Source organism: Oryzibacillus soli, from assembly GCF_051594765.1.
In the GTDB taxonomy this organism is placed as follows: domain Bacteria; phylum Bacillota; class Bacilli; order Paenibacillales; family NBRC-103111; genus Paenibacillus_AR.
In genome coordinates this window covers 57672-113535 of the sequence record NZ_JBPPGJ010000019.1, presented here as the reverse complement: position 1 = coordinate 113535, position 55864 = coordinate 57672, and the positions used below count along the sequence as shown (strand labels likewise).

The window sequence follows — 55864 nt, the reverse complement described above, 5'->3', positions numbered from 1 at the left end:
AAGGGATTCCTGAACGAAATCGTCTTAAGGTCTTGACCCATCAAGAATTTCAATACTTATCTAAGGGCAATAAAGGGATTCATCCGATAAAGACATTGGAAAGGCGAGAAGGACTGGAAAGCCGATTGGTGGAAGAGACCTTCCCTTGATCCCATCGGCTAACCCCCAGCCATCCCGCCTCCCTGGTGAACCCCTTCGAGGAAATCGGATGAACCCTTAAAGCCCTTATAAAAGAAGTATTGAAAACCTTGAAGGATGGGTAAAGACATGGAAAGACGATTTCTTGGGCCGATTCGAAGAAGTGGACAACTACAGATAACACCGTATTCCCGCGTCGGGGGACAAGCCCCCTCGGTCGCCAAGAGGCATTTCGAGGAAGTGGATTCAGGCGACACACCCGCACCACCTAACCGCGTCGCGGCCAGTCGGGAGCCGGCTTCGCTATTGGCTTCATGCTACCTTTAAGGTGGTGGGGCGTCGGGAATACAACAACGTTATATGAAACTGCTGAAGTACAGCAATTAAACCCAATTATCTTTAAGGATGAGTACAATGCATAAAGAAGTTAAACTAATAATTGATCAATGGGATCCATTCAATCTATATCCAAAAAACAGTTATGGAATTGAATCATTAGAATTAATAAAACATGTCAGATTCTCGAATAAACCAATTTCTATAGAATTGATAAACCACTATTTAATATACATATTCAAAGAGATGTATGACCTAGAAAATAGATTTAATAAAACCGAAGAAGACTCTTTAGAAATCTCTAAAAAGCTTATTGAAATCTTGAATCGAGATTAATAAAGCAAAGAAATGTTCAGGTATTTCAAGAAGTCAGCAGCTTCATATAACACCGTATTCACACGGCGGGCCTAAAGGCCCTTGGTCTGCAGAGGCATTTCGAGGAAGCGGAATCGGCAGACAACCCTGCGAAGCTAAGTGGCGGAGCCACCCGGCGCTGGTGCGCCTTAAGCCTCTCGGGTTCGTGAATACAACAACGTTATATGCAATGGATGAATTTCAAGTATATAAGAGGAGAAAACAATAATGGATCTTAATAAGTTCTTAGAAGAACATTTTCAAAATTTAACTTTAAGTCCCCCTCTTTTTTATGGTTGGAATATTTCAATAAGATTTGAACTCGGCGATCCCCCGATTTTTAGAATAGATAAAGAACATTACATGGAACGAGTCTATAACCGATCACTTGAATTGTTTAGGGCCCTTCATGATAAAGAAGATGAAGTTTTACTAATTACGAATGCATATTATGCAGATAAACCAAAAAACAAAGTTAAGAAGTTAAATCTATATAAAAAATATATTAAGAAGAAAGAGTCTATTAGAACCCTAAGACTTGAAATACTTACAGATACTGATTGTGATCCAGACGAGACACCATATCCTAGGAATAACATGTATAGGTACTGGACTCAATGTAGGATTCGGGACTTAAATTACATTCAATTAATCAAAGCTATATGTAACCATGATGTTGGAATTAAACCAATGATCTACCATAGGGTGTATTTTATCAATATAACCAAGAAAACAATATTTCATATTTATGATGATAGAGGTTGTGATGTCATCGCATCATCTAGAGAAGAATTAATGAGTATTTATGAAGGATTTAATGATTGGATTTTAGATTATGATCGAGAAAGAATTAACAGAGTATTCTTTTCTTGGGATAGCTCGGAGAAGTCAGCCACAGCATATAGTGAGAGTTCGTGAATACAACAAAGTTATGTGGAACCGGTGCAAAACTTTTTTTTCAAGGAGGATGATTCATGGAAGAATATAAACTAGTTGAACCTTCATGTGATTATCAAGACGAATATATAAACATGATCAATGAGTGGAAGCTAACTGGAGAGAGAATGATTCCATTTATTTTGAGATATGATTGTAGCAACTTTGAGTCATTTTTAGATGAAATGTTGAAATTAAAAACCAGTACAAGCCTTAAGGAAGGTATAGTTAACAGTACGTCATTTTGGTTAATAAATAGTCAAGGAAGAGTGTTAGGCGCAACTAATATAAGACATGAATTAAACCGGAATTTACTTAATATTGGTGGACATATTGGATATGGTATAAGACCGAGTGAGAGGTTGAAGGGAAATGCTACTCGGTTATTGGCCATGGCCTTAGATAAAGCAAAATTATTAGGAATCAAAAAAGTACTAGTAACATGTGACAAAGATAATATTGGTTCAGCAAAGACTATTATTAATAATAATGGAATGCTAGATTCCGAAGATGTTGTGAATGGAACAGAAATACAAAGGTATTGGATTAAAAACGAATAAGAGATTTTTGAGGTATACCATGGAGGGACCGGCATCAGATAACACCGTTTTCACGCGGCGGGCCTGACGGCCCTTGGTCTGCAGAGGCATTTCGAGGAAGTGGAATCAGCAGACAACCCTGCACTGGCTAAGTCCGTCGGACCCGGGGCTGGCGCCCCTTAGGCCAGTGAGGGTTCGTGAATACCAGAACGTTATCTGCAATTCCTCGAAAGACTAAAAAAGAAAGAAGAGAGATAAATGACTACATACTATTTAGTTCGTCATGGAGAACCAGCATGGGGGATTAATGAAATTTACAAGCTTAGGGGGCATGGTAGAGATTTAGTACCATGACTTAAGAGAATGGCAGCCTGATCTAACATTTCAATATGATTCATTAGAACAGCTTAGGGAATTAGGTTCGGACTATGATCGACATAATGGAATTTATCCTACAGGTGAGACAAGAAGATGGGAATCAAAACAATTGGTGAAAGAACGAATAGACAAAGTAATTAATAAATATTTGTATTATAAAGATGTAATTATAGTTGGACATGGAATGGCATTTCGGACGCAGTATGATATAGAAGAGATTCCACATGCATCCATAATTGAATTTAAAAAGGATTAACTTTAGGTAGTTCATGGAAACCGAGGAAAATACCATAAAATACTAAAAGGGGTAATTTATGAAAAAGTCACTTTTGTTGCTTGTCATCGGCCTAACCTTTGGTGCAGCTTCATACGCAGGTGCTAGTTCATATTTCCAAGCTGAATTACCTACCTTTGATATCAAATTGAACGGTAATTTGATAAACAATAATGACACTGAATATCCTGTGCTCATGTATAATGATATTGCATATTTTCCTATGACATATGAATATACCCATTCTCTTGGGATTGAGAGCTCATTCTCAGAAGGGTTGTTATCGTTAACAAACAATTCAACAGACATAATTACGAAAAAACTCTACGATGCTAATATAGTTACAAGAGGTGAAAAACGCTACTTTTCCTACAGCGAACCTTACCTTGTATTTGAAAGTAAAATTGACTTTTTAACAGGTAATAACACCAAAGCTATTGATACTCTTATTAGAGTTGCAAGTAAGACGGATGCTTCAGTCATAAAGGTTTCGTTTAGGAATAATCCACGTAATGCCCCCGCAGAAATACTGTTTGATACAACCGATGCAAGAGATTACGCTGAAGATAAAATAACATTAGCTGAAATGATTGATAAAATAAACGTTAACGTGAATTATTTTCCTGTTAAAAACATAAAAGTATCGATTGATTCGAATCGTTAGTAGTTCAGCTAACGGGAAACTTTACTTCAATGGGATCTTCAGCTGCCATGCAGTTAAGGATCCCATTCTTTCGTTGAAGTAATGGGCAGTTCCAATATGTGATAAAATGAGTGGGACTAAAAATTAAAGTTGAAGTAATGACTATTAGCAAAAAAGGTCAAGAAAGATTATTGTCGGGCAAGAGCCATTCAGATGGGTAATTACTCCGTCAGCAAGAGGAGTTCAGCATGATGAAGTGAAAGGACAATTGCTCCGAGTTGATATAGAGTCAGACATCAACGAATTCTGGGTGGAGTCTCCGAATGTTGAATCACTCAATAATAAAATCGTGATACCCGCTGAAATAGCTTTAATTATTTCGCAGGCAATCATACAAGGTTGGAAACCTAGGGGGAAAGGTGTGTTATTAAGTTTCAAACATTCAGGAATCAACTGTTATCGTTGAAATAATGAGAGAGGATAGTTCCAAAATGAGATAATTGCAAACGGCCAATCAGCTTAGTCCAACTGAAATGGATATAACTATTAATGTGGAGAATTAATACTATTGAAGCTTATTACAAAGGAATTCAAGAAAATTGTAGTCGACAATTATCCATTTCTTTGTGTAATCGACCAAAGATCTGAAAACGAGCACATTAGTTTTAAGATTTATCCGTCCAATACGAAAACATCATATTTCTTGATATTCTTCTCTTGGAAGATCAATTGGGCAACGAATCTTTGCCAACCAATGGTTTGTGCTAAGTTAATTCATTACGCCATTAGCAGAGGTTGGGACTATAAATCTAAACATGCTGTGCTCGAACTCCAAGATGGAGACATTCTGGTAGGTCGACTCGGTTTGGATGAAATAATTCGGTAACGGTACGCGTTTTGGCTATCGGCTAAACCCTAACGGGAGGATAGTACCAATATGTGGTACTATTGCTTATGAGGTGATTATCTATGAATTGGTTACAAGGAGGCCCTTTATTAGAGCTTAGCTTTATAATTAAAGAACCAATCCAGATAGAAAGAGTCGTCTCTAGGTTGGAGAACGCTGACGTTAAAATAGAGGTTCACAACTCTCTGGAATACCTCCGACAATACTACGAGGGCTATCTTTATGATGTAGACGATCCTCATAGTGTAATGATCCATCAAATAACACTCAACTTAACTGTACATACAACCCGGCTAAGAAGAGCTTTACTATTTGTTGAAAAAATAAGTTCAAATCTAGTGTCATTTTCGATTTGTTTTTACGGAGATGTAGACGATGCCCCAGAGTGGAATCAGCCCGGTGTAAGAGATGATGAGTTAGATGAGTTCATACGCCTTCTGATCTCACTCTATAGGGAATTAGAGTATAGTGTGGGCAGTTTAGCAATAGAAGAAGATATCAAGGGTCTTTTTGACGTTAATGAAGGATGGCCAAATGAAAAATATCAACTAGTAAATCTTAATTTCAAAGATAATCTACAAAAGTTTCAGGCCCTATTAATGGACCAGTCATTAAAGGACAACTTACTTGACGAACAGTACACACTAATAGATAACTCGTATTTACTTTACCGAAACGCGTTACGTTAACGAAGAACGTTAGTTAGATTACCAGAACTAACGGCAACTGGATGAGCTGCCGTTATCATTTTACCCGGTAATTTCGTATGTCCGGAGCTTCATGATATTTGAGCCTTGCTCTTCGTGAAGGCCGCCCGTAGATGTTAATAAGTGAATGCTCCCATTCTCGTCTATAAACGAGTCTGACAGATAACCCTTCACACGATGGCGGGATATGAGGGTAAAATCCACATCATATAACTCCAAGACGGAATCGTGTCTTAAGACAAGAATCCTGTTTGATGGGGCGAAGTGGAGAATTGTGGCGTCGCCCCCTTCCAGTTTCCTGCGGCAGGTAACGTCCCCCCGTTCCCAATCCAGCAGGAGCATCTCATGATCTCCGACGATTAGGGCGTGCAGATTTCCGTCGGGGGACAGAGCCCCCGGGCTTATGGATTTCGGGAGTAATGTACCAATAGTAATTTCGCCTGCCGGCGCTAATGTTTCCGTGAGGCGAAAAATCGTAAATCCAAGAGGGCCTTGTGCTTCCAAATAGCATCCTATGTAGATCATGCCATTGGGGTCTTGGAACATCCATGTACCCGAATCCCACTTCAACCTCGGGAGATGGTAGCAGGCCACGCTCTCTCCCTTTTCGTTCAACCGGTAAACCCGGTTAACCCCCATTTCGGCATGATAGTCATGAACATAACGGAAATGTCCATAAAGGGTTGGAATGTGAAACCTTCCGATGAAACTTATTCTCCATCGCTCCTCTCCGTCGGGTCCGAATTCGTACAAGTCTTCGCCTCTTCGGGACTTGGAGTATTCGGAAGCAAGGAAACCGCCGTCCGGAAGAAGAAGGATCGGTTGTGCGCCCAACGGATACGGGTAGCTGGTGAGGGGAGTGCCCTGATCACTAAATAGATAACAGCGGTCGGAGAAGAAAGCGAACCGGCCATGGCCAAAGAGCAGGTGGTGACCGGAGTAAATATCATATTGCAACGGCTTTGCATCCCACAAGGGGATAAGCTTTCCATCGTTCGAATGCCTGAAGATGTACTCCGTCTCGTATTGCTTCTCATACCGGTTGAACGGAGGGATTCCCATTAAGTGCTTAGCCCTTACTGCGCCTTCCATCTCGGTGATTAGCTTAAGACGGGTCTGGTTACGGACCCGGTTGGCCTGTTTCTGGTTGAGCCGATACGCCTCAATGGCCGGTAGGTTCCGAGTACGGCGGAAGGCCGGTGGGCCCTCTTCTTTCAGTATGCGTTCATCTATCCACAAGGCTAACCCGAGGAAATCCTGAAGAAGCCCGAGCAGCAGTTCCGTTTCGCCGCACCGGAAAACCTCTTTTAAGAGTGGCGCTTCTTCTATGCTGTATCCCAAGTGTTCCAGAAATTTGACTGGATTCCCTTTATGCTGAAGACCGTAGCCGTTATCCGTTTGATGGAGGGCAACCCTCTTCCCGCCTTGGAAGAGAGCAACTCGCAGCATATCATCATCGAAGTATTCTACGGACAAGACAACGGAGGTGATCTTTTTCGAGAGGCGCTGCCCATGTTTAGCGGCTGTCCCAACCTCCAAGGCATCTCCTAAAAATGTAGTCCACCCCTCCGATAGATGATAGACATGGAGGTCGTTAACCAAACCGTCCGCTTCTGACGCAGATAGACCCCGTACGTGCAAATGTGCAAAAGTAGTGCCCATCTTAACCTCCAAATTTAACTTGTAGTCCAGTGTTCGAAACACCGGTTTCGAATGGATATTTCGACAAAACAATCATATTTCCTCTATATAACAACAGGTTCGCAGTATGGAAGTTAGCTCGCGGCAGATTAGCTCGTGAATCTGATGTCATCGTATATTCCAATAGTTAAGGACGAGTATGATTCCGAAAGAGCTGATAGACCTAACGCAAAACTATAGCTTAATAAAGAATGACTGCCGCGGATTGGAAGTCATTCTTGTTAGGTAACATTATAACGAACACCATTAATAAACTTTATTTTCCCGCACCACAGTCGGCCTAATCCATATGAAAATCCAGAAAAAAGGAGCAGCGAGGATTAACCCTCCTGCTCTCTTTGTGCTTCGAATCTTCGGTGTTTCCTGACTCCTTCATTTATGAATGCAGTTGTATTTCTTGTAGATGTTCTACCCACTGTCTAATTTGTTCCGCGGTAAGCTCAACATGTGAATATGAGGTGTCAATAATCGGAGTCCCTGTATGTTGAGCATAGCGTAAGAGCTCATTAGCAAGGATATTGGTATGATAGATCCCTTCAGGCGTCCAGCGGCCTCTTTCTAATAACCGGTTCGTTCTTTCTTCATCGTTACAGTGGAGGAGCAAATAGTGAATGGGTGAAAACAAACGCTCCATATCCGTCAGGTAAACATTGTAAGGATAAGGAACACTGCCAAACAAAATGGTCTGATAGCCTTTTTGTGCATTCTCGTAGGCGATTTGGACCCAACGAAAGCAGGCCGTCATAAAATCCTGCCCCTGAACTAAAGGATCCATGTCATAGACCATAAAGTCTCTTCCTATCTTTCGCGACAAGATATTCGCTATTGTCGTTTTTCCAGCCCCGCTTATTCCTGCAACGATATACAAAGGGAATCCCACCGGATCACACCCCAGTCTAGATATATAAGCAGTATATGTACCCACTTATACGACGCAAGGGCTTTTATATAAATGGGCAATTGGCCGATGATGGTTCCGATTGTTGGGATGATGTTAGTTTTGCCTGTCTGGAGACGTTTTTAATACCATCCAGCGAGCGGTGCATGCAGAGATAACAAAGAAAGCAAAGGAGATACTTAACGTCCAGGGTTCAGACTTATAAAATCCTATCCAAATAAACAGCGGCTGACCAATAAAGGCCATTATGCCGGCGGTGATTAGTATCGCAGTGAGAAATCGACGGAAGGTTGTGTTATAGAACTGATAAATGGTCATCATGACGAAGGGGACAAGCACGTAATCATGAGGAAAGAGAGGAGGTACAAGCCCCAATAGTTTGTCCGGATATGACCATATCAAGAACCGGTCCGCGCCTATATGATTGGCAATTACCCCCATGAGTGCGATCAGACAACCGAACAGAAGAATTTGATGAAGGCGACGTTTATCGGCGTATCGCCATCATATAAAGTAAGGGATCACTGTAAGTGCTAATAGCAACCACCAATTCCAACTCCACAATTCATCATTTACCCAGTGTTCGTTCTGAACATTTCTTAGTGCAATTTTTGCTTTCTCTACGTCTTCAAAAGTGGGGGATGACAATTCCTTCTGCTCCTTTCAATGTCGAGTCATACTTCTTATCATCCCTCCTAAGGACCATCCATATACAAGAACACCACAATATGGTTGTGTATGACCGATTTTTACACATGGCAATTATTCGTAATAAATCGCACGGAAGGGGAATTCCAACGTCTTCAACCGATATTCTTTCGGGGTCATGGACATATACTCTCGGAATATTTTGCCGAAGTAGCTTGGGCTATCGAAGCCGCATCGCTGCCCGATCTCATGAATAGGCAGATCCGTGGTACGGAGTAAGGTAATGGCAGCCTCCACCCGCCGGTCTCTCAGAACATTCAGGGGCGAGGTTTGCTCGGACCGTTGGAACAGCCTGCACAAGTGATGCTTGTTGACCCCGCAGTGTTCCGATAGGATGGCTAGAGTGACTTCCGATGCGTAATGCTCCCGCATGTATTTCTTGGCTTTCTGAATGATGGAGCTGGAGGTGGCACTGATCTCATGGCCCTTTTCCCTGCTCGTGCGGACCAGTGTCAGCATCCATTCATAAACCAGGGAGGACAAGGCATACTTATCGGTCACTTTCTCCTCGACAACGGTATGAAGGAGCTTCCAAAAGCCTTGGATCAAGGGGGAGTCGGAGTCTCTCTCGATAACCGGTCCCTCCTGCTCCATGACCAGGTCCCAGATGCGGTTGGCCTCATCCCCGCGCAAATTAATCCAGATGAATTCCCACGGGTCCTTATCTTCAAGGTAATAATACCGATGCTGACTGGGGACCTTCACCAGAAACCCGAAGCCCTTCGGTAACGGAAGGGTTCGATGCCCATAGTCGATATAGCCTTGTCCGCTCAGCGTATATTGAAAAATCACATGACCGCAATCCGGCCGTTCATCACCGGAGAAGCTGTATTCCGTGCTGTTAATCTTCGACCAGCCGATGGAATCCAGGGTCAATATCGAATTATCTTCATTGCGGAATGCATATGAAGCAGGCTCAAGCATAATGTGTTCCTCCTGCATATATAGGTCAATTTTATTATATTGTATATCAATACATTAAGATTGTCTTCGCACGGCGGGAGCAGTAAGATCGGGGTATACCCAAAGGAGGGATTGGATGACAACCCAGAATCTTATGCTGGAACTGCTCCCGGGCGAATGCTGGTGGGGAGGACGAGCAGCCGACGGACGTCAGATGCCCTACGGCGCAGCAACCATAACCCGCGTAGACTTGGCCTCCAGCCATAATGGAAACCAAGCCTGCCCGCTCTTAATCTCCAACAAGGGCCGATACGTTTGGAGCGATGAACCGTTTGTTTTTGAATTTGCAGATGGGCATCTGAAGGTGACAGAGGGGAAGGGGAAGCTGCTCGCAGGTGAAGGGTACGATAGCTTGCGTGGGGTATATCAGTATGTCTCCCGCACCTTCTTCCCGCCAGAGCCTCGGCTTCCCGAAGAATTGTTGTTCACCGCCCCCCAATATAACCTGTGGATCGAGCTGCTCTATGAACCGACGCAAGAGAAGGTATTGGAATACGCGAAGCAGGTGTTGGCCCACGGCATGCCTCCGGGTGTGATTATGATCGACGACAACTGGCATGAGCCCTATGGAAACTGGGTGTTCCATTCGGGACGCTTTCCTCAACCGAAGCGCATGATCCAGGAGCTTCACGAGCTGGGTTTTAAGGTCATGCTGTGGGTGTGCCCGTTCGTCAGTCCGGATTCCCGCGCCTTCCGGCAGCTCGAGCCGTCAGGCTTCCTCTTGAAAGATCGCAACGGGAAGACGGCGCTTCGAAAATGGTGGAACGGCTACAGTGCCGTCCTGGACTGTACGAACCCGGAAGCGGTCCGTTGGATTCATAAGGAGCTAGATCTGCTGCAAACCGAGTATGGGGTGGATGGCTTCAAGCTGGATGCCGGTGACGCGGAGTTCTATGAACCGGACGATCAGACTTACGTGGCGGGGACATCCCCCAGCGGTCAGAGTGAGGCTTGGGCACGGGTTGGACTCCGGTATAGACTGAATGAATACCGGGCCTGCTGGAAGCTGGCCGGACAGCCATTGGTCCAGAGACTGAAGGATAAGCGCCATGTATGGGAGGGGAACGGGTTGGAAGCCTTGATCCCGGATGGTCTGGCGCAAGGCTTGCTGGGCTATGCCTTCACCTGTCCCGATATGATTGGCGGAGGGGAGTTCATGAGCTTCACTTCGGCCAATGTGGACCAGGAGTTGTTCGTCCGTTCGGCCCAATGCTCCGCCCTGTTCCCCATGATGCAGTTCTCGGCGGCGCCGTGGCGGGTGTTAGATGCCGAGCATCTGCAGTACTGCGTGGAGGCGGCGCGGCTTCACGTGAAGCTCGGCGAGGAAATTCTGGAGCTGGCGAAGCAATCCGCCCATACCGGAGAGCCCATTCTGAGGCACATGGCCTATGATTTCCCGGATGAAGGGATGGAAGCCATTCAGGATCAATTTATGCTGGGCAGATCTCTATTGGTAGCACCTGCCGTAGTGAAGGGGATGAGATCCCGAACGGTGGTCTTGCCTGCCGGGACATGGCTCGGTGATGACGGAAGCCTTGTTGAAGGTCCTGTGACGCTGGAGATTGAAGTTCCGCTTAACAGACTGCCGTGGTACAGAAGACATGAATCCTACCGCGAATAACAGCAGCAGCAGCTCGTAGATGAGCTGCTGCTGTTCTTGTCATGCTATAAGGTCTTCATTTCATAGATTTTTTGGAGAGTACGGACATGCTTCCTCTTCTCGTCTTCAGACTCCGTGTGGAGATATCCCTCCACAAGCCTGTATCCGAATAAGAGCAGGATGATCTCATACATACAAGGATCGGCGATTCGGGACACATCCGCATATTCCGAAAAGCCTTTGTAATACAAGGGGATGCATCGCTGGTAATGCTCGACCATACAATCGATATCCGGTTCATCCGCGATCAGGCTTGCGAGATCCTCGCCCAGGTAGCCCCATCCGCTGGTATCCCAATCGATGAGCGCGAAATTCCCGTTCGCATAGATAAGGTTGTTGACCCAGAAGTCCCGGTGACACAGCACGAGGGGCAATTGATCAATACGGGCGAATATCTCCTCTGCTTGCTCATCGATGTCTATGAGCATGTGCCGTACGTTAGGTGGCAATTCGCAGTCTCCCGATCGAATATAATCGTAGACGACCGGCCAAGAACGGTAATGCAAATACGTATTCTTCATGAGCCCCGCATGGCTCAGGTTGGTCAGGCTCTGCAGCACGGCGGGTTGCTCCGCATACAGCCTGCCTTGAAAGCGACCTAACTTCAATGCGGCCTTGTCATACATGTCGCCGGTCAAGTCCAATCCGGTTACACCATCGATATATTCCAGCCACAAATGGTATTCATCCTCGGTATGGAACTCGGCATGATAACATGTCGGCCAGCGGAGAGCTTCCGAGAAGGTCGCTCCCAAGTCAGATGAATATAGATCATATTCCCGACGCCATGAACCCGGATCGCCGTAACGCTCCCATTTCTTCTGGATCTTCAGTACGATACGGTACGACAATCGTTCCCCTTCTGCGGTTTCGGCAGTCCCTGATAGGAGCTGCACTTCTCCCACGGTTCCGCCCTTTAACGGAATAGCCTGGTAGTCGGCCGTGATGATTTCCTTCTTGAACTGTTGGCTTAAGGCATAGATTAGCGTATCGAGTTTAATGTTCATTCCCCCATTTTCTGCTTGTATCAGCTGTTTACATGATTATATCAAATGCAATCCCTTATTTTGGGAAGAGTTTCATTATAACGGTTCTGTCCGTTAACGGGTTTGGTTGGTCATAATGGTTACGAGACAAGGACTTAAGTATGGGGTTGTAATCGCTGCCGCCCGGCTGTAAGATAGGGATAGCAGTATTTGTTACCGGTAACAAAAAAGATGACCGACTACAGCCGGCAGTCGCTGCGCCGATTCCAAGTGGGAATAGAAGGAGAGATGGGAATGAAGCTGATCTATCATAAACCGGCCAAACAATGGACGGAAGCTTTGCCAATAGGAAATGGCCGGCTCGGTGCCATGATATTCGGCGGGATTGAAAAAGAAATCATTCAATTGAACGAAGACACGCTTTGGTCGGGAGGTCCGAAGAACTGGAATAACCCCCGTGCCCAAGATGTACTCTCCACCGTGCGCCGGCTCGTGGCGGAAGGTCAATACACGGAAGCCGACCGGATGTGCAGGGAGATGCAGGGCCCCTACACCCAGTCGTATCTGCCCTTCGGGGATCTCTCGATTGTCTTCGGACATGGAGATCTTGCGCACTCCTATCGCAGGGAGCTGATCCTGCAGGAAGGGGTATCCCGCGTCGAGTATAGGGTGGGAGACGTTCAGTATACCAGGGAGCTGTTCGCATCCTATCCTGGCCAAATGATTGCCATACGGATCCAATCCAGCCACGTAGGAATGGTGGATTTCACCGCAAGGTTGGACAGCAAGCTGCGGGCCCGGACGTTCCCGAATGACGGCCAGTGGATGATTCAAGGCAAGGCGCCGGTGCATGTGGCGCCCAGTTATTACCGTGTCGATCAGCCGATTGTGTATGAGGAAGAGGGGGGCAGCGAAGGGATGGCCTTTGAAGGCCGGCTCTCGGTTGTATCCGATGACGGCAGCGTCTGGGTCGACCATGATGGGATTCATGTCCGCAAGGCGACGGGAGTGACATTGTACTTTAGTGCCGCTACGAGCTTCAATGGGTTTGACCGTTCACCCGGCAAGGAGGGGAAGGACCCGGGGGAGATGGCGTCCTCGTATTTGACCAGGGCATTGGAGCAATCCTACCAGGCCCATCGGGAAGAGCATGTCCGGGACTATCGGAATTTGTTCGACCGTGTGGACATCCGATTGGGAGAAACGGTCAGTCCGGCTGATCTGCCGACGGACAAGAGAATACCCCAATATGGAGCCTCGGACCCGGGGCTGGTCGAGCTGTTGTTTCAATACGGCCGGTACCTGATGATCGCCAGCTCCCGCCCCGGAACCCATCCTGCCAATCTCCAGGGCATCTGGAACAAAGAGACACGGCCCCCGTGGAGCAGCAATTATACCTTGAACATCAATACCGAAATGAACTATTGGCCTGCAGAAACCTGTAATTTGCCGGAGTGTCACCAGCCGCTGCTGGAATATATCGGCCGTCTATCGGTTACCGGAAGGGAAACCGCACGAATCAATTACGGCGCTCGTGGATGGACTGCCCATCATAACTCGGATATTTGGGCTCAAAGCGCACCTGCAGGCGACTATGGTCATGGTGACCCGGTCTGGGCGAACTGGCCCATGGCGGGTGCCTGGCTGTCCCAGCATCTGTGGGAGCATTACGCTTTCGGCAGAGATGAACATTTTCTTCGCAGCAAGGCCTATCCGATTATGAGAGAAGCGGCGTTGTTCTGCTTGGATTGGCTGATCCCGGATCAGGACGGGTATCTGATGACGGTGCCCTCCACGTCGCCGGAGCACAAGTTCCGAACGGAGGGGGGCTCCTTGGCGGCTGTAAGCGCGGCATCGACCATGGATTTGTCACTCATCTGGGACTTGTTTACAAACTGCCTTGAAGCAGCGGAGGTACTTGGGACAGACGAGGCTTTCCGGGGAAAGTTAGAGGAGGCCAGAAGCAGGCTGTTCCCGCTGCAGGTCGGACGGTATGGTCAACTGCAGGAGTGGTACAAGGACTTCGAGGATCAGGATATCCATCACCGTCATGTTTCCCACTTGTTCGGCGTATATCCGGGACGGCAATGGAATGAAGAGACAGCACCCGTATGGTTCAACGCGGCTCGTAAGTCGCTGGAATGTCGTGGCGATGGAGGAACCGGCTGGAGCCTCGGTTGGAAGATCAATCTATGGGCCCGTTTCCAGGAAGGGGACCGGGCGCTGCAGCTGGTCTCCAACCTACTGCAGCTTGTAGAAACCGAGGATATGGGGGAAGGGGGAGGCGTGTATGCCAATCTATTCGATGCGCACCCGCCATTCCAGATCGACGGCAACTTCGCAGCCACGGCCGGGGTTGCCGAGCTGCTGCTTCAATCGCATCGGGGATTTCTCCATTTGCTGCCGGCACTTCCGGCTGCATGGTCTTCCGGCTGCATAAGTGGGTTAAGGGCGCGCGGGGGCTTTGAAGTCCGAATGCAATGGGATCATGGCAAGCTAGGCGAAGCGCAGATCCTATCCTTGAACGGCGAACCTTGTACCATCTATTCGGAGACGCCGCTCCAGGTTGCAGATGACAGCGGAAATCCCGTTGCGATGTCCAACTCGGCTCATCCCGGCTGCCACATGTTCCCGACGAAAGCAGGAGCGCGATATACGCTCAAACAAGTTCTTTAACACGATGATCCTTGTACCCCAAGCCCTTTGCCTGAACCAGGTGAAGGGCTTGAGGTGTTTGCAGCCTTATGAACCGGGCTTGGCCGTAGATTGGCGGATGATGAGCTCGGCAGGAAGCACGATTCTGCGGGATGATGGGGGAGCGGTTCCTTGGATTCGCTCGATCAAGAGCTGCGTACCCAAGTATCCCATGTCATACGCGGGCTGCTTGGCGATGGTCAAGAAGGGATTATAATCGGGGATGATGTCAGGATCGTCGAAGCAAGTCAAGGATATCTCTTCCGGCACTCGAATCTGGAGCGTGCGCAACGCACGAAGCGTATTCACCCCGATAAAGTTGTTGGCCGCCAGGATGGCTGTGGGGCGTTCACCTTGTTGGAGCGAGACAAGCTTCCGGATGATCTCGTCGAAGTTGTCTTGCTTCAGCTGGGTTTCGATTAAATAAGCCGGGTTGGGTTCGATCCCGGATAGCTGTAAGGTCTCCAGGAATGCTTGAGCCCGCTCTCGGGTATTGGACATAGCGACCGGGCCATTCATAAGGGCGATCTTCTTATGGCCTAACTTGATCAGATGCCGGACTAACTGGCGGGTGGTCTGAAGGTTGTCTCCGGCCACCGAATCTGCAGGAACGGCTTCGACCGTGCGGTCCACATAAACGAAGGGAATTCTGCGTTTCACCAGCTTCTTCACATTCGCGGCGGAACCATCCCCGGCGGGGACGATCAGGGCGCCGTCCACACCGGAGGACATCAGCGTATTGATATATAGGGCTTCTTTCTCCATGTTCTCATCTGTATTGCCTAGAATGAGCTGATAGCCGAGTTGATGGGCTTTATCCTCCGCACCTCTTGCAATATTGGTGAAGAAAGGGTTGGAGATGTCCGGGATAACCAATGCCACAGACCGGGTTTCCTTCGAGGTCAGGCTTCGCGCTTGTTTGTTGGGGACATAGTCCAGCTCCTGGATGACTTGCTCCACCTTCAGCCGAGTGGATTCCTTGATCGATGGGGATTTGTTGATGACACGGGATACGGTCATTGGGGAAACATTCGCTCGTTTCGCTACATCGTATATGGTGACCATGGCTTGCTCCCTCTCGTACGTTCTATTTCCCATGATGGAGCATCTTCCTCTTTTTTTCAAGTTGGGCTGATTGACGGCCTATACCCCTCGTGCTATTATTTTGGTATCGGTAACAAAGTAATAACAATGAAGGAGGTTAAATCGATGCCCATTACCCGCATGATCGATTTGTCCCAGGACATCTACCATAATTGTCCCGTGCTGCCTGAGTTCGCACCACCCAAGTTCGATTACTTGCTCATCGGACCGAGAGACGGCTGGAACCTGGAACAGGTTACCATGAATCTCCATACGGCAACCCATATGGATGCTCCGGCTCATATGGCGGATTTTCGACAGACCCTGGATGCCATCCCCGTAACGGCCTTTCAAGGGCGATTGGTATTGGCGGCGCTGACGGACAAAAAGCCAGGGGAACCCGTGACGGTGTCGGATCTCAAGGTTTATGAACATTTGCTGTCTCCGAATTCCATTTTGTTCCTGAACACTGGATGGGGAGCAAAGCGGTCCTGGACCAGGGAATTCATCTATGAATCCCCCTATCTGTCCAACGAAGCGGCACAATATCTGGTCGAGCATCGGATACGCGGAATCGGAATCGACCACTTCAGCATTGGCGGAACCGGACCGGCGAACGAGGAGACACACCGAATTTTGCTTCGATCGGGCATGTGGATTGCGGAGGGCTTGCACTTGGAGGACCCGGAGCTGGCCCGCGGGGAGTGGCAGGTTATGGCGCTGCCGATCAAAGTAAGGGATAGCAGCGGCGCGCCGGCCCGTATCGTAGCGTTTCAGTGGGAGCAGGAAGGAGCATGAACGATGAAATACCGCAAATTGGGGAATACCGGATTGGATGTGTCCATCCTTAGTTTCGGCGCATCCTCCTTAGGCTCGGTCTTCCATCCCACCGATGACAAGGAAAGCATCCGGACGGTTCACACGGCACTGGATCTCGGAATCAACTACATCGATGTATCGCCCTATTACGGCCTGCTGAAGGCGGAGCAAGTGCTAGGGCAAGCGCTGAAGGAAACCGCGCGGGACCGATATCTTCTCAGCACCAAGGCCGGCCGGTACGGAGCTCAAGAGTTCGATTTCTCGTATGACCGCATCATTCGAAGTGCGGAGGAGAGCATGCGGCGTCTCCATACGGATTATCTGGATATTCTATACCTCCATGACATTGAATTCGTAGAGTTGAACCAGATTGTGGAGGAAGCACTCCCTGCATTGGATGCGCTGAAGAAGCAGGGCAAAATTCGGTTCACCGGCATTTCCGGGCTTCCTCTATCGATCTTCCACAGCATATTGGCCAGCCATTCCGTGGATGTCATCTTATCTTACTGCCATTATTCCTTGAACGATGATTCCTTATTGGAGCTCCTGCCTGAGCTCAAACAAGCGGGCACCGGCTTGGTTAATGCTTCTCCGCTCTCCATGGGGCTCTTATCCGGCAACGTGCTGCCGGACTGGCATCCCGCAACACCGTTGATCCGGTCGACCTGCAAGGAGGCACTCGAATACTGTACCTCCCGAGGGTGGTCTCTGCCCAAGCTTGCCATTCAGTACGCAGTGGGGCATGAAGACATTCCAACGACCTTGGTCAGTACAGCGAGTTCGGATAAGATCCGGTCGAATATCGAGTGTGCACTCGAGCCCATGGATCAGGAGAAGATTCAAGCGGTAAGAAATGTGCTTAAGCCTGTGCAGCGTCTATCCTGGCTGAGCGGCAAGCCGGAGAATAACGAAGGGGTGCTTGTGGAATGAAGTGTATCGTGTGCGAGGAACCGAACCGGTTCGAGATGAAGGAGGTCCCTGTCCCAACACCCGGGCCGGGGGAAGCCCTGATCCGCATCCGCCGGATCGGCATCTGTGGTACGGATCTTCATGCTTATCGAGGAAATCAGCCCTATTTCGTCTATCCTCGGGTACTTGGACATGAGCTCGCGGCAGAGATCACGCAGATTGACGATAATGAATACGGTCTTACAGCAGGGGATCCGGTCTGCGTCATTCCTTATGTCCATTGCGGAACCTGCATCGCCTGCCGCAATGGGAAAACAAACTGCTGCACCAAGATGAGTGTGATCGGCGTTCACCAGGATGGCGGCATGCGCGAATATATGACCGTTCCGGTCCGCCACCTCGTGAAGACGGAAGGGTTAACCCCCGAGCAAGCCGCCATTGTCGAATGTTATAGCATCGGTGCCCATTCCGTTAGGGTAGCGGGAATCCGTCCGGGCGACTGGGTTATGGTCATCGGTGCCGGCCCCATCGGTCTGGGGACCATGAAGTTTGCTAAGTTGGCCGGCGCTCGTGTGATTGCTATGGATATGAATGAAAGCCGCCTTCAGTTTTGCAAAGCATGGGCGCAGGCGGATTACACCGTGAACGTGACCAACAATCCCTTGAATGAAGTGGCGGATATTACGGGCGGAGATTATCCTACCGTGGTTCTCGACGCGACAGGCAATACCAAGTCCATGGAGCAGGCCTTGCACTACGTGGCTCATGGCGGCAAGCTCGTCTTCGTAGGACTCGTGAAGTCGGATATCACCTTTCATGATCCGGATTTCCATAAGCGTGAGATGGCTATTATGGGGAGCCGCAATGCCATGCGGGAGGATTTCCTCGAAGTGATCGACCAGATCCGTAAGGGCTCCATCGATACAGGGAGCTTCATTACGCACCGGGCGGCATTCTCCGAGATGATCGGGCAATATGAATCGTGGCTCCGCCCCGAGACAGGCGTGATCAAAGCCGTGGTGGAGCTGTAAGGCCGGCAATTTCGGCAGGGTCTCCCACCCGTCAGGAGGCTTACCAATAGGAGTGGAAATCGCCCCCCAGTCTGTTCACATTTGCGCATCAGCGCAGATGCTTGAACATGCTGGGGGTTATTTCTTTATTGGCGTTATATATATGTATTTTTTCTGGTTTATATAATTGTAGGGGGAAAGAAACCGGTACCCCTGGTTGTTTACTCTTATAGGGAGGCTGATATCGTATGACCAAACGCGGAGTGGGGGCTGTATTTTGTGTCGCATCTATAGCGCTTTATGTCTTACCAAGTGTGATTGCAGCCATCGCTGCAAGTGGAGGGCCATTTGAAAATTATACGTTGATAAAAAATATGATTTCCTTCAACAAGGCAGTCTATTTATCCCTATTTGCTGGTGTGGGTTATTTGGCTTGGGCTGAATTCGATCATCATAAGAAATCCGATGGTTAGCGGAAATGCATCTTCTTATGTACAATAAAGGGAGGCAAGTCAACATGGGAAGGAAGCCACTAACAGGATAGGAGTACGCGAGATGTATCTAACCTTGGAAGCCTGTGTCGCCGATCTTGAACGGCATGGTCATCTGGTGAGGGTAACGGAAGAAGTCGACCCGGAGCTGGAGATGGCCGCGATTCATCTGAGAGTGTTCCAAGCGGGAGGGCCCGCCTTGTTGTTCGAGAAGGTGAAGGGCTCCCGCTACCGTGCCGTTTCGAATCTGTTCGGAACATTGGAACGGAGCAAGTTTATGTTTCGGCAGACGTGGGAATTGACCCGGAACGTCATTGATCTGCGCAATGATCCGGTCAAGGCGATTAAGCATCCCTTCCGCAATGCCAGTGCGGCGGTCGCGGCGCTCCATGCCCTGCCGCTGCGGCAGCGCGGCGGGGCTTCGGGATTCGAGGAGATCGCGATCACCGATCTTCCGTTGATTAAGCATTGGCCGATGGACGGCGGGGCCTTCGTCACGCTGCCGCAGGTCTATACCGAAGACCCGGACAAGCCGGGGTTGATGAACGCGAACTTGGGGATGTACCGGGTCCAGTTGACGGGGAATCAATATGAGGTCAACCGGGAGATCGGCTTGCATTATCAGATTCATCGGGGCATCGGCATACACCACCACCAAGCGAAGCGCAAAGGCGAACCGCTGAAAGTGAGCATTTTCCTGGGGGGGCCGCCCGCGCATACCATGTCGGCCGTCATGCCGCTGCCCGAAGGGTTAAGCGAGCTGACCTTTGCCGGCCTGCTGGCCGGACGCCGCTTCCGGTACGGGTACGAGAACGGGTTCTGCATCAGTCAGGATGCGGATTTCGTGATTACCGGCGAAATTCATCCGGATGAGACGAAGCCGGAAGGGCCGTTCGGGGATCATCTGGGCTACTACAGCCTGACGCATCCTTTTCCCATGATGAGGGTCCATAAGGTGTATGCCAAGCGCAACGGGATCTGGCCGTTTACGGTCGTCGGCCGTCCGCCGCAGGAGGACACAGCCTTCGGAGCATTGATCCATGAATTAACCGGAGATGCGATCAAGCAGGAGGTGCCGGGGGTGAAGGAGGTTCATGCGGTCGATGCCGCGGGCGTCCATCCGCTGCTGTTCGCCATCGGATCGGAACGCTACACGCCCTATACCAAGGTGAAGCAGCCTGCCGAGCTGCTTACGATCGCCAACCGGATCCTGGGCACAGGCCAGCTGAGTCTGGCGAAGTATCTGTTCATTACGGCGGAGGAGGGGCGGCCGCTCAGCACGCATAAGGAAGCGGACTTTCTCACCTATATTCTGGAGCGGATGGATCTCAGGCGAGATCTTCATTTCCAGACCAACACGACTATCGACACGCTGGATTATTCGGGAACCGGTCTGAACCAGGGAAGCAAAGCCATCTTCGCCGCTTGCGGCGACAAGCTGCGGGAGCTCTGCATCCAGGTGCCGGAGCAGCTTCAGGGGCTGCGGGACTACGATAAGGCCCGCATCGTGCTTCCGGGTGTCGTCGCGCTGGAGGGCCCGGCCTTCACCGGCTATGCCGAGGCGGAGCGCCAGCTGGGCGAACTGACGGATGCCCTCGCGGCCCGTGGGGCGATGAACGATTGTCCGCTCATCGTGCTATGCGACAGCAGTTCGTTCGTTGCGGAATCGCTGGATAACTTCTTATGGACAACCTTTACCCGGAGCAATCCGTCTCATGACATCTACGGTGTGAACGGCAGATTCGAGTTCAAGCACTGGGGCTGCGACAACGTCGTGATCGACGCTCGGACGAAGCCGCATCACGCCCCGCCTCTGATCCCCGACCCGGCCGTTGAGAAGCGGATCGACCGGCTATTTGCCGGCGGCGGGAGCTTGAGCGGAGTGTTGTAAGGGGCTGAAGGACTTTGCACCGTTGAGATAGCATGCAGGAACAGATGATCCGATAGAAAAACGCCGGTCCATACCTGGTAACTCCAGGTGCAGACCGGCGTTTCTTATGATTACAGCTGTACCGGCAGCATGAGCCCGTCTTCTCCGAATGTGAGCGGGTCGATGCAGACTTCGCGGTGAAAGCCCTTGCCCTCCGTAAAGCGTGTCAGCGGGGTGACAAACCGGTGATAAGCGATCCAGTATTGATCGCTGCCGGGCTCCCGGAGAATCGAATGGTGGGCTGTGCCGAGCATGTCCTTGTCCTTATTCTTGGCCAGCACCGGATAACGGTAGGTGACCGGTCCATAGAGAGATTCCGACGTGCCGTAATTCACGTGGTAATCTTCGCTGCCGGTGTCATCGCAGGACCAGGTGAAATGATACAGTCCTCCGCGCTTAAGCACCGTGACGGCTTCCCGGAAATCATGAAGGCCCGCAATATTGCGCATCGTTTCCTCTGCTACGCTGACCATGTCATCTCCGAGGCGCACGACGGTGGGATTCCCGTTGCCGAACAACAGGTAATGGGTCCCGTCCTCCTCGACATAGATGGACGGATCAATGGTCAGGACCATGGGAACTCCCAGGCGCTGCATCTGTTCCATTGAGATCAGCGGCTCCGGCTGTGCGCGGAACGGTCCGACCGGGGTCTCGGCCACCGCAACGCCGATCGAGTGGCTTCCGGCTTCGGTCTTGCCGCAGAAGTAATAGTAATACTTGCCGTTTCTGCAGGCAATGGCAGGCGCCCAGGCACATCCGACGGCCCAGGGGACATCCTCCGTCGCCAGATCCAAGATCATGCCTTCATCCCGCCAAATCTTCAGGTCCGCCGAAGAGAAGACGCGGAGCTGCGTGCCCGACCAGCGGTCGAAGCCGTCAGTGGTCGGGTACAGATAATACCGGTCGCCGAACTTGGCCAGGTCCGGGTCGGCGAATTGCCCGGGCAATACCTGGTGGCCGTCACCGTATGCCGCCAGAAGCCGGCTGCACTCATCAAAGGTGATGGGCAGGACGCCGCCGTGGCGTTTCTTGGATTTCCCCAGGTCGTAGGCTCCTTCCGGCAGAACCTGGAATTCCCCGCTGGCAAGATCGGAGGTCAAGAGGGGAAGATAGCCCTTTCCTTCCGCGAAGCGGTCTACAATCAGGCACCACTCCTCGCGGTCGTTCAGCTTGAAGATCTGCGGACCTTCCACGCCGTTCAGTGCCTCCAGAGCCGGAGCGCTTAAACTTGTGAAGGAGTCCTTGTCCAGCGAAGTGCCTTGTTCGACTCGGATGTTCTTAGTCGTTTCGTCCTTGGAATAGCGGTAATAGGTGCCGTTGTGGGCGATGATCGTCGTATCGATGATATGGTTATCCCGTTCGATATACTTCTCCGATTCCGTAAAGCTGCGGAAATCCTTGGTGCGGGCGCAGTAAATCTTGTGCTTGCGCGCCTGCTCGTACGGCTCCTGTGTAGCGGAAGCCCAGAATACCAGGAAGTCGTCTTGGGCTTCGTCATAAACCGCCTCCGGTGCCCAGACGCAGCCGGCGCCGGGTATTCCAACCGTAACAGCCCATGGCGAGGACCAATGGACCAGATCAGCGGACTCCCAGACGATGATATCCCGGCTGCCGGCATTGACGGCGGCGTCCCATCCCTTGCCGCTGGCAATCCGGAGATCCGTAGCAATCAGAAAAAATTTGCCTTCCTTGGGAGACCGCACGAGAAACGGATCCCGTGCCCCCTGTTCCCCCAGCTCGGAACGAAGCACAGGCTGACCCGCATTCAGATCCTTCCAATGCCGGCCGTTCTCGCTGTAGGAGAAATAGACCTGTTCGCCGTCGGGGCGTTCACCGATAAAATGCGCCAATAGATATCCATAATAGCGATCCTGAAGCAGGGACATGTTCAAGCACTCCTTGTTTAGCGTTATGCCGCCGATGAATAGAGAAATTATAGGCGTCTTTGTCCACTGGAGCAATAGATTATCGTGATGAATAACTGATTTATTGTCCTAATGCCGACACGCGGATCTACCATTTGACTCTATGCGATACCCCGTATATTCTCTACGTTAAGGAGAACGTACACATCGTCCGATGCATGAAAGGGGGGATCGAGATGCCAATCGGCGTCCAGACAGGCACGTTCGGCTTCCGGTTCAAGGCTCCGGCGCACTTGTCCATGTGCGAGTTGTTTGCCGTCGGACGGGAGGAAGTCCGGGACACGTCCTATCGGTGGGACGGACTGGAGCGGAGTGACGGTCCGCTGCTGCTTTTTCAATATACGCTGGAGGGTGGGGGCGTTTACGAGTCGGAAGCGGCTTCCTATCGGCTTGAAGCGGGGCAGGCTTTCCTGACGGAGATACCCGGCAATCACCGCTACTATTTTCCCGAAGGAGGAACAGCATGGTCCTTTCTATTCGTCCTGCTCCGACCGTCGCTGATTCTGGCGAACTGGGAGGAAGTGAAGCGCAGGCTGGGGGAAGCTCCGTACCTGCCCAAGTCAAGCAGACCCATTCGCGTTCTGGAGCATATCTGGGAGGAAGCGAATGCGGGACGAATAGCGGAACCGTACACCGCCTCCTCGCTCCTCTTTCATTTTGTATCCGAGCTGTGCCGGTTCGCGATCGTACCGGAAGGAGACCGGCAGGCTTGGCCGGTAAAGGTCAGAGAGGCTGCGGAGTTCATAGAATCCCACTTCGACCGGATGATCAGCCTCGACCAATTGTCCGAGCGGCTGGAGGTTTCGAAGTACCACTTGCTGCGGACCTTCACCATGGCGGTCGGCATGTCGCCGAACGATTACTTGAATCGCGTTCGAATCGAGCAGGCCATCAGCCTGCTCCGCCAGACGGACTGGAGCGTCGAGCAAATTGCGGAACGGGTAGGATATTCCAGCGGAAGCTACTTCATCAAGGTCTTCCGGAAAGGGACGGGGCGGACACCGGGCAGCTTCCGGTCCGGCGAGGGACAATTGACGTTCAGCCGCATGTTCTTCGATTGAGTGGAATCCATCGCTCGCGATTGGATTCGCAATATTTTGCTACCCATCGGGCAAGTTTACTATAGAAATAGGAGATATTCAGACGTATCATGAATGCATGAACGCAATTTACTTCTATTCGGGAACAGGGGGCTCTTCATGCGTCATCATACGTTTGCACCTACGCCGCCGTTGGGGTGGAACAGCTGGGATTGTTACGGCGCCGCAGTAACGGAAGCCGAGATTCGCGGGAACGCGGCCTATATGGCTGAGCACTTGAAGGAATATGGCTGGGAGTATGTGGTGGTGGACATCCAGTGGTATGAGGCTGGGGCGAAGTCCTCGCAATACCGTCCCTTCGTTCGTCTGGAAACCGATGACTGCTCCCGTCTCATGCCGGCGGTGAACCGTTTTCCCTCCGCAGCCGGCGGTGTCGGGTTTAAGCCTCTGGCCGACTATGTGCACGGACTCGGTTTGAAGTTCGGCATCCATATCATGCGCGGTATCCCCCGCCAGGCCGTTCACGACAATACGCCGATCAAGGGCACGGCCGTTACGGCCCGCGAGATTGCCCATCCGAATTCGATCTGTCCCTGGAACACGGATATGTACGGCGTGGACGCCTCGAAGGACGGGGCGCAGGCTTACTATGATTCGCTCTTCGAGCTGTATGCCGAATGGGGAGTCGACTACATCAAGGTGGACGACATCGCCGCTTCCCGGCTGTACGGCACGCATATGGCGGAGATCGAGCTGATCCGCAAGGCGATCGACCGTTGCGGACGGCAGATGGTGCTGAGTCTGTCTCCGGGGCCGGCGCCGCGGGAGCTCGCCGAGCCCTTCGAGGCGAACGCCAATATGTGGCGGATGACAGACGACTTCTGGGATCAGTGGCCGTTGTTGTTGGATATGTTCGACCGCTGCGAGAAGTGGGAAGGCCGGCCGCGGCCAGGCTGCTGGCCGGATTGCGATATGCTGCCCCTCGGCCATATCGGCATCCGCTCCGTTGACGGCGGCGGCTCCGACCGGTGGACACGTTTCACACGGGACGAGCAGCGGACGATGATGACGCTGTGGTCGATCTTCCGTTCACCGCTTATGTTCGGTGGCGAGCTGCGGGATAACGATTCGTGGACCTCGTCCTTGATCACGAACCGCGAGGTGCTGGATATGCACCGCCATAGCGATGGCGCCCGCCAAGCGCTGCGCGAAGGAAGCCGCATCGTCTGGACGGCCGAAGGCCCGGATGGAGTCCGGTACGCCGCATTGTTCAATACCGGTGAAGAGGCTGCAGTGGTTTCCATCCCGCTGGAGGGGCTGGGCATGAACGGAGCCGCATCCTGCAAGGAGCTGTGGAGCGGACGCGAGCTCGGGGCCTTGGAACGTGAACTCGCCGCAGAGGTCCCGCCTCATGGGGCAGCCCTTTTCCTCTTGAAGGGGTAAGGTACGTTGCGATTAACGGACATCATGTGAAGCTCAGAAGGTGACTGCGGTCACCTTTTTTTATTTTCGGGCGGACTACGGAGAATCAGAAGATCGTATGAGAAAGTCCGCATTTCCGATCTATATGGGGACGCAAGCGATGATTATAATACGACGTAAGGAAAGGGATTCATCACCATTTCGTTCGTATGAGGGAGGACATCGGCATGTTCCGAATAATGGGGAACCGATTGATATGGGAATATGATCATGAACAGGTGTGGATTGAACCTTGGGGGGACAACGCCCTGCGCGTCCGGTCCGCCTTCGCCCATGTGGAGGAGGGAGAGGACTGGGCCTTATTGCCGCAGCCTTACCACCCGGCGCAAATCGACCTGTCGGCGGAGAAGGCGACGATCGTAAATGGCAAAATCAGAGCGGACATCACGAGAGAGGGCCGGATCGCCTTTTTCAACCAGAAGGGCGATGTCTTGTTGGAGGAAGTCCAGTATACCTATCAGCTCAAATATGGCGGCCGCGAGCTGAAGCCGCACCCGGGCGGAAGCGACTACAGCCTGGCGCTGCGCTTCCGTTCCAATCCTAAGGAAAAGCTGTTCGGGATGGGGCAGTATCAGCAGCCTTATCTGAACCTGAAGGGCTGTATGCTGGAGCTGACTCATCGGAACAGCCAGTCCAGCGTGCCCTTTGTTCTATCTAATCTGGGGTACGGGTTCCTGTGGAACAATCCGGCGTTAGGGCGTGTACATTTCAACCTGAACATCACCGAATGGACGGCACCTTCCAGCAAACAATTGGATTATTGGATGACGGCCGGAGATACGCCGGCGGAGATTGAAGAAGCGTATGCCGGTGCCACCGGAACCGTTCCGATGATGCCCGATTATGCAATGGGATTCTGGCAATGCAAGCTGCGGTATCAAACCCAGGAGGAACTCTTGGAGGTAGCGCGGGAATACAAACGGAGGGGGCTGCCTCTGTCCGTCATCGTCATCGACTTCTTCCATTGGACCAATCAAGGGGATTGGCAATTCGATCCCGAATATTGGCCGGACCCTGCCGCCATGGTCAAGGAGCTGAAGGCAATGGGGATTGAGCTTATGGTATCGGTATGGCCAACGGTACAAACGGAGAGCATGAATTATTCGGAGATGCTGGAGAAGGGGTTCTTGGTGAAGTGTGACCGGGGAGTGCGCACGCAGTTTCAATTCCTCGGGCAAAATGCCATCTTCGATGCCACCCATCCCGAAGCCAGAAAGTATCTGTGGGACTTGATCAAGAAGAATTATTACGATTATGGGATCCGGACCTTCTGGTTGGACGAGGCGGAACCCGAATATTCCGTTTACGACCATGACATCTACCGGTATCATGCAGGCTCCGCCCAACAAGTTGGGAACCTGTACCCCAGCAAGTTTAGCCAAACCTTCTATGACGGCATGGAGGAAGCGGGTCAAAAGAACATCATTAATCTGGTCCGGTGCGTATGGGCCGGCAGCCAGCGGTACGGTGCGTTGGCCTGGTCCGGGGATATCCATTCCAGCTTCGAGGTGCTTCAAATTCAAGTTCGTGCAGGCCTGAACATGGCGATTGCGGGAATTCCATGGTGGACAACGGATATCGGTGGCTTTCATGGGGGAGATCCAACGGACGCTTCGTTCCGCGAATGCTTCATCCGATGGTTCCAATACGGTGCCTTTTGTCCGGTATTCAGGCTCCATGGAGACCGGTTACCCGCTAAGAAGCCGTTAGGCACTGCAGGCGGCGGCTTGTGCGGCAGCGGCGCGGATAATGAGGTGTGGAGCTACGGGGATGAGGCGTACGAGATCGCGAGTGATTTTCTTCAACTACGAGAACGTCTTCAGCCCTATATAGCCACCATCATGCAGGAGGCGCACGAGAAAGGCACTCCCCCGATGCGGCCGGTCTTTTATGATTATCCGAAGGATTCCGCTTGCTGGGAAGTGGAGGACCAGTTCCTGTTCGGACCGGATATTCTGGTCGCACCGGTGCTGTTCGAAGGAGCCCGAAGCAGGGACGTATACTTGCCCGATGGGGAGGTGTGGAGAGATCCCTATACGGAGGAGGTCTATGAAGGTGGCCAATGGATCCAAGTTCACGCCCCGCTGAACCGCATTCCTCTCCTGCTCCGCAACCATGCGAAGCTTCCGATCAAGTGAGGGAGGCGTTCGAAGAAGGGTGCCGTGCGTATTCCTTGGGGGTCATCCGTTTGAACCTTTTGAACATTCTTCCGAAATACGTAGGATTGGAATATCCGACCAGGTGCCCAATCTCTTGGATCGAATGGTGTTGGGCGCGAAGAAGCTGCTCCGCCCGGTGAATCCGCAGCATATGGATATATTCGATTAGCGTTTTGCCGGTTGCTTTCTTGAAGACGGCGCAGAAATGCTGGGGGCTGACACAGCATAGGAGCGCGGCTTGATTCACAGACAGCGGTTCATGGAAGTGATCGGCCAAATGGACAAGCAAGGGTTGGATGATGTGTTCTCCCCGATGCTTCCGTGGAACGGATTGGCTTGAATCGGCGTGCCGGAACGCCATTCCTAACAGGCCGAGCAAGGATGATTTGACCAGCAGCTCGTACCCCGGGCCTCTCTCCTGGTAGCTGGCGCAGAGCTCCTCCAGCAGGTGATGGATCTTGCGGGTCACAGGGTCTCCGGTGGAATAGAAGGAAGGGATCAGAGGCTCTTGGCCCTGCAGTAAAGGAAGGATGTACTTGCTTTCCGTACTGTCCATGGCGTAGTTGTGCAATAGCGCTTCATTAAACACCACGGCATACAATTCGCTCGTCTCGCCCAAGGGAAAGGCGGAATGAAGCTGCTGGGTGTTGACGAATGCCGCTTCTCCGGCATGGAGGTCTTGAAAGGCGGAATCGACTTGGACCCTGAAGCCCCCCTGCGTCACGGCGATCCATTCCAAGTGATCATGCCAATGCGGGGGGATGATCCGGGAGTGGGAGCCGGCGAGATGGAAAACATGAATAGGAAACGTCCAATCAGGGATCTCGGTATGCTCCTTGCCGTCACGCCTTGCCGTTCGATAAGCTTCCACGATCATGCCCCTCCCAACCTCACACTCGATAGAAAAAGTATAGTACAGTTTACAGCGTGAGGCTAATCTTCTCCATGCTGTTGGAACTACATGTGAACGCCGTTGTTGCCCATTGTGCAAAGTTGCACAATGGGCAACTGCATGTTACACTGGGAAAAGCGAAATAACTCCTGTATAAAGAGGTGAACCTATAGGGAATATGTCCAATCTGAACTTGCGTGATATGAAGAAAGCGGCGACTGCACAGGCTCTGGCCCAGGCTGCATTCGAATTGACCTTAGAGCGGGGATTCGACGGGTTTATCGTTGAGGATGTCGTGCAGCGGGCCGGCTATTCGAGGAGGACGTTCGCCAATCACTACTCCTGTAAGGAAGAAGCGGTGGCCATGGCCGCCATTCCCCCTGATCTGGAGGACATTCTTTCGTTTCTGGATGAGTTTCCGGAGGATGAATTGCCGTTGGACTTCCTGCACCGTCTCATCCGGCTGCCCTCCATCATCCATATCCTGGTGAGAATGCGCCAGCTCATGCAGTTGGCCAAGGAGCATCCCACCTTGGAGCCCTATATTCTGATCGGGTTCAGGCGGATGCAGTCGGATTTTCAGTCAGTCTTGAACAGCTTATTCCAGGAGCGGTACCCTCCGGTCTATACCCACTTGCTGGCCGGAGCGGTTATTGAGGCCTTCCTGCCTATCCTGGACGGTGGGGTTCATGTACAGCTTCCAGGGCAGCCCCCATCCGACGGTTCACCGTCCGTCACGTATGACGAGTATTTGGGCAGCATCTTTCATTATTTGCGCAACGGGTTTTAAATCCATAGAGACAAAAGGAGAGTAAGCCAACGACATGTCAAAATTTCTATATGCATTGGGCAAGAAAGCCTATGACAAACCGTGGACCTTCATCCTCATCTGGGTTGTCGTTCTGGGAATCGTCGGAACCGTATTAGGAATCAACGGCGTCCATATCAGCTCCGAGATGAAAATTGAAGGAACCAACGCTCAGCAGGTCCTGGATAAGCTGAAGGTAGAGCTGCCCCAGGCTTCGGGTGGTAGGGGCAGCGCCGTATTCACGGTGCCCAAGGGAGAACGTCTCGATACGCCGGAGCGGCTGAATGCCATCACGAAGGCGGTTAACGAGGTATATAATCTCGAATACGTGATCAATACCGCCAAGTTGATGGAAGAAGCGGCGAAAGCGGCAGCCGCCTCCGCCGGAGGCGCTCCAAACGGCGCAGCGGCCCAAGGTGCTGCAGCCCAAGGTGCCGCAGGCCAAGGTGCCCAAGCCCAAGCGGCTCAGCAGCAGCTTCCCTACGGACCGCTGATGATTAACGGGGTACCCGTTCCGGGAGTAATCATCTCGGCTGACGCCAGTGTGGCCTTGTTCCAGTTCCAATTTACCGTACAGGAATCGTCCGTGCCCGCGAAGATTAAGGAAGCGGCTGTCGAAGCCGTGACGAAGGCTCAGGAAGGTACGGGAATGAAGGCACTCCCGAGTGAGTCCTTGAATAAGCTGTCCACCACTAACCCTGCCGAGGTCATCGGTCTTGTCGTCGCGGCCGTTGTGCTCTTGACCACGCTAGGCTCCATCGTCGCGGCAGGTCTGCCTCTGATGGTCTCTTTGATTGGTGTAGGAGTCGGCGTGGGCGGAGCCTTCGCCATCTCGAAGTTCTTCCATCTCACCAGCGTAACGCCAGTTCTGGCGCTGATGATCGGGTTGGCCGTCGGCATCGACTATTCTCTCTTTATTGTTAACCGCCAGCGCCGGTTGATACTCGATCAAGGCTTGAGCTCGCGGGAGGCCGCCAGCCGTGCGGTTGGCACATCCGGCAGCGCCGTCTTGTTCGCGGGCCTTACCGTCATCATTGCGTTGTGCGGCATGCTGGTCATGGGCATCAAATTCTTGTCCGCGATGGCCCTTGTGGCCGCGGCAACGGTGCTCATCTGTGTTCTCCTGTCGCTTACGCTGCTGCCGGCCCTGCTCGGCTTGGTGCGTGAACGGATCTGTACCGCCAAGGAGCGGGCTCATGCAGCCGAGAATACCCGGCACAACGTGGCAAGCAAGTGGGCCAAAAGCGTGATCCGGTACCGTTGGCTCTTGATCGTAGCCATCATAGCCATATTGGGAGGAGCGGCCATTCCGTTTACCCAGATGGATCTGGGCTTCCCCTCCGGAGCTACCGCGAACCTGGACTCCACCTCCAGACAGAGCTACGACGCCACTTCAACAGCCTTCGGAGAAGGCTTCAACGGTCCTCTCGTCGTGGTGGCGGAGCTTGCGGACCCTTCCGGCAAAGTGACTCCGGCACTTATTGGCGGAATCGTCCAAGAGCTTCAGAAGAATAAGGACGTCTCCTTGGTAACCCCAATGGGGGTTAACCAATCCGGGAACATGGCCATAATGAGCATCATTCCGAAGTCGGGACCGGGAGAAGAGGACACCAAGAGCCTGGTCAAGGAGCTTCGTTCCCCTGATTCCGACATCGCACAGAAGTATAAGGTCGTTCTGGGCGTTACGGGGATGACCGCCATGAACATCGACATGTCCGCCAAGCTGTCGGAGGTATTCCCGATCTACGTGGGGATTATCGTCATTCTGTCCTGCATCATCCTGCTCCTGGTATTCCGGTCGATCCTTGTTCCGGTGAAAGCGACGGCCGGGTTCGTCCTGAGCATTCTTGCAACCTTCGGGATCACGACGGCTGTGTTCCAGTGGGGATGGCTTCATTCCTTGTTCGGCTTCGATACGGGAGGTCCGCTGCTAAGCTTCATGCCGATTATGGTGACGGGCATTCTGTACGGATTGGCCATGGACTACCAGGTGTTCCTGGTCAGCTCCATGCGCGAGTCCTACATCCATGGTTATCACGGGAGGGAAGCCGTCGTTCACGGCTATGAGCAAGCCAGCCGCGTCGTTGTCGCCGCCGCGGTAATCATGGTATTCGTCTTCGGCGGATTCATTCTGGCCCATGATATCATGATCAAGCAGATCGGCTTTGCGCTGACCATCGGCATCCTGATCGATGCCTTCATCATCCGCATGACGCTGGTACCGGCATTGATGGCCCTCTTCGGGGACAAAGCCTGGTGGATTCCTCGCTGGCTGGACCGTCTCCTGCCGAATCTGGACGTGGAAGGCGACAAGCTGATGGCCGAACTGAAGGCTCAAGACGCTCGCGGAGAGCAACGGTAAATCTTTAAGTTTTGCGAGGCGCACGTTGTTGGCGCCCTGAACAGGAAATAGCCCCGAAAGGGGCTATTTTCGTTAGCGGAGGTTGCAAGCGTCATCAAATTGCCCACTTTGGATCATTATAAATATTAGGAAATATATGCATAATATACCATAAGACTGAGTGGCTGTTAGGCCATCTCTCCCGATTGATGGAGAAGCAGTCGGATGTGAGAGGAAGGGGACTTTCCCTTCCTCTTTTTTCTATACTTTTTATACTAGGAACCATATTTTTTTGACTTCAATCGACAGGCCTTGTTGATATAATTATACGCGAGTTACGGGGATCCATGCGGCTTGGCGGAAGACCAAAGAATCGTTTTTTTTCAAAATAAATCGTGCATCACCCTCATATCAATCTCATTCGGCTGTTGATACTATAAGAACAAGCAAGACAATAAGTTCTAAATATAGGAGGGGTAACAATGTTTCAATGGAAGCGTTCTCTGGCAATTTTAGCTACAACCACTGCATTGGCCGGATCGCTGGCTGGCTGCGGCGGTGGCGACAGCAAAGAAACGGCGAGCAGTGCAGCGCCTTCTGCCGCACCGTCGGCAACGGCCAAAGCATCCAGCGAACCGGTGAAGCTGCGTATTATGTGGTGGGGAGCTCAGAACCGTCATGAAGCAACCTTGAAGGCTCTTGAGCTGTATACCAAGAACAACCCGAATGTAACCTTCGAGCCCGAATACTCCGGTATGGACGGCTATTTGGACAAGCTGTCCACCCAGGCGGCAGCACAGAACGCACCGGATATCGTCCAGCTTGATCCGGGTTGGACTCCGGATTGGGCCGCTCGCAAGCAGCTTGCGGAATTGAGCTCCGTCGATGTCAGCAAGTTCGATCCGAAGCTCTTGGCTGGCGGTAAATCCGGCGGCAAGCAATACGGCATTCCGTTGGGATCCGTTGGCTTTGGGATGATCTACGACAAAGCCGCCATGGATAAGCTGGGCATCAAGAACCCTGCCAACGGCTGGAACTGGGATGATTTCTTCGCCTTGGCCAAGGAATCGAAGTCCAAGCTTCCCGCAGGAACCTATTTCACCAAGGATTATGCCGCTAACTACTTCGTCTATTCCGCTTATCAATATGCCAAAGGGAAGGGTACGGTCATCTCCGATGACGGCAAGTTCCATGTGGACCAAGCGACCTTCCTGGAGTGGACCAAGAAGTTCGAAGAGCTGCGTAAGGACGGCCTTGTTCCTCCGGCGGATGTGAATGCATCTGACAAAGAAAATGATCCCAAGCTGGACCTGATGGTTTCCGGCAAGGTGCTGGTGCGGTATTGCTTCTCCAACGGCTATGGCACCTATGACAGTCTGAAGAAAGGCGCCTACGCCCTTGTCACCATGCCTCGCGCCAATGAAGCGGGCGGCTGGCTGAAGCCTTCGATGTACCTCGCGGTTTCTGCCAACTCCAAGAAACAAGAGGAAGCCAAGAAATTCGTCAACTGGTTCGTTAACGACCCTGAAGCGGCGAAGATCTTGACAACGGTTCGCGGTTTGCCGGCTAACAAGGACATCGCGACTCTTCTGCAGTCCAACTTGGGCGATGCAGACAAGGTCGGTCTGGAACTGCTTCGTGCAGTGGAGAAGGACGGACAGACTTGGACCGCAGGTCCGGGGGGCTGGACCAACTTTATTGACAAGGATTGGACCTTGGTTGGCGATCAGCTTGTCTTTGGCAAGATCAATCCGGAGCAAGCCTTTGATCAATTGAAATCAGCAGCTAAGTCTTACGAGAAGTAATCCATGCCAGATGCCCCGGAGCAAGCATGTGCTCCGGGGCGTCTTTATTCCGAGATTGGAGGCTACTGTCGTGCTCATACTTACCGCAAGAAGCCGATCGGGAGAGAACACGGATTATACTGGGCTTCGGGACCACGGATTAAACTCTTCCATCGAACGGTGTGGGGGAACAGGCAGTCCCACAGATCCCATCCGGGTACAGATCGTAATTTGCAATGAAGGAAGCGGCCCTTGGGCCGGAGTCATTCATGCGGAGCTGCCGTTTGCCAAGAGCAGCCCACGGTTTTTCCTTCCCGCCTTCATGTATGGCCGTAACCGTGGTGAAGCTCCCTTGAACGTTCCCAAGGAATTCCCGAGATTACGGGAAGGGAATGCTCCCCGTCCGTCTTCGCCCTGGTGGATGGTGAGAAGCGACAGGCTGTCCCACCCGGTCGCATTGGTCTATGACAACGGCAGAATCTACGGATTATGCGCAAGTCCATATTTTATCCGCAGAGACGGACTTAAGCAGCAATGGAAGCCTGGCCTGGAGGACAGCGAGTTCTATCAATACGGGGGCTATACCTGCTCGCTGGCCAAAGGCACGGTTGGCTATACGCTGGGTTATGAGAATGCGCCGTGGCTGTTCATCAAAGCAACTCTCGTGAAGGACCGGGCCCCCATGGAAGAGAACTGCTTCGAGCTGGAGGCGGGGGAATCCGTCGCATTCAGTGTGGAAATCTACGACTATGCGGCCGAATCGGAGTTAGGCGTCAATGAGGCCATCCAACAGGTATATGATACGTATCATCAAAGCCCTAGAGCAGCAGGTGACGGCAGAACGGCAGTTTCGGATCTCTCCAAGGCCATCTCCAAGTATGCCTGGCTTCCGGAGGAGCGGAGCTATTCCGGATTTGTCATCGAAGACCCTGTGAACGGCGGCTTCCGGTATAATAAGATCTTCTCGCTGACTTGGACCAACGGATTATCGGTCGCAGTCCCCGTTCTGATGGCTGCGCATCGGCTGGAGGATGAGTGCATGCGCGAGCAGGCTCTGACCTTCATCACCAACGTAGTCGAGCATTCTCTGAATCCGGCTGCGGGACTTCCCTATGAAACCTATGATAACGGCCGATGGTCCAACCACGGCTGGTGGTTCGACGGCATGCATACGCCGGGGCATACGTCTTATCTGGCCGGGCAGGCCATGTACTATATCCTGAAAGCTTATGAGTACGAGATGAAGTTAAAGGCATGCATCCATGAGGATTGGCTTGCATTCGCAACAAGAGTGCTGGAGAAGCTGGAGGGAACCAAAAATTCGGACCACGAATACCCCTACATTCTATCGGAGAAAACAGGGGCCGGAATCGAGTATGATGCCTTCAGCGGAGCATGGTGTATGGCGGCCATGGCCTATCGAAGCTGGCTGACCGGTGACCGAACCTACCTGGACGGCCTTAGCAGAAGCGAGAACCATTATTATGAGACGTACGTCAGACGGATGGAATGCTACGGCGCTCCTCTTGATGCGGACAAGGCCGTAGACTCCGAAGGGATCCTGGCCTACATCAAAGCCGTGCGCTACCTGCATGCTCTGACTGGCGATAAGCGGTATCTGGATCATATGAAGGATGCCATCGGTTATGAATTCAGCTTTAAATTCTGCTATAATTCGCCGATTAAGATCCCCCCTCTCAGCAAGCTGGGCTGGTCAAGCTGCGGCGGCAGCGTCACCTCCGTCGCCAATCCCCATATCCACCCCATGTCCAGCAATATCGTGGATGAACTCTTGTACTATGTGGAGCATACGGACGACTCCTATGTCCGCGACCGGATGACGGATACCGTCCGGTGGGGATGCCAAACGTACAACCGTTACGACGGCGAATTCGATTACGGGAGGATCGGATGGATGTCCGAACGGTTCTGCCATTCTGAAGGGCTGCTGACCGAGACCTACAAGGACGGTTCGCCCGCCAGTACCTGGTTTGCCCTGATGCCATGGGCCAGCAGCTGCATTATTGAGAGTCTGGCCGGTGATTACTGGGACTTGGAACCATGAAGATCAGCGTTCAGGATGTAATGAACCGGCTGATGGAGCCTGCCGGCTGTCTCAATCCTACGGTCGATCAGCTGTTGTGCGGCGCACCGGACACGGCGGTCACCGGGATCGTCACCACCTTCATGGCAACCGAGGCTGTGATCCGCCAAGCCCTTGCGCTTGGAGCCAATCTTATCGTATCCCATGAAGGCATATACTACAGCCATTCGGAGAACGGTGACAGACTTGCTCACGACCCGGTCTATCAGGGCAAGAAGCGGTTGATCGAAGCGTCGGGGATCGCCATATTCCGGTTCCATGATCATATCCACCGTTATAGACCGGACGGCATCATGACCGGGTTGGTGAATGAACTGGAGTGGATCTCACGACTGGAGAAGCATGAGCCGGCCTATTCGGTGATCACGGTTCCCGTCATGACCGTTCGCGAGCTGGCGGAATACGTGAAGTCCAAGCTCGGAGTTCCTTATGTCCGGGTAGTGGGAAATCTACAGATGCCCTGCAAGAGGGTCGGGCTATTGGCCGGATACCGTGGAGGAGGCCCCTTGAATATCCCATTATTCGAGAAGGAAAGCTTGGATGTAATCCTTGCGGGTGAAGGACCGGAATGGGAGACGCCGGAGTATGTACGGGATGCGGTCAGCCAAGGCCGCAGATTAGCATGGATTCAGATGGGTCATGCTGCAAGCGAGGAACCGGGGATGAAGTTTACGGCAGAGCTTCTGAGAGGCTGGTTTCCGGATCTTCCGGTCTCCTTTGTAACCGGCAAGCATGATTTTCAATGGGTTTGACGAACGAGGACAGTAGGAGGCAAGAGAAAAATGGGACAACAAATGACTTATCGCACCGGAGACGGTTATCAAGCATGGCTGGGATACCGGCGGCTGGCCCCGGGTGAACGCTATCATCAATATACCGCATACAATCGGATTCAAGCAGCGGAGGATCACGTCGTGATCCGAACGGCCGTATCTGAATTGTCCCGGGGGCTGGAAGGTATACTGGGCGTCAGCCCCGAAGTGACCGCACAAGGAGGGCAAGGGATTGTACTGGCAACCTTCCGCCAATATCCTGATGCAGACCGATTGTTTGGAGCCGATACTATCGTCCGGTTAGGCCCGGAAGGCTACGCGATCCGGACGGATAAGGAAAACTCGCGGATTGCCGTCGGGGGTGCCTCGGAAAGCGGGGTACTGTACGGCACTTTCCACCTTCTTCGGATTCTGAGCATGGGATTGTCCGTCGAGGATCTGGATCTTACCGAGAATCCTGTCAACCAGCTGCGGATGATCAATCAATGGGACAACATGGATGGCAGCGTGGAACGGGGCTATGCCGGACAATCGATATTCTTCAAGAACAACCGGATTACGGAAGAGACGGATCGGATTAGAGACTATGCCAGAATGCTCGCATCTTCGGGTGTGAATGCGATTGCCATTAACAATGTGAATGTTCACAAGGTGGAGAGCAGGCTGATTACGGAATTTTTGCCCGATGTAGCCAAGCTCGCGGCTATATTCCGCGCCTATGCGATCAAGTTGTTCCTGAGTGTCAACTATGCAAGCCCCATCGAAATCGGCGGCTTGTCCACTGCAGATCCCCTCGATCCGGAAGTCCGCCAGTGGTGGATAAAAACAACGGCAGGCGTCTATTCGGCCATACCGGATTTTGGCGGGTACCTGGTGAAGGCGGATTCGGAGAACCGTCCGGGTCCCTTTACCTACGGCCGTGATCATGCCGACGGCTCCAACATGCTTGCTGAAGCGCTGGAGCCCTTCAACGGGATTGTCATCTGGCGTTGTTTTGTCTACAACTGCAAGCAGGACTGGCGCGACCGCAAGACGGACCGGGCACGGGCCGCTTACGATCACTTCAAGCCGCTGGACGGCCGCTTTAAGGACAATGTCATCCTGCAGATCAAGAACGGTCCCATGGATTTTCAAGTACGGGAGCCGGTTTCTCCGCTGCTGGGAGCCATGCCGTCCACCAACCAGGTGCTTGAATTTCAGATCGCGCAGGAATACACGGGCCAGCAGCGGCATGTGTTCTATCTGATTCCGCAGTGGAAGGAAATCTTGGAATTCGAAACCTATACCAAGGGTCTGGGCTCCACCATCAAGCGTATCGCCTGCGGTGACCTTCATGGCAGCAAGTTGTCCGGTATAGCGGCCGTCTCCAATATCGGGGATGACTCCAATTGGACTGGCCATCTGTTGGCGCAAGCCAATCTGTATGGGTATGGCAGACTGATCTGGAATCCGGATCTGTCGTCCGAGGAGATTGCCGATGAATGGATCCGGTTGACCTTCGGGGATCAGGAGAACGTCAGGACGATTATCAAGATGATCCTACTGAGCTCACCCGCCATTTATGAATCCTATACGGCTCCCCTTGGCGTCGGCTTCATGGTCACGCCCCATACCCACTATGGTCCGGATGTGGACGGATATGAGTACTCCAAGTGGGGCACGTATCACTATGCCGATCGGAATGGGGTGGGGGTCGACCGCACGCAGTCTAGTGGAACCGGTTATACCGCCCAATACAACGGAGCTAATCGCGAACGGTACGAATCCTTGCAGGATTGTCCGGACGAGCTGCTGCTGTTCTTCCACCATGTGCCCTACACGCACGTTCTTCATTCCGGCAAGACCGTGATCCAGCATATTTACGATACCCATTTTGACGGGGCGGAGAAGGCGGAACAGCTGCTGGTCACCTGGGAGAGTCTGGCGGGATCCATGGATGAAGGACTCTACACGCAAGTAGCGGAGCGACTTGCCGAGCAGGCGGAGCATGCCAAGGAATGGCGTGACCGGATCAACACCTATTTCTATCGAAAAAGCGGAATTGCCGACCAATTGAACCGGCTTATATACGCGTAATTTCAACCAGACGGGGAAGCGGCAGGATGCGTTTCCCCGTCTTTATTTTCGTGATATTTTGAAGTAATTCGATGATTTGCCTACTTTAGACGAGGTAACGCCACTTATATAATGGAGCTATAGAGATGGTTAAGAGAAAAAGGAAAGTGCAGAGGTGATCATACTTGAACCCTTCCACAGCCGTTGTTCATGCCGCTGAAGGAAAGAAGAAACGGAAGTTTCTCCGTCGCTGGGATGCTCCGATCGCAGGTTACTTGTTCATTGCTCCATGGTTAATCGGATTCTTGGGACTCACCGCGTACCCGATGCTCCTGTCGCTGTATTATTCGTTTACCAATTATACGCTGCTGGAACCGATCGATTGGGTGGGAACCCGCAATTACAGCCGTATCTTTACGGATGACCCCAGATTTGTCACCTCCGTAAGGGTCACATTCGAATATGTCCTGGCCTCTGTCCCGCTTAAGCTGGCGGCAGCGCTCCTGGTGGCCGTTATCCTGAACAAGGCGGTCAAAGGGATATCGTTCTATCGTACCGCCATTTATTTCCCGTCGCTGATCGGAGGAAGCATAGCCGTATCGATCCTGTGGCGCAATATCTTCGGTGTGGACGGCATTTTCAATCAGATCCTGTCGACCTTCGGTATCGCAGGGAAGGGCTGGATCACAAGCCCGAACACCGCGTTGGGAACGCTGATTCTGCTGACGGTCTGGCAGTTCGGCTCGGCCATGGTCATTTTTCTAGCCGGTCTGAAGCAGATTCCCAATGATCTGTATGAAGCCTCGTCCGTAGACGGCGCGAGCAAGCTGGTTCAATTCTTTAAGATTACGCTGCCGATGCTGTCGCCGATCATCTACTTTAACCTCATTATGGGGGTTATCAACTCCTTCCAGATGTTTACCTCCGCATTCGTCATTACGAACGGCGGTCCGATGAATGCCACATACGTGTACGCCCTGTATCTGTACGAACGGGCCTTTAGCCGGTATCAATTGGGCTATGCCTCTGCATTGGCCTGGATCATGCTGGTCATGATCGTGATCGTCGCAGCGGTCATCGCAGCCACTTCGAAATATTGGGTCTTCTACGAAACGGACACAGGAGGTAGGAAAAGGAAATGACCCTGAAATGGAGTTCTATCGTTCGGCATACCCTTATGATCGCGTTCAGTCTTCTTATGGTCTATCCCTTGATCTGGTGGGTCGGCGCCTCGCTTAAATCCAATGAAGAGCTTGCGTCTCCGGGTTTATTTCCTTCCGTTCCGAAGTGGAGCAACTTCACCAACGGTTGGCATGCGGTTCCCGGACATACCTTCACGGACTTCTACCTGAACACATTCGGTCTGGAAGCAATGGTTCTGATCGTAACCTTGATATCCAGTACTCTGGTTGCATTCGGATTCGCGCGTCTGGACTTCCCGTTGAAAAATTTCTGGTTCTCCATTCTGATGATGACCCTGATGATGCCCGGTCAAGTTCTGATTATTCCCCAGTATGCCATGTTCCACCAATTGGGCTGGGTCAACACGTATCTTCCGTTCGTCATTCCTCACCTGGTGGCCAGCGGAGCAGGCGGTACCTTCTTCGTCTTCCTGCTGATTCAATTTATCCGTGGAATTCCGAAGGATCTTGATGAGTCGGCCAAAATAGACGGATGCTCCTGGTTCGGTATTTTCTGGCGGGTGGTTCTACCGCTGACGAAGCCGGCCATCGTAACAATCATGATCTTCTGCTTCCTGTGGAACTGGGATGACTTCCTGGGCCACCTGCTGTATCTGAACTCCGTAGATAAGTATACGGTCGGTCTGGCGCTCCGGATGATCAACGATGCCCAATCCGCCCAAGAATGGGGACAGCTGTTGGCCATGGCCTTGGTCTCCATCCTTCCTGCAACTCTGGTATTTATGTTCCTGCAGCGTTATTTTGTCGAGGGCATTGCAACGACAGGCATTAAGGGTTAAGATGATCGTAAATATGGCAACTGCAAACGGTAAAGCGACGAACCTCGTTCGCAGCTTTACCGTTTCTTTCACCTTAATCGAACGCTAGGGGGAAGCCCCGGATGATGAACCCATTCAAGAAGGTCCGAATTGACAGCTTATTTTTCCGCAGCTTCTTCATTCTCATTGTGGTCGTTCTCGCCTGTATCGTCTGGGCAAGCTACAACATTTCCTCCAACGCTTTAGTGAAGACGACCTCCCATTATCAGCAGCAGCTGCTGGATGAGTTGAATAACGAGATCTCTACCCGGCTGGTGACCATCGAACAGCTCTCCCTCTCCAGCTCCCGTGACAACGAATTGGTCTCCTTGCTTCGGAATAACCAGATGAACCAGGACGTATTCGATCGGTATCGAAGAATCGTGAATGTTCAGAAGGCGCTTTCCAATCTGGCGTTTTCGATTCCGATCATCCAGGGCATTGACGTTTATATGGATCGCCCTCTCAAGAATGAGGAAAATAGCTATATTCAGTTCCTGGACATGAAGGATCTGGAAAAGGAGGGCTGGAGCGGATACTTGGACAAGACCGATTATGCCTGGACGGCGGAGCATGAAATCTCCAGCTTCCAAGGAAATGTCCCGGTTCTGAGCTTCGGCCGTAAGATCATCTTCAACGATTCCGTATTGGTTGGCGTCATCGTCATTCATGTTAAAGCCAAGGATATCCGGACGCTGTTAGCGGGCCATTCGGCTGGGACCAACCGGATGATGACGGACAGCAACGGGCGGGAATTCCTGAAGGTCGGAGAATCGCTGAAGCAGAAGGATCTGAGCCAATGGGTCAATACGCGGACGGAGCAATCGGGCTATGTTCATATCCGGGGACATTCCAGTATGGACAATTCCCTCCTGGTCTTCTCGAAACGAGCCGATTCCAATTGGACCATAGTCGAAATTACATCCTGGAATAAGATTACGGCCAGCAGCTTCCGCTTGGCGGAAGTCATCGGGATCATCGGCGTCGCGGCTGTTCTTCTGGTTCTTCTCCTCACCCTGTACTTAAGCAAACAATTCACCAAACCCATCAAGAAGCTGGTTACGGCCATGAGCTCCTATTCCATCGGCGGGAAGAATGTGGAGCTGCCTACCGATTACGAGAACGAATTCGGTTATCTGTTCGCCGGGTACCGCAAGCAGAATGAGCGGATCGAGGAGCTGTATCTCTCTCTCCAGCGCCGGTACGAGCAGCTTCGCAAGGCAGAGATCGAAGCGCTTCAAGCCAATATCAACCCCCACTTCCTCTACAATATGCTGGACCAGCTTAATTGGATGGCCATTGAAGCCGGACAGGATGAGCTTAGCCGGATTCTGGAGCTGATGGGGCAGATGTTCCGGATCGGACTGTCCAATGGAGACAGCTTCATTACGGTGGAGAAGGAATTGGAGCATATCCGATGCTATCTCGAAATCCAGCAGCTCCGCTGGGGCGGCGGCTTGGAATACACGATAGACGCACCCGATGACGGGAGGGAGCTCTATGTTCCCAAGCTCACCTTGCAGCCGTTCGTAGAGAATTCGATTGTGCACGGGTTCAATGCCAGGATGACCGGACAAGTGGATATCCAGCTGAAGCACCATGAGAATACGCTTCAGATTACCATCCTCGATGACGGCATCGGCCTCCAGCAAGTGGCGGATAATAAGAAGAAGCGTCATACCGGCGGTTACGGGATCCGGAACGTAAGAGAACGTATTGCCGGATATTTCGGAGAGCGCTATGAAGTCAAGCTGTCGGAGCGGGAAGAAGGGGGAACCCGGGTGGATATCAGCCTGCCTGCGCTAACCGAACCGCCGGTTAACGAGCCTTGACGGATGAAGGATGTCGGCATGGGATACAACAGAGGAGGTATGGATGGTGTGGAAGATCGCCATTATTGACGATGAGCGCCAAGTGCTTCAAGGAATGAAGCGAGCCATTCCATGGGAGGATCTGGAGGCGGAATGGGTGGGGGAGGCCATGAACGGCGCAGACGGGTTGAACATGATCCGCGCCACCCAACCGGACATTGTGATCACCGATATTTATATGCCGCTTCTTAACGGCTTGGATATGATTGAACAGCTGCGCAAGGAAGGGTACAACGGTAAGATCATCATTCTAAGCGGATACTCCGACTTTGAGCACGCCAGGCAGGCCTTGAGGTATAACGTCAGCGATTATGTATCCAAGCCGATCAGCGTGCCGACACTGAAGGTCATCCTGAACAAGGTCATACAGGAGCTGGCGGCAGAGGAAGAGAAGCGGATCAAGGAAGGAGAGCTGAGCCACAAGCTGATGCTCTACGAGCCGTTCATCGAGAAGGAATGGGTACGGTCCGCTGCGATCGGCACCTTGGACAGCTCTTACCGGAACCGGGAGCATCTGCCGCAGCCGTACCGCTACTGGTCTGATTCCAGCCATGCGGTCATGGGGATCGAGCTGATCCGCGACGAACGGGCGCGCACTTATTCCGTATCGGACTGGAACCTGTTCCGCTTCGCAGTCAGCAATATTGTCTGCGAGTTGGCAAGGAGGGTATTTCCCTTCGTGGAGTATGCCGAGCTCCATAGCACCCGTGCGGTCCTGATCATCCATCCGGAGCTGGAGCCCGGCAATCGGGCGCATGAAGCGATGGAGGAACTGGGGATCCGCATCATGGAGAATATCAAGAGCTATCTGAAGCTGGTGAGCCGCATCGGCATCGGAGGGACCAAGACCTCCTGGACACAGATTCCGGATTCGACCGAGGAAGCATTCCGTGCCATCGATATGAGGCACAAGTGCGTTTCTCCACCCCAAGAATTGTATGTTTACCAAGGGGAAGTGAAAAGCGAACGGAAGCAGGCAGCCCTCTTCCAGGTGAAGTTCACCTATGAGCTGGCCAGTGCCATGAAGGCGGCGCAGGAAGCGGAAGCGAAGCAGCTGGTAACCGATTATATGGGGACCTTGGGAGACTGGGAAGGCATAACGCCCGATTATGTCCAGATGCTGGGAAGCGAGCTGTGGGGGATTATCTCGTATTGTCTCTACGAAGCGGGCTATGTCCTGGAGGAGCTGTTCACCAATGACCAGATCGCCAAGGAGATCAAGAGCTTGCTTCATCCGGACGAGCTGCAAAGATGGCTGTTCGAGAAAATCACCGTCATATGCGGGAGCAGACAATGGAAGGGAAGCAGCAAGCACCGTCAAGTGGTGGATTTCATGACCCATTACATTCACGAGCATTATGCGGAGGACGTTACGCTGGCGGAGCTGTCGGATAAGGTGTTTATATCCCGTAATCACTTGTCCATCATCTTCAAGAATATTACCGGGGAGACCTTCAATACCTACTTGACCCGCGTCAGGATTGAAAAGGCCCGAGAACTGCTGATGGAGCGCCATATGCTGGTCTATGAGGTGGCGGAGCGGGTCGGGTATAAGAATGTTCCGTATTTCAGCACCCTCTTCAAGAAAATGACCGGCATGAACCCGACGGATCTGATCAAATAGAGGATTGCTCAAGGAATAATCAATCACAACAATGTATGTTAAAATAACACTTTATTGGGATTAACACCCATAAAGTGTTATTTTTTGCGTTAGAAATGAAATTTCATGAAAAAGTGAAAGAGGATTTTACGGAATTTTGTTTGCGCTTTCAATTTCCGGGATATTTTAAAATAATTCGTGGATTAGTATTCTACTCAATTTTTTAGGCAATGCTACAATATTTTTCAGAGAGGAGTAAGATCCATAATCCACCAACTCGAAGTTTAAAAGGAGGAACACGCAGAATGAGGAAACATTCTTGGCGAAAGACTCTTTCGGTAACGATGGCCGGCGCGATGACGCTTTCCATCCTTGCCCCGATTTCGTTTTCCGCCCCGGTTCATGCCGCTGAGGGACAAGCTTCTCCTGTACAGGCTGCTCCGGTAACGGCCACTTGGAACACCACCTACCAGACGATGGACGGGGTCGGTGCTGCCTACGCCTATACGGATTCGGTCCAAATGCTTCAGCTTGCCACTGCCGGTCATCAGGACACCGTACGCCGTCTCTTGGATCTGACCTTTGGGGAGAAAAACGGAACCGGACATGACATCGTACGGGTAATCGTAGGTGATAACGGGGGGCTCACCACCAAGAACGCAACAGCCTCCAGTCCCGGCTTCAACCCGGTAACCGGGCTGCTGGCGGATGCAAGCAACCCAGGCTATGACGTCGCGGGTAACCCGATCCCGATGAGGGGAACGGCCGGCCAATATGGCTATAAGATGGAGGATGAAAATCGCTACTATGATGGGAACACCGATAGCATCTGGCCGAACGAACCGGATCATGCCCCCGGTACTCTGGTTCCGGTAGAGGGCTTCATCTGGGATTATCCTTCCTGGAACCAACCGATTGCCAACGATGACGGAGGGCCAACCAATCAGCTCAGCGCACCGGGTGAGAATCCGGTTGTGATTAAAAACAGCCCGCGTACCCGCAAGGAGCTGTTCGATGTGGATCAGGTATGGACCATGCGCCAGGCCATGCAGTACGGCGTGAAGCAATTTTACGCATGTACCTGGACCGTTCCCTACTGGATGAGCAGTACGTCGACCAATGCTCCCAGCAAGATCGTCCGTGGCGACACGGCTACCATCGACGGCAAAAACGTTAAAATTTATTACCAAGCTTACGCGGATTACCTGGTGAACTATATCCGTGGCATGTGGCAGCAGTGGGGCATTCCCATCACACATATCAACCCCTTCAACGAGGTGGACCTTGCAGGCGGCTCCGCTGCTTATGTTACCGAGCTGATCGACGGCTATATCGGGCCGACGCTGAAGAAATCCATGCAGCCGGGCGGAGCCCTCTACGATATCAAGAATCCCGAAGGGAAGGTTATCAACTTTATCCCTCAGCTGGCCGCCCTGGATGGCACCAATCTCGCCGCTTCCATCAGCCGTGGCGGGCCGGTCTTCTCCGAAACAGATGAAGGCAATGCGCTGGACAAAAATCCGTACCTGGACGTCTTCACCACCCACTTGTACGGTACGGTTGGCATCGGTACGGATGAAACGAAGCTGTACCATACCGGCGATTTCGCTCAGGCGCCTCTCGATTACACGAAGGATGGCTCCAAGTATCCCGAGTTTCTGACCCGCTATAAGCTGTGGCAGGCCGAATTCATGAACCAGGATACCGGCGACGGTTCTGCAGGTGCCTATACCCAGCGGTATGGCAACCAGAATATCAATGACGCCGTGCGCTGGTCCACTCTCATGACCAATATGTTCTCCAGCAATCCGGGCTTCAATGGCTTCGTCTGGTGGAGCATGTGGGATAACAACGGTGCAGACGGCTCCGACTTGATCCGGTTCGTCACCACCAACTCCCAACAGGAGCCCGGACACATCAGTACACTTACAGGAGAATACCGGCTGTTCAAGCGCTTCTACGGTTACGGGCACTTCTCCCGCTTCATGAAGCCGGGCGACGTACGCTTCGACGTGACTCGCGTGCCTACGCCGGATATCCATGTAATTGGCTTCAAGAATCCGAATAATAATGATTTCGCCATTACGGTGTCCAATGCGAAGAATGATGACAGCATCCAGCCTCTGGAATTTACGCTGAAGGACTTCCCGGCTGGTACGACCAGCGTCACCGTGTTCCGTACCTCCGGAAGTGAAAATCAGAAGAAGCTGGCTTCCATTCCCGTTACGAACGGCAAGTTCGTGATTGATGTTCCCTCGGCCAGCATCGTCACCATCGTACCGTCCCAAGGCACCTATGCCACGTACAATGGCTTGGATGGAAGCGATGGCGGGGAACGCGATATTTTCTCCTCGCTGGAGGCGGAAGGCAATGACAGCAAGATTCCGGGTGATGCCGCAGGCAGCGCCGGCCGTTCCAACGAAGCCGTAACCCTGAAGAACGGCAAATATTTGGCCTACAAAAATGTCAACTTCGCAGACGGTTCCGCCAATGGCGGCGTGGTCCGCAAGCACCTGCTCTATTTGACCGCACAGACCAAGTCCACTCATGGCGGCAGCCTTCAAGCCTATGTCCTGCCGGTCGGCACTGCAGTGGGCAGCACGGCGGATATTCGAACTAAAGGGACACAGGTCGCTGCTATTCAAGTACCGGCCAATAGTGGATATGGCAAGTATCAGGATATGGTGGATACAGGGGATCTAAGCGCATACGGTCATAAGGACTTGTATATCGTAGCCGAGACAAGCTTGGCCAGCGGGTCTATCACCGTTGACCGCTTCCTGTTCGGAGCCAACGATTCCGACTGGAGTGCTGCAGCCAACAATTCTACGGTATCCATCCCGGGGAATATTCTCCTGAACGGCGATTTTGACACGACAATCGCTACCGATTCCAGCAATTGGACTGCTGGCCGCTACAATAAAGGGGCGTTCGAACAGAATGTTACAGGCCCTGTCTTTACAGCCGACGCCATTCAGAGCTACTCGGGTCTGTCCCGTTATCTGAAAAACAGCTCAACGTCCAAAACCGCCGGCTCCGCCAAGCTTGCAGGCCGGATTCAAGCCCAAGACCAGTATGACGGAATCTGGCAGGATGTTACCGGCAAGCTGACCCAAGGGGTTCAGTACAACTTCAAGGGGTATTTCCTCTCCATGCAGAGCCGCCCGGAGAGCTATGATATTGCGGCCGAGCATCCCGGTGACGTGGAAGCGGCATTGGTCTATTATGACGCCAACGGAACTCAATTGGGGTACACTCCCATTAACGGCCGTGACATGCCGGAGCCCTATGCGGCCCGAGAAGCCGGCGATCCCGCTTACTGGAGCAATGGGCAATTGGTGGGACGCATCCTTTCGGGGGGCCCCATCGGCTTATCCTCCTTCCAGCCCGTTGACGTGAAGGTTGCGGATTGGCACGAGACACCGAACCAGCCGTTTACTTATTCACAGCCCAATGGTACGGCCAAGGTAGTGCTGGCTATCTATGCGAAGGATTCCAATATCCTTTACGCGGACCAGCTTTCGCTAACACCCGCATTTATCCCATCGTATAATCTGTTTATCGACGGGGTTCAACCGACGAATTTTGATGCCAATACAACGAACTATTCCTACACGGTCACCGGTAATACGGTTCCGCAAGTAACGGCATCCTCCAATGACAAGGATGTTAAGATCAGCATCTCTCAAGCGGAAAGCAAGGTAGGGACGGCCGTTGTCCGTTTCTTGAAGGGCCAGAATGTAATCAAGACATATACGGTTGCATTCAGTACGACGGAAATCTTCAACTTTGCGAATGGACTCCCTGCAGGCTGGGGGATCGCCAACCCGAATCCAACGGTCAATGCGATCACCTACAATCCGGCAGGAAGCGTAACGATTGCGACGTACAAGGCGGATCAGGATTACCCGAACAGCCATGATATGCTGCTGTTCCCCGGCGCAGCGGATGGAAACTGGACGCTGACGGCGAAGATCTCAGTGAATAAGGCTCTCAGTGATGTCAGCTTTACGGACGGCACGCAAGTTGGACTCGGAATCAGCAAACCGGCGTCCGGGGAGTTCTTTAGAATCAACGGCATAAGAGTGGGAACCAGCGTTAAAGTGAATAGCTCCGGTCTCTCAGGAACCACGCCGAATGCCAACCAGACGGGGCAGACGAGCTTAAGCGGTACGGATTATTACCTTCGCATCGTGAAGAGCGGCAATGATGCACAAGGGTACTTCTCAACAAACGGCGGTTCGAGCTGGACGATTATGAGCAGCAAACCGGGTGTAACCGTTCCGACAACCTTCACTCCGGATTTCTTCAGAGATGCGAAGATCCAATTATATGCAACCAACTTGAGCGCAACGGCGGATCTGCAAGCAACCTTCTCCAACGTGACGCTGGTGAAGACGCTGGCGGAGCCCGGGGACGCGGATGCGGATCAGTTGGCTGTAGAGCAGGCGGCTGTCCTGATCGGAAGCAATGTGACCGTTCAGAATCCGGGAAGCAACGAACCGGAGATCCTGCGGGCCAAAGCGGAACAAGTCTTGAACAGCAATACCGGCTTGGCCGCATTGGGTGTCACGAGCACCGTCGCTTATGACGGGCAATTCTCACTGCGAATCACCAAAGGAGCAGCCAGCTTAACCTACGGTTCGTTAACCATCAACGGCACGAACGGGGTGGATGAGACCGCACCGGCATGGCCGCAAGGAAGTAAGCTCCAAAGCTCCAACATCACCAGCACCGGAGTGACTCTGTCGTGGTCTGCGGCTCAGGATAACCTGGGCGTAACGGAATACCGGATCTTCAACGGTGTGAATGCGGAGCCGATCTCTGTAGCGGGATCCGTCAACAGCTATACCGTCAATGGCTTGACGCCGAATACCGCCTACACCTTCAGCGTGGAAGCCGGAGATCATGCGGGGAATTACAGCACGAACGGTCCTTCTCTCAGCGTGACCACGCTCCAAGCAGCGGATACGGCTGCACCGACCTGGCCGCAGGGAAGCACACTTACGGCATCCAATGTGACAACCACCGGAATGACCCTCACTTGGCCGGCGGCTGCGGATCATACCGGGGTAACCGGGTACAAGATTTATAAAGGAACCGATGTCATCGGGAATGTGCAGGGCTCCGTAACGCATTACGACGTTACCGGGCTGGCAGCAGGGACCACTTATGGGTTCTCCGTACAAGCGGGCGATGCGGCAAATAACTGGAGCACGAATGGCCCGACACTTAACGTAAGTACGCTCAGCAATAGCGGTGGAAGCAGTGGTGGAAGCAGTGGTGGAAGCAGCGGTGGAGACAGCGGAACGGCTCCGACACCGAGTCCGACACCGACAACCGCTCCGACAACGAAGCCGACACCTACGCCATCTGCAACACCTTCCACTACGCCTGCACCGACCCCGACTGCCAATATCTTTAAGGATGTAGGCAGCCAGCATGAATGGGCGTCGGATGCTATCGATGCGCTTCAGGCTAAGGGAATCATCAAGGGAACCTCCGAGACCACTTTCGGTCCGGACCAGAACATTACCAGAGCGGACTTCGTTGTCCTGCTGGTCAGAGCTCTTGGATTGAAAGCGGAGGTTGGTTCCGGCTTCACCGATGTAAGCCAACAGGATTACTACTACGAGGCACTTGGAATTGCCAAGAAACTGGGCATCATCACAGGTCTGGAGAACGGCAATTTCAATCCGACGAATGAGATCTCGAGGCAGGACATGATGGTGATCATCGCCAGAGCATTGAAGGCGGTGAACCAATTGCCCGGAACCGGAGACAGGGAAGCGTTACGCGGCTACTCGGATGCTTCGAGCATTGCGGCCTATGCTGCAGACAGCGTGGCGGCTCTGGTTAAGGGAGGCATCATCATAGGGGATGGAAACTCCATTCACCCCACTGCGACGACGACAAGGGCCGAAGCTGCGGTAGTCATCTATAGAATTTACGATAATCACTAACAGAAGGGAGCCGCAAGGCTCCCTTTTGCTTGTATCTTTTTGGAAACCGTGAACTGTGTTAAAATAGTGGTCGATCTACCACGACGTAAAAGGAGGTCTGGCCCATGTACAAGGTGTTGTTGGTGGATGATGAGGTATTCGTACGCAAAGGTCTGCAGAAGCTGATCCGATGGGAGCAGTTCAAATGCACACTGGTCGGCGAAGCGAAAAACGGGGGAGAGGCTCTGGAGATGATTCACCGGCTGGAGCCGGACCTGGTCATTACAGACATCATGATGCCGGTATTGGACGGGCTGGAATTAATCCGAAGCGTCAAGGAAGAGTCACGGGTAGATCCTGAATTTATCATCATCAGCGGCTATAATGATTTCAAGTACGCCCAACAGGCCATCCGGTACGGAGTGAAGGACTACATTCTTAAGCCGATTGATGTTAAGGAGCTGGGAGCGACACTGGAACGTCTGGCGCAGACGATTGCCAAGAAGAGGTTGTCAGCGCTTACAAAAACAGATTATTCCATATCTTCCATCCTTGACTTGATGCTGCATGAAGAGATGGGGGAGAAGGATGCCGAACGGTACGCAGAGGTACTGGGAATGGAAGGGGAATCCGGTTTCCTGTATGTATGGGCGCAATTCCAAACCATGCCCGGCCAGCCGCCGGTTCGGTTGAAGGAGCTTCAAGAATGGATGTCCGGTTGGGAGGGGGCCGGAGCGGCCATTCCCATCCTCGAGCATGCTCCCGGTCAATTCGGAATCCTATGGAGCATACGAGAGTTGAACCGTTGGGGCAATGGAATCCCGCAGGCTTTGGAAGCCGTTCGCAGCTTGATATCCTCCCGTCTGAATCAAGAGCTTCTCTTCTGTGCGGGCGACATGGTGGACAGCCTCGCCTCTGTGAAGCGGTCCTACGCCGGTGCGAACGAAGCGCTCAAGCATCGGTTTGCCGAGGAGGACAAGCGTGTGATTCTCATCGGGCAAGTGAAGGACAAGGCCCTGCATATCTATGACATGGATTCGAATTTGTCTGACCGGTTGATGGTCCATCTGGAGGAAAATAACAAGGAAGCTTGCAGGTCTATGATCGACAAGATGTTCCAGAGCTTCCGCAACCAGCGCTATACACCGGCGGCTGTCGTTCTCTCCCTTACCCGCTTCATGACAAGAGTTATGGGGGTCATCAAGCAGATGCATGGATCGGATGATGGACAGCGGCGGATGCTGGAGGAGATGGAAACAGAAGTACAGACATGGAGCGTGCAGCGCTTGAGGGAGCACTTTACGGTGATGGTCCTAGAAGCCGCCGGATATGTGGCCCAACTGCGCAAGGAGCAGTCCAAGGGGGATATCGAGAAGATTAAGAAACACATCGATTCCCATTATAGTGAAAATATCAATCTGAAGAGCATTGCAGCTCATTTCTACATGAACCCAGCCTACCTGGGACAGCTCTTCCGGAAGACCTACGGCATCTACTTTAACGAATATTTGCTGCAGGTTCGGGTGGAGGAAGCCAAAAAGCTGCTTCGGCAAACCGATCTCCGGATGTATGAGATTGCCGAGAGGGTGGGCATCCCGGTTGCGAACTATTTCGTCACCCAATTTGAAAAAATCGAACAATGCTCCCCATTGGAATACCGCAACAAATTGGTGAAAAAAGAATAGACTGGTGGAGTTAATGTGCGAATCGTTCATCTGAATCATATGAAGCTGCGGGATAAGCTGCTGCTCATGTATGCGCTGTGCGTGTTCCTGCCGATCGTCATGACCAATGCCGTATTCTACCATGTGACCACGACGAACATCAAGGATCAGAAGATCCATGACGCCGGCCTGGCATTGGAGAATATCAAGGGCTCTCTGAAGACGGTCATCGACCAAGCGGCAGGGGTCTCTTACTCCTTCTATGCCGACCGGATCTTCAACGAGTATCTAGCCCGCCGCTATGCCAGTACGTATGAATATGTCGATGCTTATAATACTTACCTGAAGGAAGCGTTCTCCAATTCGGACAAAAATCTGCTCAATGCCTTGCAATATAAGGTTTATACGGATAATCCTACCATCCTAACCGGCTATATTGAGCCGTTAACGGAAGAAATCAAGAATACCTCCTGGTTTACCCAGTTCCGGTCCTATTCCGCCCCTTACCCGACTCTCATCAACTCGGACCAGACCTTCAGCCTCCTTCAGAAGCTGGACAATTACTATACCAACGGCTTCAACCAGATTCTGAAGATCGACCTTAATATGAAGACCATTAACCAGCTGTTCCTAAACAACGGCTTCGACGGCAAGGTGTATCTGGTGGATCCGAAGGGAAGGGTGCAGTTCAGCAACGATCAGGATATGGATGGATCCCAAGAGAAGCCATTGTTCCAGAATATCCCCGGGTTGTCCAAATCCGAAGATTTCGTCACCTCCTACGCAGAGAGCAACTATCTGGAAGGCTGGTCGCTTCACGGCGTGATGAACAAGGAAGTTGTGCTGAATGTGGTTCGGAAGTCGCGTTTCTCCATGGTGTGGCTGGCATGCATCAACTTTGTCGTTCCCTCCATCATCATTGCGGCCATGTCACGGTCTCTGCATGTTCGTCTTGTGCGGCTCTTGAAATATATGAAGAAGATCAAAAATCAAAACTTTCAAACCATCCCCCACGAAGACGGGCGGGACGAAATCGGACAATTAACGAACGAATTCAACCGGATGACCATGAAGATCGATACCTTGATCAATGATGTCTATCTGGCGGATATCCAGAAGAAGGACCTGGAGCTGAAGCAGCAGCAGGCTCAGCTGCATGCCCTGCACAGCCAGATTAATCCGCACTTCCTGTTCAATGCCCTGGAATCTGTCCGGATGAGAAGCGTGATCAAGGGGGAGGACGAAACGGCGGAGATCATCCACAACATGGCCAAGATGTTCCGGAGATCCATATCCTGGTCCCAGGACTGGATCAAGGTCAGCGAGGAGCTGGAGGTCATTCAATGCTTCCTGGAGATTCAGAAATACCGGTTCGATGATGAGCTGGAATTCGACATCCAGGTGGACGAGCAGGCTATGGATCACCGGATACCCAAGATGATCTTCCTGCCCTTCGTAGAGAACGCCAGTATACATGGGGTCGAATCCGCCCCAGGCAGGGGGATGATTCGCGTGAAGATCGCGGTTACGGACAGCGAATTGCACTTCGTGCTGGAGGATAACGGCATGGGGATGTCACCGGACAGATTGAAGGGGATCAGGCAGGATCTGGCAAGAGACGATGCGATGGGGGAACGGGTCGGCATCAAGAACACCTACTGCCGCCTGAAGCTCATCTATCAGGAGCAGTTCTATTTTGACATCGACAGTGTGGAGGGGGAGGGCACGAGAATTCAGATCCGACTGCCATTTCCATATAATTTCCATACTATGAACTGAATTTTCTTGTCTAATCAAGAGATGGCATCGTTGATATAATGAAAGCGTCTACAAGGCGGCACATCATTCGAAAGGGGCAATGAGACCAATGGTCGGAAAGAACGCATGGAAGGCGGGGCTGGCCGCTGTGATGACGGCGGCTGTCATGACAGGCTGCAGCAGCGGCAGCAAGGATAATAAGGACAGCGCCTCGCCTGCTCCCTCGGGAGGAGCATCCGCAACGGCGGAAGCAGAGAACAAAACGCCCGTTACCTTCTCGTACTTTCTCTTCTCACAAGGGAAGAAGGATATTCTGGCCAGCGAAACCACCATCGGGAAGGAACTGCAGAAGCAAACCGGCGTGGATTTCAAAATGCAATATCTGGTCGGTGACAGTGCCACCAAGGCGGGGGTCATGATCGCCAGCGGAGATTATCCCGACGTCATCAGCTCCAGCGGTGAGATGGCCAAGCTGATGGATGCAGGGGCTTATATTCCGTTGGATGAGCTGATTGAGAAGTACGGCCCGAATATCAAGCGGGTGTACGGTCCCTACTTTAACAAGATGAAGGCGAAGGACGGGAAGATCTACGCACTCCCCTACACGGCTAACCAAGGCTATACAGCGGAGCCGGACATCGGAGGCGGTGCCTTCTGGATTCAACGGTCGGTACTGAAGGAATTCGGCTATCCGAAGGTCACCACCTTGGATGAGTACTTCGACCTGATCAAGAAGTTTAAGGAGAAGTATCCGAAGGTGGACGGCAAGGATACGATCGGCTTTATGGTATCGGCCGGGGTGAATAACAATTTCTTCACCCTGCAGAATCCGGCTATGCACTTGGCAGGCTATCCCAATGACGGCAGCGTCATTGTCGATATGAAGACGAACGAAGCCAAGATCGTTGCGGGGACGGAGTATCAGCAGCGCTGGGTCAAGAAGCTGAGCGAGATGAATGCGGCCGGTCTGTTCGACCCGGAGTCCTTCACGATGAACAAGGACCAATACTTGGCCAAGGTAACCTCCGGCAGGGTACTGGGTTACTTCAATTACGCCTGGCAGGTCGGAGATGCGAGCAAAAACCTGAAGGCCGCCGGTGTGGATGAGAAGCGTTATGCGCCGCTTCCCATTGTTTTCGATAAGGGTATCAAAGACCAGTACATCGATCCACCGGGCTTCGTGGCGAACTACGCCGTTGGCATATCGGTGAAGGCCAAGGATCCGGTGCGCATCATCAAGTACTTCGACAACATGCTGAAGGAAGAGAACCAGATCCTGATCTCTTGGGGAATCAAGGATCAGACCTACAGCGTGGATGAGAAGGGCCGCTACTACTACAAGGACGAACAGGCCAAATACCATGAGGATCCGGAGCTGAGCCGCACCTTCGGCTTCAATTATTACGCCAATGATTGGCCTAAATACGGGGGCAATTCCGTGCTGAAGGACGGCAATGCCTATTCGACAGGCAACCAGCCGGAGGTCATATCCAAGCTGTACACGGACGGAGACAAGAAAATTCTGGAGGCCTACGGAGCCAAGACCTTCAGCGGTTACTTCAGCAAGCCGGACGAGCGAAAGTGGTTCCCGGCCTGGTCCATCAGCATTCCCCAAGGATCGCCGGAACAGATCTTCATCACCAAAGCGGACGACCTGCAGAAGAAATTCTTGTCCAAGTTGATTCTTGAGTCTCCCGACAAGTTCGATGCGACTTGGAAGGAGTACATCAGCGAGCTGAACAAGCTGGACCGGAAGGTATACGAGGATACGATCAACAAAGCCATTAAGGATCGGATCGCCGGCAAATGGTAAGAGCTGGAAGGTTCATATAACCGGAACAGATGAGGGTTGAGACGGCACACCATTCAACCCTCTTTACTTTTCATGGAATGCTCGAAAGGAGCCATACACGTGGAGAAGCATACGGAGCCTGCTCTTTCGGCAGCAGAGGCGCTCATGAACCATCCCTCCCGGTCCTCAAGCTTTTTGAAGCGATTGATTCAACAGCGGGTACTGGTGTTGATGTCGATCCCTTTTGTCATCTGGGCCTTGATCTTCAAGTATATTCCCCTCTGGGGCTGGACCATGGCCTTCCAGAAATACAGGCCGGCAAGGGCCTTCGCGGATCAGGAGTGGGTGGGCTGGAAAAACTTCCGCTTCCTCTTCTCGGATAATACCTTCTACCGGGTATTAAGGAATACGCTGGTCATGAGCTCTATCAAGCTGGTGCTGGGGTTCGTGACCGCCATTACCCTGGCTATCCTCTTAAATGAACTGAAGAACCTGATCTTCAAGCGGTTTGTCCAAACCGTCAGCTATTTACCCCATTTCATCTCCTGGGTGGTGGCCTCCAGTATTGTACTGACCGTCTTGTCGCCGGAGGGGATCATCAATGTCATCTTGTCCCACTTTCATGTCATCGACAAACCGGTGTTATGGCTGGCCAAAGGGGAATATTTCTGGGGGATCCTTGGCGCGACCGAGGTCTGGAAGGATGTCGGCTGGAATACCATCGTATACTTGGCCGCCATTACGACGATTGATCCTGCCCAATACGAGGCGGCCGAAATCGACGGGGCCAGCCGGTTCCAACGGATCC

General features: G+C 52.3%; 36 protein-coding genes and 1 pseudogene (1 of these 37 running past the window's edge). 29 read left to right on the top strand and 8 right to left on the bottom strand.

Going from position 1 to position 55864, the window contains the following annotated elements; translation table 11 throughout:
* Positions 1-1056 precede the first annotated feature (1056 nt).
* The 4 genes from ACSEXW_RS22695 to ACSEXW_RS22680 all read left to right on the top strand — a co-directional run bounded on the left by ACSEXW_RS22695 (position 1057) and on the right by ACSEXW_RS22680 (position 5194).
* Positions 1057-1746, top strand: coding sequence for a DUF3885 domain-containing protein (locus ACSEXW_RS22695; RefSeq protein WP_438448469.1), 690 nt, complete (start codon positions 1057-1059; stop codon positions 1744-1746).
* Between the two features lie 56 nt (positions 1747-1802).
* Positions 1803-2324, top strand: a complete 522-nt coding sequence (locus ACSEXW_RS22690) for a GNAT family N-acetyltransferase (protein ID WP_438448468.1) — start codon at positions 1803-1805, stop codon at positions 2322-2324.
* 671 nt (positions 2325-2995) lie between these two features.
* Positions 2996-3619 (top strand): hypothetical protein, encoded by a 624-nt coding sequence (locus tag ACSEXW_RS22685; protein WP_438448467.1) that lies wholly within the window; start codon positions 2996-2998, stop codon positions 3617-3619.
* A gap of 948 nt (positions 3620-4567) precedes the next feature.
* Positions 4568-5194: a hypothetical protein gene (locus tag ACSEXW_RS22680; protein ID WP_438448466.1), complete on the top strand. Its 627-nt coding sequence runs from the start codon at positions 4568-4570 to the stop codon at positions 5192-5194.
* A 60-nt stretch (positions 5195-5254) separates the two neighbouring features.
* On the opposite strand, the gene ACSEXW_RS22675 is transcribed toward ACSEXW_RS22680, so the two are convergent.
* From ACSEXW_RS22675 to ACSEXW_RS22660, 4 genes and pseudogenes are all read right to left on the bottom strand, one after another.
* Positions 5255-6814, bottom strand: a complete 1560-nt coding sequence (locus tag ACSEXW_RS22675; protein WP_438448465.1) for a hypothetical protein — start codon at positions 6812-6814, stop codon at positions 5255-5257.
* A gap of 475 nt (positions 6815-7289) precedes the next feature.
* Positions 7290-7781 carry an AAA family ATPase gene (locus ACSEXW_RS22670; RefSeq protein WP_438448464.1) on the bottom strand — a complete coding sequence of 164 codons (492 nt, stop codon included), beginning with the start codon at positions 7779-7781 and terminating at the stop codon, positions 7290-7292.
* A 126-nt stretch (positions 7782-7907) separates the two neighbouring features.
* A pseudogene (locus ACSEXW_RS22665) lies at positions 7908-8288 on the bottom strand (CBO0543 family protein); the annotation flags it as partial.
* Between the two features lie 285 nt (positions 8289-8573).
* Positions 8574-9443, bottom strand: coding sequence for an AraC family transcriptional regulator (locus tag ACSEXW_RS22660; protein ID WP_438448463.1), 870 nt, complete (start codon positions 9441-9443; stop codon positions 8574-8576).
* A gap of 115 nt (positions 9444-9558) precedes the next feature.
* Here ACSEXW_RS22660 and ACSEXW_RS22655 point away from each other — a divergent pair, with 115 nt between their 5' ends.
* Positions 9559-11103, top strand: a complete 1545-nt coding sequence (locus tag ACSEXW_RS22655) for a glycoside hydrolase family 31 protein (protein WP_438448462.1) — start codon at positions 9559-9561, stop codon at positions 11101-11103.
* A 44-nt stretch (positions 11104-11147) separates the two neighbouring features.
* On the opposite strand, the gene ACSEXW_RS22650 is transcribed toward ACSEXW_RS22655, so the two are convergent.
* The gene (locus ACSEXW_RS22650) at positions 11148-12149 is read right to left on the bottom strand and encodes an aminoglycoside phosphotransferase family protein (protein WP_438448461.1); all 1002 of its coding nucleotides are present in this window, start codon (positions 12147-12149) and stop codon (positions 11148-11150) included.
* Between the two features lie 273 nt (positions 12150-12422).
* On the opposite strand from ACSEXW_RS22650, the gene ACSEXW_RS22645 reads away from it, so the two are divergent.
* Entirely contained in the window at positions 12423-14804 is a 2382-nt protein-coding gene (locus ACSEXW_RS22645; protein ID WP_438448460.1) for a glycoside hydrolase family 95 protein, read from the top strand.
* A 66-nt stretch (positions 14805-14870) separates the two neighbouring features.
* Here ACSEXW_RS22645 and ACSEXW_RS22640 read toward each other — a convergent pair whose 3' ends face one another.
* Complete coding sequence (locus ACSEXW_RS22640) at positions 14871-15920, bottom strand: LacI family DNA-binding transcriptional regulator (RefSeq protein ID WP_438448459.1); 1050 nt, start codon at positions 15918-15920, stop codon at positions 14871-14873.
* Between the two features lie 111 nt (positions 15921-16031).
* On the opposite strand from ACSEXW_RS22640, the gene ACSEXW_RS22635 reads away from it, so the two are divergent.
* The 5 genes from ACSEXW_RS22635 to ACSEXW_RS22615 all read left to right on the top strand — a co-directional run bounded on the left by ACSEXW_RS22635 (position 16032) and on the right by ACSEXW_RS22615 (position 21025).
* The gene (locus tag ACSEXW_RS22635; protein ID WP_438448458.1) at positions 16032-16703 is read left to right on the top strand and encodes a cyclase family protein; all 672 of its coding nucleotides are present in this window, start codon (positions 16032-16034) and stop codon (positions 16701-16703) included.
* A gap of 3 nt (positions 16704-16706) precedes the next feature.
* The gene (locus ACSEXW_RS22630; protein WP_438448457.1) at positions 16707-17654 is read left to right on the top strand and encodes an aldo/keto reductase; all 948 of its coding nucleotides are present in this window, start codon (positions 16707-16709) and stop codon (positions 17652-17654) included.
* Entirely contained in the window at positions 17651-18664 is a 1014-nt protein-coding gene (locus tag ACSEXW_RS22625; protein WP_438448456.1) for a zinc-binding alcohol dehydrogenase family protein, read from the top strand. Before ACSEXW_RS22630 ends, ACSEXW_RS22625 begins: the two co-directional genes overlap by 4 nt.
* 227 nt (positions 18665-18891) lie before the next feature.
* Complete coding sequence (locus ACSEXW_RS22620; RefSeq protein WP_438448455.1) at positions 18892-19116, top strand: hypothetical protein; 225 nt, start codon at positions 18892-18894, stop codon at positions 19114-19116.
* An 82-nt stretch (positions 19117-19198) separates the two neighbouring features.
* Positions 19199-21025, top strand: coding sequence for a UbiD family decarboxylase (locus ACSEXW_RS22615; protein WP_438448454.1), 1827 nt, complete (start codon positions 19199-19201; stop codon positions 21023-21025).
* A 110-nt stretch (positions 21026-21135) separates the two neighbouring features.
* Here ACSEXW_RS22615 and ACSEXW_RS22610 read toward each other — a convergent pair whose 3' ends face one another.
* On the bottom strand, positions 21136-22950 hold the full coding sequence (locus ACSEXW_RS22610; protein ID WP_438448453.1) for a glycoside hydrolase family 43 protein: 1815 nt from the start codon (positions 22948-22950) through the stop codon (positions 21136-21138).
* 215 nt (positions 22951-23165) lie between these two features.
* On the opposite strand from ACSEXW_RS22610, the gene ACSEXW_RS22605 reads away from it, so the two are divergent.
* The 3 genes from ACSEXW_RS22605 (at position 23166) to ACSEXW_RS22595 (ending at position 27649) form a co-directional block, all read left to right on the top strand.
* Positions 23166-24050 (top strand): AraC family transcriptional regulator, encoded by an 885-nt coding sequence (locus ACSEXW_RS22605; RefSeq protein ID WP_438448452.1) that lies wholly within the window; start codon positions 23166-23168, stop codon positions 24048-24050.
* A 138-nt stretch (positions 24051-24188) separates the two neighbouring features.
* On the top strand, positions 24189-25472 hold the full coding sequence (locus ACSEXW_RS22600) for a glycoside hydrolase family 27 protein (protein WP_438448451.1): 1284 nt from the start codon (positions 24189-24191) through the stop codon (positions 25470-25472).
* Between the two features lie 206 nt (positions 25473-25678).
* A complete protein-coding gene (locus tag ACSEXW_RS22595; protein ID WP_438448450.1) occupies positions 25679-27649 on the top strand; it encodes a glycoside hydrolase family 31 protein in 1971 nt (656 codons plus the stop codon).
* On the opposite strand, the gene ACSEXW_RS22590 is transcribed toward ACSEXW_RS22595, so the two are convergent.
* Positions 27642-28541 carry a helix-turn-helix domain-containing protein gene (locus tag ACSEXW_RS22590; RefSeq protein WP_438448449.1) on the bottom strand — a complete coding sequence of 300 codons (900 nt, stop codon included), beginning with the start codon at positions 28539-28541 and terminating at the stop codon, positions 27642-27644. The genes ACSEXW_RS22595 and ACSEXW_RS22590 overlap by 8 nt on opposite strands.
* 199 nt (positions 28542-28740) lie before the next feature.
* Here ACSEXW_RS22590 and ACSEXW_RS22585 point away from each other — a divergent pair, with 199 nt between their 5' ends.
* The 15 genes from ACSEXW_RS22585 to ACSEXW_RS22515 form a co-directional block, all read left to right on the top strand.
* Entirely contained in the window at positions 28741-29352 is a 612-nt protein-coding gene (locus ACSEXW_RS22585) for a TetR/AcrR family transcriptional regulator (RefSeq protein ID WP_438448448.1), read from the top strand.
* Positions 29353-29386: 34 nt separating this feature from the next.
* Positions 29387-31732 (top strand): MMPL family transporter, encoded by a 2346-nt coding sequence (locus ACSEXW_RS22580; protein WP_438448447.1) that lies wholly within the window; start codon positions 29387-29389, stop codon positions 31730-31732.
* A 461-nt stretch (positions 31733-32193) separates the two neighbouring features.
* The gene (locus tag ACSEXW_RS22575; RefSeq protein ID WP_438448446.1) at positions 32194-33516 is read left to right on the top strand and encodes an ABC transporter substrate-binding protein; all 1323 of its coding nucleotides are present in this window, start codon (positions 32194-32196) and stop codon (positions 33514-33516) included.
* 331 nt (positions 33517-33847) lie between these two features.
* Positions 33848-35560, top strand: coding sequence for a hypothetical protein (locus ACSEXW_RS22570; RefSeq protein WP_438448445.1), 1713 nt, complete (start codon positions 33848-33850; stop codon positions 35558-35560).
* Positions 35557-36351: a Nif3-like dinuclear metal center hexameric protein gene (locus ACSEXW_RS22565; RefSeq protein WP_438448444.1), complete on the top strand. Its 795-nt coding sequence runs from the start codon at positions 35557-35559 to the stop codon at positions 36349-36351. Before ACSEXW_RS22570 ends, ACSEXW_RS22565 begins: the two co-directional genes overlap by 4 nt.
* Positions 36352-36381: 30 nt before the next feature.
* Positions 36382-38448 (top strand): alpha-glucuronidase family glycosyl hydrolase, encoded by a 2067-nt coding sequence (locus ACSEXW_RS22560; RefSeq protein ID WP_438448443.1) that lies wholly within the window; start codon positions 36382-36384, stop codon positions 38446-38448.
* A gap of 164 nt (positions 38449-38612) precedes the next feature.
* Complete coding sequence (locus tag ACSEXW_RS22555; protein ID WP_438448442.1) at positions 38613-39569, top strand: carbohydrate ABC transporter permease; 957 nt, start codon at positions 38613-38615, stop codon at positions 39567-39569.
* Positions 39566-40408, top strand: coding sequence for a carbohydrate ABC transporter permease (locus ACSEXW_RS22550; RefSeq protein WP_438448441.1), 843 nt, complete (start codon positions 39566-39568; stop codon positions 40406-40408). Before ACSEXW_RS22555 ends, ACSEXW_RS22550 begins: the two co-directional genes overlap by 4 nt.
* A 101-nt stretch (positions 40409-40509) precedes the next feature.
* Positions 40510-42258: a cache domain-containing sensor histidine kinase gene (locus ACSEXW_RS22545; RefSeq protein ID WP_438448440.1), complete on the top strand. Its 1749-nt coding sequence runs from the start codon at positions 40510-40512 to the stop codon at positions 42256-42258.
* Positions 42259-42301: 43 nt separating this feature from the next.
* Positions 42302-43921, top strand: a complete 1620-nt coding sequence (locus tag ACSEXW_RS22540; RefSeq protein ID WP_500797273.1) for a response regulator transcription factor — start codon at positions 42302-42304, stop codon at positions 43919-43921.
* Between the two features lie 284 nt (positions 43922-44205).
* Positions 44206-49863, top strand: coding sequence for an S-layer homology domain-containing protein (locus ACSEXW_RS22535; RefSeq protein ID WP_438448439.1), 5658 nt, complete (start codon positions 44206-44208; stop codon positions 49861-49863).
* 104 nt (positions 49864-49967) lie between these two features.
* A complete protein-coding gene (locus tag ACSEXW_RS22530; protein ID WP_438448438.1) occupies positions 49968-51527 on the top strand; it encodes a response regulator in 1560 nt (519 codons plus the stop codon).
* Positions 51528-51542: 15 nt separating this feature from the next.
* The gene (locus tag ACSEXW_RS22525; RefSeq protein WP_438448437.1) at positions 51543-53285 is read left to right on the top strand and encodes a sensor histidine kinase; all 1743 of its coding nucleotides are present in this window, start codon (positions 51543-51545) and stop codon (positions 53283-53285) included.
* A gap of 88 nt (positions 53286-53373) precedes the next feature.
* Positions 53374-55077, top strand: coding sequence for an ABC transporter substrate-binding protein (locus tag ACSEXW_RS22520; RefSeq protein ID WP_438448436.1), 1704 nt, complete (start codon positions 53374-53376; stop codon positions 55075-55077).
* 144 nt (positions 55078-55221) lie between these two features.
* On the top strand, positions 55222-55864 hold the 5' portion of the coding sequence (locus tag ACSEXW_RS22515; RefSeq protein ID WP_438448471.1) for an ABC transporter permease. It continues 284 nt past the right edge of the window; the window shows 643 of its 927 coding nt (coding positions 1-643); it begins with the start codon at positions 55222-55224; the stop codon falls past the right edge of the window.

Bases quoted from the DNA above. Each gene is read 5' to 3' on its own strand.
- ACSEXW_RS22695 (WP_438448469.1), top strand. From the start codon at position 1,057: ATGGATCTTAATAAGTTCTTAGAAGAACATTTTCAAAATTTAACTTTA.
- ACSEXW_RS22585 (WP_438448448.1), top strand. From the start codon at position 28,741: ATGTCCAATCTGAACTTGCGTGATATGAAGAAAGCGGCGACTGCACAG.
- ACSEXW_RS22680 (WP_438448466.1), top strand. From the start codon at position 4,568: ATGAATTGGTTACAAGGAGGCCCTTTATTAGAGCTTAGCTTTATAATT.
- ACSEXW_RS22645 (WP_438448460.1), top strand. From the start codon at position 12,423: ATGAAGCTGATCTATCATAAACCGGCCAAACAATGGACGGAAGCTTTG.
- ACSEXW_RS22550 (WP_438448441.1), top strand. From the start codon at position 39,566: ATGACCCTGAAATGGAGTTCTATCGTTCGGCATACCCTTATGATCGCG.
- ACSEXW_RS22650 (WP_438448461.1), bottom strand. From the start codon at position 12,149: ATGAACATTAAACTCGATACGCTAATCTATGCCTTAAGCCAACAGTTC.
- ACSEXW_RS22600 (WP_438448451.1), top strand. From the start codon at position 24,189: ATGCGTCATCATACGTTTGCACCTACGCCGCCGTTGGGGTGGAACAGC.
- ACSEXW_RS22610 (WP_438448453.1), bottom strand. From the start codon at position 22,950: ATGTCCCTGCTTCAGGATCGCTATTATGGATATCTATTGGCGCATTTT.
- ACSEXW_RS22615 (WP_438448454.1), top strand. From the start codon at position 19,199: ATGTATCTAACCTTGGAAGCCTGTGTCGCCGATCTTGAACGGCATGGT.
- ACSEXW_RS22530 (WP_438448438.1), top strand. From the start codon at position 49,968: ATGTACAAGGTGTTGTTGGTGGATGATGAGGTATTCGTACGCAAAGGT.
- ACSEXW_RS22635 (WP_438448458.1), top strand. From the start codon at position 16,032: ATGCCCATTACCCGCATGATCGATTTGTCCCAGGACATCTACCATAAT.
- ACSEXW_RS22575 (WP_438448446.1), top strand. From the start codon at position 32,194: ATGTTTCAATGGAAGCGTTCTCTGGCAATTTTAGCTACAACCACTGCA.
- ACSEXW_RS22595 (WP_438448450.1), top strand. From the start codon at position 25,679: ATGTTCCGAATAATGGGGAACCGATTGATATGGGAATATGATCATGAA.
- ACSEXW_RS22520 (WP_438448436.1), top strand. From the start codon at position 53,374: ATGGTCGGAAAGAACGCATGGAAGGCGGGGCTGGCCGCTGTGATGACG.
- ACSEXW_RS22620 (WP_438448455.1), top strand. From the start codon at position 18,892: ATGACCAAACGCGGAGTGGGGGCTGTATTTTGTGTCGCATCTATAGCG.
- ACSEXW_RS22625 (WP_438448456.1), top strand. From the start codon at position 17,651: ATGAAGTGTATCGTGTGCGAGGAACCGAACCGGTTCGAGATGAAGGAG.
- ACSEXW_RS22545 (WP_438448440.1), top strand. From the start codon at position 40,510: ATGATGAACCCATTCAAGAAGGTCCGAATTGACAGCTTATTTTTCCGC.
- ACSEXW_RS22655 (WP_438448462.1), top strand. From the start codon at position 9,559: ATGACAACCCAGAATCTTATGCTGGAACTGCTCCCGGGCGAATGCTGG.
- ACSEXW_RS22560 (WP_438448443.1), top strand. From the start codon at position 36,382: ATGGGACAACAAATGACTTATCGCACCGGAGACGGTTATCAAGCATGG.
- ACSEXW_RS22685 (WP_438448467.1), top strand. From the start codon at position 2,996: ATGAAAAAGTCACTTTTGTTGCTTGTCATCGGCCTAACCTTTGGTGCA.
- ACSEXW_RS22535 (WP_438448439.1), top strand. From the start codon at position 44,206: ATGAGGAAACATTCTTGGCGAAAGACTCTTTCGGTAACGATGGCCGGC.
- ACSEXW_RS22660 (WP_438448463.1), bottom strand. From the start codon at position 9,443: ATGCTTGAGCCTGCTTCATATGCATTCCGCAATGAAGATAATTCGATA.
- ACSEXW_RS22690 (WP_438448468.1), top strand. From the start codon at position 1,803: ATGGAAGAATATAAACTAGTTGAACCTTCATGTGATTATCAAGACGAA.
- ACSEXW_RS22630 (WP_438448457.1), top strand. From the start codon at position 16,707: ATGAAATACCGCAAATTGGGGAATACCGGATTGGATGTGTCCATCCTT.
- ACSEXW_RS22605 (WP_438448452.1), top strand. From the start codon at position 23,166: ATGCCAATCGGCGTCCAGACAGGCACGTTCGGCTTCCGGTTCAAGGCT.
- ACSEXW_RS22565 (WP_438448444.1), top strand. From the start codon at position 35,557: ATGAAGATCAGCGTTCAGGATGTAATGAACCGGCTGATGGAGCCTGCC.
- ACSEXW_RS22580 (WP_438448447.1), top strand. From the start codon at position 29,387: ATGTCAAAATTTCTATATGCATTGGGCAAGAAAGCCTATGACAAACCG.
- ACSEXW_RS22540 (WP_500797273.1), top strand. From the start codon at position 42,302: ATGGTGTGGAAGATCGCCATTATTGACGATGAGCGCCAAGTGCTTCAA.
- ACSEXW_RS22640 (WP_438448459.1), bottom strand. From the start codon at position 15,920: ATGGGAAATAGAACGTACGAGAGGGAGCAAGCCATGGTCACCATATAC.